Annotated in this window: 58 protein-coding genes (2 of these 58 cut by a window edge); 29 read left to right on the top strand and 29 right to left on the bottom strand. The window is 69.0% G+C overall.

The genetic code is table 11. The features are described from left to right. A protein-coding gene (locus ASD77_RS08530; RefSeq protein WP_055939948.1) for an oxidoreductase crosses the window boundary here: on the top strand, positions 1–803 show its 3' portion. It extends 238 nt beyond the left edge of the window; the window shows 803 of its 1041 coding nt (coding positions 239–1041); its start codon lies off the left edge, out of view; its stop codon occupies positions 801–803. Positions 804–963: 160 nt separating this feature from the next. Here ASD77_RS08530 and ASD77_RS08525 read toward each other — a convergent pair whose 3' ends face one another. From ASD77_RS08525 to soxR, 4 genes are all read right to left on the bottom strand, one after another. Beyond that, positions 964–1557: an HAD-IB family hydrolase gene (locus tag ASD77_RS08525; protein WP_055939945.1), complete on the bottom strand. Its 594-nt coding sequence runs from the start codon at positions 1555–1557 to the stop codon at positions 964–966. Between the two features lie 10 nt (positions 1558–1567). After that, entirely contained in the window at positions 1568–2071 is a 504-nt protein-coding gene (locus ASD77_RS08520) for a DUF2059 domain-containing protein (protein WP_055939942.1), read from the bottom strand. 43 nt (positions 2072–2114) lie between these two features. Beyond that, positions 2115–2345: an SHOCT domain-containing protein gene (locus tag ASD77_RS08515; RefSeq protein WP_055939940.1), complete on the bottom strand. Its 231-nt coding sequence runs from the start codon at positions 2343–2345 to the stop codon at positions 2115–2117. A gap of 75 nt (positions 2346–2420) precedes the next feature. Beyond that, a complete protein-coding gene (soxR, locus tag ASD77_RS08510; protein ID WP_327194190.1) occupies positions 2421–2861 on the bottom strand; it encodes a redox-sensitive transcriptional activator SoxR in 441 nt (146 codons plus the stop codon). Between the two features lie 90 nt (positions 2862–2951). On the opposite strand from soxR, the gene ASD77_RS08505 reads away from it, so the two are divergent. Further along, positions 2952–3524 (top strand): NAD(P)H-dependent oxidoreductase, encoded by a 573-nt coding sequence (locus ASD77_RS08505; RefSeq protein ID WP_055939936.1) that lies wholly within the window; start codon positions 2952–2954, stop codon positions 3522–3524. Positions 3525–3577: 53 nt separating this feature from the next. After that, on the top strand, positions 3578–5425 hold the full coding sequence (locus ASD77_RS08500) for an ABC transporter ATP-binding protein (RefSeq protein WP_055939934.1): 1848 nt from the start codon (positions 3578–3580) through the stop codon (positions 5423–5425). 126 nt (positions 5426–5551) lie between these two features. Here ASD77_RS08500 and ASD77_RS08495 read toward each other — a convergent pair whose 3' ends face one another. The 6 genes from ASD77_RS08495 to ASD77_RS08470 all read right to left on the bottom strand — a co-directional run bounded on the left by ASD77_RS08495 (position 5552) and on the right by ASD77_RS08470 (position 9004). Further along, positions 5552–5992, bottom strand: coding sequence for a hypothetical protein (locus tag ASD77_RS08495; RefSeq protein ID WP_055939932.1), 441 nt, complete (start codon positions 5990–5992; stop codon positions 5552–5554). A gap of 87 nt (positions 5993–6079) precedes the next feature. Next, positions 6080–6274 (bottom strand): CPXCG motif-containing cysteine-rich protein, encoded by a 195-nt coding sequence (locus ASD77_RS08490; RefSeq protein WP_055939930.1) that lies wholly within the window; start codon positions 6272–6274, stop codon positions 6080–6082. Continuing rightward, on the bottom strand, positions 6274–6561 hold the full coding sequence (locus ASD77_RS08485) for a DUF3247 family protein (RefSeq protein ID WP_055939928.1): 288 nt from the start codon (positions 6559–6561) through the stop codon (positions 6274–6276). The genes ASD77_RS08490 and ASD77_RS08485 overlap by 1 nt, the downstream gene beginning before the upstream one ends. A gap of 62 nt (positions 6562–6623) precedes the next feature. Next, on the bottom strand, positions 6624–7301 hold the full coding sequence (locus ASD77_RS08480) for a type 1 glutamine amidotransferase domain-containing protein (protein WP_055939926.1): 678 nt from the start codon (positions 7299–7301) through the stop codon (positions 6624–6626). A 58-nt stretch (positions 7302–7359) separates the two neighbouring features. After that, complete coding sequence (gene gnd / locus ASD77_RS08475) at positions 7360–8268, bottom strand: phosphogluconate dehydrogenase (NAD(+)-dependent, decarboxylating) (protein WP_055939924.1); 909 nt, start codon at positions 8266–8268, stop codon at positions 7360–7362. A gap of 37 nt (positions 8269–8305) precedes the next feature. Next, positions 8306–9004 (bottom strand): alpha/beta hydrolase, encoded by a 699-nt coding sequence (locus ASD77_RS08470; RefSeq protein ID WP_055939922.1) that lies wholly within the window; start codon positions 9002–9004, stop codon positions 8306–8308. A 119-nt stretch (positions 9005–9123) separates the two neighbouring features. On the opposite strand from ASD77_RS08470, the gene ASD77_RS08465 reads away from it, so the two are divergent. From ASD77_RS08465 to ASD77_RS08450, 4 genes are all read left to right on the top strand, one after another. Further along, on the top strand, positions 9124–10014 hold the full coding sequence (locus ASD77_RS08465) for a TIGR01777 family oxidoreductase (RefSeq protein ID WP_055939920.1): 891 nt from the start codon (positions 9124–9126) through the stop codon (positions 10012–10014). A 292-nt stretch (positions 10015–10306) separates the two neighbouring features. Next, the gene (locus tag ASD77_RS08460) at positions 10307–10693 is read left to right on the top strand and encodes an MmcQ/YjbR family DNA-binding protein (RefSeq protein WP_055939918.1); all 387 of its coding nucleotides are present in this window, start codon (positions 10307–10309) and stop codon (positions 10691–10693) included. Positions 10694–10824: 131 nt separating this feature from the next. Then, positions 10825–11238 carry a VOC family protein gene (locus tag ASD77_RS08455; protein ID WP_055939916.1) on the top strand — a complete coding sequence of 138 codons (414 nt, stop codon included), beginning with the start codon at positions 10825–10827 and terminating at the stop codon, positions 11236–11238. Positions 11239–11329: 91 nt separating this feature from the next. Then, a complete protein-coding gene (locus tag ASD77_RS08450; RefSeq protein WP_055941196.1) occupies positions 11330–12595 on the top strand; it encodes an RNA polymerase sigma factor in 1266 nt (421 codons plus the stop codon). A 34-nt stretch (positions 12596–12629) separates the two neighbouring features. Here the strand turns inward: ASD77_RS08450 and ASD77_RS08445 are convergent, their stop codons facing one another. Continuing rightward, positions 12630–13148, bottom strand: a complete 519-nt coding sequence (locus ASD77_RS08445) for a DUF1993 domain-containing protein (protein WP_055939914.1) — start codon at positions 13146–13148, stop codon at positions 12630–12632. Positions 13149–13306: 158 nt separating this feature from the next. Between ASD77_RS08445 and ASD77_RS08440 the strand changes: the two genes are divergently transcribed. Beyond that, positions 13307–13825, top strand: a complete 519-nt coding sequence (locus ASD77_RS08440) for an adenine phosphoribosyltransferase (protein WP_055939912.1) — start codon at positions 13307–13309, stop codon at positions 13823–13825. Between the two features lie 28 nt (positions 13826–13853). Here ASD77_RS08440 and ASD77_RS08435 read toward each other — a convergent pair whose 3' ends face one another. Then, positions 13854–14063, bottom strand: coding sequence for a hypothetical protein (locus ASD77_RS08435; protein ID WP_055939910.1), 210 nt, complete (start codon positions 14061–14063; stop codon positions 13854–13856). Positions 14064–14419: 356 nt separating this feature from the next. Continuing rightward, positions 14420–14899: a transposase gene (locus ASD77_RS08430; RefSeq protein ID WP_055939908.1), complete on the bottom strand. Its 480-nt coding sequence runs from the start codon at positions 14897–14899 to the stop codon at positions 14420–14422. Positions 14900–15165: 266 nt separating this feature from the next. Here ASD77_RS08430 and ASD77_RS08425 point away from each other — a divergent pair, with 266 nt between their 5' ends. The 3 genes from ASD77_RS08425 (at position 15166) to ASD77_RS08415 (ending at position 16968) form a co-directional block, all read left to right on the top strand. Beyond that, positions 15166–15828 (top strand): ECF-type sigma factor, encoded by a 663-nt coding sequence (locus tag ASD77_RS08425; RefSeq protein ID WP_082563185.1) that lies wholly within the window; start codon positions 15166–15168, stop codon positions 15826–15828. Positions 15829–15994: 166 nt separating this feature from the next. Beyond that, positions 15995–16252, top strand: a complete 258-nt coding sequence (locus ASD77_RS08420) for a hypothetical protein (RefSeq protein ID WP_055939903.1) — start codon at positions 15995–15997, stop codon at positions 16250–16252. A 293-nt stretch (positions 16253–16545) separates the two neighbouring features. After that, entirely contained in the window at positions 16546–16968 is a 423-nt protein-coding gene (locus ASD77_RS08415) for a hypothetical protein (protein WP_055939898.1), read from the top strand. Positions 16969–17056: 88 nt separating this feature from the next. Here ASD77_RS08415 and ASD77_RS08410 read toward each other — a convergent pair whose 3' ends face one another. Continuing rightward, complete coding sequence (locus tag ASD77_RS08410) at positions 17057–17893, bottom strand: hypothetical protein (RefSeq protein ID WP_055939896.1); 837 nt, start codon at positions 17891–17893, stop codon at positions 17057–17059. Between the two features lie 316 nt (positions 17894–18209). Here ASD77_RS08410 and ASD77_RS08405 point away from each other — a divergent pair, with 316 nt between their 5' ends. Further along, positions 18210–18788 carry a mechanosensitive ion channel family protein gene (locus ASD77_RS08405; protein WP_055939894.1) on the top strand — a complete coding sequence of 193 codons (579 nt, stop codon included), beginning with the start codon at positions 18210–18212 and terminating at the stop codon, positions 18786–18788. A 15-nt stretch (positions 18789–18803) separates the two neighbouring features. Here ASD77_RS08405 and ASD77_RS08400 read toward each other — a convergent pair whose 3' ends face one another. The 3 genes from ASD77_RS08400 to ASD77_RS08390 all read right to left on the bottom strand — a co-directional run bounded on the left by ASD77_RS08400 (position 18804) and on the right by ASD77_RS08390 (position 23673). Further along, on the bottom strand, positions 18804–20930 hold the full coding sequence (locus tag ASD77_RS08400; protein ID WP_055939892.1) for a methyl-accepting chemotaxis protein: 2127 nt from the start codon (positions 20928–20930) through the stop codon (positions 18804–18806). A gap of 150 nt (positions 20931–21080) precedes the next feature. Then, positions 21081–22322, bottom strand: a complete 1242-nt coding sequence (locus ASD77_RS08395; RefSeq protein WP_055939889.1) for an MFS transporter — start codon at positions 22320–22322, stop codon at positions 21081–21083. Positions 22323–22383: 61 nt separating this feature from the next. Then, positions 22384–23673, bottom strand: coding sequence for a glycoside hydrolase family 2 TIM barrel-domain containing protein (locus ASD77_RS08390; protein ID WP_055939887.1), 1290 nt, complete (start codon positions 23671–23673; stop codon positions 22384–22386). Positions 23674–23755: 82 nt separating this feature from the next. Between ASD77_RS08390 and ASD77_RS08385 the strand changes: the two genes are divergently transcribed. Then, positions 23756–24142 carry a DUF6165 family protein gene (locus ASD77_RS08385; RefSeq protein ID WP_055939885.1) on the top strand — a complete coding sequence of 129 codons (387 nt, stop codon included), beginning with the start codon at positions 23756–23758 and terminating at the stop codon, positions 24140–24142. 89 nt (positions 24143–24231) lie between these two features. Here the strand turns inward: ASD77_RS08385 and ASD77_RS08380 are convergent, their stop codons facing one another. Both ASD77_RS08380 and ASD77_RS08375 read right to left on the bottom strand, forming a co-directional pair. After that, positions 24232–24549, bottom strand: a complete 318-nt coding sequence (locus tag ASD77_RS08380; protein ID WP_162247617.1) for a hypothetical protein — start codon at positions 24547–24549, stop codon at positions 24232–24234. Between the two features lie 673 nt (positions 24550–25222). Beyond that, on the bottom strand, positions 25223–26593 hold the full coding sequence (locus tag ASD77_RS08375; protein WP_055939882.1) for a DUF11 domain-containing protein: 1371 nt from the start codon (positions 26591–26593) through the stop codon (positions 25223–25225). Positions 26594–26947: 354 nt separating this feature from the next. On the opposite strand from ASD77_RS08375, the gene ASD77_RS08370 reads away from it, so the two are divergent. Together ASD77_RS08370 and ASD77_RS08365 are read left to right on the top strand one after the other, a co-directional pair. Continuing rightward, positions 26948–29830 (top strand): serine/threonine-protein kinase, encoded by a 2883-nt coding sequence (locus ASD77_RS08370; protein WP_162247616.1) that lies wholly within the window; start codon positions 26948–26950, stop codon positions 29828–29830. A 30-nt stretch (positions 29831–29860) separates the two neighbouring features. Further along, a complete protein-coding gene (locus ASD77_RS08365) occupies positions 29861–30685 on the top strand; it encodes a hypothetical protein (RefSeq protein ID WP_055939877.1) in 825 nt (274 codons plus the stop codon). Positions 30686–30753: 68 nt separating this feature from the next. Here the strand turns inward: ASD77_RS08365 and ASD77_RS08360 are convergent, their stop codons facing one another. Further along, on the bottom strand, positions 30754–32163 hold the full coding sequence (locus ASD77_RS08360; RefSeq protein ID WP_082563184.1) for a nucleotide sugar dehydrogenase: 1410 nt from the start codon (positions 32161–32163) through the stop codon (positions 30754–30756). Between the two features lie 401 nt (positions 32164–32564). Between ASD77_RS08360 and ASD77_RS18310 the strand changes: the two genes are divergently transcribed. Further along, the gene (locus ASD77_RS18310; RefSeq protein ID WP_055939875.1) at positions 32565–35297 is read left to right on the top strand and encodes a LuxR C-terminal-related transcriptional regulator; all 2733 of its coding nucleotides are present in this window, start codon (positions 32565–32567) and stop codon (positions 35295–35297) included. A 10-nt stretch (positions 35298–35307) separates the two neighbouring features. Here the strand turns inward: ASD77_RS18310 and ASD77_RS08350 are convergent, their stop codons facing one another. The 4 genes from ASD77_RS08350 to ASD77_RS08335 all read right to left on the bottom strand — a co-directional run bounded on the left by ASD77_RS08350 (position 35308) and on the right by ASD77_RS08335 (position 39189). Continuing rightward, positions 35308–36378, bottom strand: a complete 1071-nt coding sequence (locus tag ASD77_RS08350) for a DNA/RNA non-specific endonuclease (protein ID WP_162247614.1) — start codon at positions 36376–36378, stop codon at positions 35308–35310. A 474-nt stretch (positions 36379–36852) separates the two neighbouring features. After that, a complete protein-coding gene (locus tag ASD77_RS08345) occupies positions 36853–37053 on the bottom strand; it encodes a hypothetical protein (RefSeq protein WP_055939871.1) in 201 nt (66 codons plus the stop codon). Positions 37054–37108: 55 nt separating this feature from the next. Continuing rightward, positions 37109–38389, bottom strand: coding sequence for a glutamate carboxypeptidase (locus tag ASD77_RS08340; RefSeq protein ID WP_082563182.1), 1281 nt, complete (start codon positions 38387–38389; stop codon positions 37109–37111). A gap of 26 nt (positions 38390–38415) precedes the next feature. Then, positions 38416–39189: a hypothetical protein gene (locus ASD77_RS08335; RefSeq protein WP_156383528.1), complete on the bottom strand. Its 774-nt coding sequence runs from the start codon at positions 39187–39189 to the stop codon at positions 38416–38418. Between the two features lie 273 nt (positions 39190–39462). Here ASD77_RS08335 and ASD77_RS08330 point away from each other — a divergent pair, with 273 nt between their 5' ends. The 7 genes from ASD77_RS08330 (at position 39463) to ASD77_RS08300 (ending at position 46338) form a co-directional block, all read left to right on the top strand. Beyond that, positions 39463–42321, top strand: a complete 2859-nt coding sequence (locus ASD77_RS08330; protein ID WP_055939867.1) for a serine/threonine-protein kinase — start codon at positions 39463–39465, stop codon at positions 42319–42321. 117 nt (positions 42322–42438) lie between these two features. Further along, on the top strand, positions 42439–42759 hold the full coding sequence (locus ASD77_RS08325; RefSeq protein WP_055939865.1) for a DUF2282 domain-containing protein: 321 nt from the start codon (positions 42439–42441) through the stop codon (positions 42757–42759). Positions 42760–42781: 22 nt separating this feature from the next. Beyond that, the gene (locus tag ASD77_RS08320; RefSeq protein ID WP_055939862.1) at positions 42782–43678 is read left to right on the top strand and encodes a DUF692 domain-containing protein; all 897 of its coding nucleotides are present in this window, start codon (positions 42782–42784) and stop codon (positions 43676–43678) included. Continuing rightward, positions 43675–44463 carry a DNA-binding domain-containing protein gene (locus ASD77_RS08315; protein ID WP_162247613.1) on the top strand — a complete coding sequence of 263 codons (789 nt, stop codon included), beginning with the start codon at positions 43675–43677 and terminating at the stop codon, positions 44461–44463. The genes ASD77_RS08320 and ASD77_RS08315 overlap by 4 nt, the downstream gene beginning before the upstream one ends. Positions 44464–44488: 25 nt before the next feature. Further along, complete coding sequence (locus ASD77_RS08310) at positions 44489–44998, top strand: DoxX family protein (protein WP_055941191.1); 510 nt, start codon at positions 44489–44491, stop codon at positions 44996–44998. 28 nt (positions 44999–45026) lie between these two features. Next, a complete protein-coding gene (locus ASD77_RS08305; RefSeq protein ID WP_235578498.1) occupies positions 45027–45683 on the top strand; it encodes a sigma-70 family RNA polymerase sigma factor in 657 nt (218 codons plus the stop codon). Beyond that, complete coding sequence (locus ASD77_RS08300; protein ID WP_055939856.1) at positions 45676–46338, top strand: DUF1109 domain-containing protein; 663 nt, start codon at positions 45676–45678, stop codon at positions 46336–46338. Before ASD77_RS08305 ends, ASD77_RS08300 begins: the two co-directional genes overlap by 8 nt. Positions 46339–46386: 48 nt before the next feature. On the opposite strand, the gene ASD77_RS08295 is transcribed toward ASD77_RS08300, so the two are convergent. Then, on the bottom strand, positions 46387–46776 hold the full coding sequence (locus tag ASD77_RS08295) for a hypothetical protein (protein ID WP_055939854.1): 390 nt from the start codon (positions 46774–46776) through the stop codon (positions 46387–46389). 181 nt (positions 46777–46957) lie between these two features. On the opposite strand from ASD77_RS08295, the gene ASD77_RS08290 reads away from it, so the two are divergent. Beyond that, positions 46958–47194 (top strand): hypothetical protein, encoded by a 237-nt coding sequence (locus tag ASD77_RS08290; protein ID WP_055939852.1) that lies wholly within the window; start codon positions 46958–46960, stop codon positions 47192–47194. 279 nt (positions 47195–47473) lie between these two features. Here ASD77_RS08290 and ASD77_RS08285 read toward each other — a convergent pair whose 3' ends face one another. The 3 genes from ASD77_RS08285 to ASD77_RS08275 all read right to left on the bottom strand — a co-directional run bounded on the left by ASD77_RS08285 (position 47474) and on the right by ASD77_RS08275 (position 48810). Further along, positions 47474–47962: a hypothetical protein gene (locus tag ASD77_RS08285; protein ID WP_235578497.1), complete on the bottom strand. Its 489-nt coding sequence runs from the start codon at positions 47960–47962 to the stop codon at positions 47474–47476. 94 nt (positions 47963–48056) lie between these two features. After that, positions 48057–48302 carry a DUF2789 domain-containing protein gene (locus ASD77_RS08280; protein ID WP_055939847.1) on the bottom strand — a complete coding sequence of 82 codons (246 nt, stop codon included), beginning with the start codon at positions 48300–48302 and terminating at the stop codon, positions 48057–48059. A 190-nt stretch (positions 48303–48492) separates the two neighbouring features. Further along, positions 48493–48810: a hypothetical protein gene (locus ASD77_RS08275; protein ID WP_055939845.1), complete on the bottom strand. Its 318-nt coding sequence runs from the start codon at positions 48808–48810 to the stop codon at positions 48493–48495. A gap of 228 nt (positions 48811–49038) precedes the next feature. Between ASD77_RS08275 and ASD77_RS08270 the strand changes: the two genes are divergently transcribed. From ASD77_RS08270 to ASD77_RS18305, 4 genes are all read left to right on the top strand, one after another. Continuing rightward, entirely contained in the window at positions 49039–50463 is a 1425-nt protein-coding gene (locus ASD77_RS08270; protein ID WP_055939843.1) for a M20/M25/M40 family metallo-hydrolase, read from the top strand. Between the two features lie 191 nt (positions 50464–50654). Next, a complete protein-coding gene (locus ASD77_RS08265) occupies positions 50655–50945 on the top strand; it encodes a hypothetical protein (protein WP_055941189.1) in 291 nt (96 codons plus the stop codon). A gap of 109 nt (positions 50946–51054) precedes the next feature. Then, positions 51055–52209, top strand: coding sequence for a histidine kinase (locus tag ASD77_RS08260; protein ID WP_156383525.1), 1155 nt, complete (start codon positions 51055–51057; stop codon positions 52207–52209). After that, the gene (locus tag ASD77_RS18305; protein WP_055939839.1) at positions 52203–52943 is read left to right on the top strand and encodes a LytTR family DNA-binding domain-containing protein; all 741 of its coding nucleotides are present in this window, start codon (positions 52203–52205) and stop codon (positions 52941–52943) included. Before ASD77_RS08260 ends, ASD77_RS18305 begins: the two co-directional genes overlap by 7 nt. An 18-nt stretch (positions 52944–52961) precedes the next feature. Here the strand turns inward: ASD77_RS18305 and ASD77_RS08250 are convergent, their stop codons facing one another. Continuing rightward, positions 52962–54113 carry a hypothetical protein gene (locus tag ASD77_RS08250; protein ID WP_055939837.1) on the bottom strand — a complete coding sequence of 384 codons (1152 nt, stop codon included), beginning with the start codon at positions 54111–54113 and terminating at the stop codon, positions 52962–52964. A gap of 453 nt (positions 54114–54566) precedes the next feature. Here ASD77_RS08250 and ASD77_RS08245 point away from each other — a divergent pair, with 453 nt between their 5' ends. Continuing rightward, on the top strand, positions 54567–54654 hold the 5' portion of the coding sequence (locus ASD77_RS08245) for a pyridoxamine 5'-phosphate oxidase family protein (RefSeq protein WP_055941187.1). The gene runs 494 nt beyond the window's last position; only the first 88 of its 582 coding nucleotides appear in the window; its start codon is at positions 54567–54569; its stop codon lies beyond the right edge, outside the window.

Below are 54654 nucleotides of genomic sequence, written 5' to 3'. Positions count from 1 at the left end.
TGGCGATCGCCGCGCTGGGCCAGGGCAAGCATGTGGTGGTGGACAAGCCATTCACGCTGACACTGAGCGAATCGCGCGAGGTGGTGGCCACCGCGTCACGGGCCGGACGCGTGGTCAGCGTGTTCCAGAACCGGCGCTGGGATGCGGACTTCCTCACCGTCCGCCGGTTGATAGAAGAAGGCGCGCTGGGCCGCGTCGCGGAATTCCATTCGCACTTCGATCGATTCCGTCCGATCGTGCAGGACCGCTGGCGCGAGCGCGACGAGCCCGGTGGCGGACTGTGGTACGACCTCGGCCCGCACCTGCTGGACCAGGCGCTGCAGCTTTTCGGCGCTCCCCTGGCAATCAACGCCGACATCGCGCGAATGCGCGACAGTGCGCGGGCGGCGGACTACGTCGACGTGACCCTGCGCTACCCGCACCACCGCGCCGTCCTGCATGCGTCCACGCTGGTCGCGGGCAACGGCCTGCGCTTCGCCGTGCATGGCACCCGGGGCAGTTACCTCAAGCACGGACTGGATGCGCAGGAAGACCAGCTGCGTGCCGGCGTCGTACCGGGCGCGCCCGGCTGGGGCGTCGATCCGCGCGCGGGCGAAATGGTGCTGGACCGCGATGGCCGCCTCGTCACCAAGATCGCCAGCGCCGAAGCCGGCGACTACCGCCGCTACTACGCCGGCCTCCGCGACGCGATCCTGCACGGCACCGCGCCGCCCGTCACGCCGCAGCAGGCGCTCGACGTGATGCAGCTGATCGAGCTCGGTCTGCAGAGCAGCGCGGAGCGTCGGGAGATTGCGCTGGAGTGAAACACCACGGTAGAGACCGGCGTGGGAGCGACGTAAGTCGCGAAGCCTTTTCTCCACGCACCGTCCATGCCTGCAACGTCGTGTTCCGGCGTGCCCGCACGTTGACGCTGCAGCGGTGGTTCATCGCGACTTACGTCGCTCCCACAGTGATCCTGCCGCCTCAGGCCATGGCTCGCCCGCGATACGTCCGGTACTGCGCCATCGCCAGCATGGCCATGTCTTCGTGGGTGTCGCCGTAGGCATGGATGGCGACATAGGCCTGCGGATCGCACAACGCGCGGATGCGGCGCACCTTCTCCTCGCCCACGCATTGCGCACCGGCATAGCCGGTAATGCGTCCGCCGCGCTCGGCCAGTACCGAACACGCGAGTTCCAGGCCCTGCGCGGCGCACCACGGCGCCAGGTAGACATCCAGCCCGCCGGACACCACGACGATGCGGTCGCCGCGTTCGCGATGCCATGCCAGCTTCTCCATCGCCTCGGGCCGCAGCAGGCCCGGCAGCACCTCGCGCGCGAAGGCGTCGCCCTGCGCCCGCAGACGCGTGGCCTGCACGCCGCGCAATCCCACCTGCACGATGCTGGCCCGTGTCGGATTGCCCGCCACCCAGCCGCGCCGGTAGCCGAACACCACCGGCGCCAGCAACGCACCGCCCACCAGCAGGCGCCAGCGCGGCACCGCGTAGCGCATGAAGTCCGGGAAGGTCTCGTGCGTAGTCAGCGTGCCGTCGAAGTCGAACAGCGCGAGGTCGGGCACGTGCGCGCGCTCACTCGGCCGCAGCCGGTGCCTGCTCCATTTCCTCGGCGATCATCTTCTGCATGGCGGGCATCATCGCGCCCATCCGCGCCTGCACCGCCTGCATGGTGTTCTGCATCACCAGCGGCATCTTGTCGACGACGGCCTGGCCGGCCGGCGTGCGGTAGAAGGCGAGCATGCCCTGGATCTCGTCCTCGCTGAACGACTTGCCGTAGATGTCGACATACATCGGCGCCATCACGTCCCAGCCCATCTCCTGCTTCATCAGGGCGGTCATGCGGGTGCTGAAGCGCTGCATGCGGGCTTCCTGCCCCGGCGTCATCTCATCACCGAAGGCCTGCCGCATCGAACCGGCATACATCGATTCCATCTGCCCGTAGACCTGCTCGAGCATGGCGCGCGCGCGGGTCACCTCCAGCAGTTCGCGGATCGAAGCTTCGCTGGCAGGTGCGGCGGCCGCATGGAAGACCGGCGACGCGAGGACGAGCAGCAGGCACACCATCCACTTCTTCATGTGATGCTCCTTGAGGGCGAACGGAAATGAGGGAACACGGGGATCAGAGGCTGCGCAGGATCTCGGCGCGCTGGCGCGCATGCTCGGCGGTGGTGATGCTGCCCTGGGCCAGCAGCGTGTCCAGGCGCTGCAGGCGGGCTTCCACGGTGGGCGCCGGTGTCGCGGCTGCGCGCGAACGGCGAATCAGGAACCACGCCAGCCCGCCGATGGCGAGGACCGGCAGGACGAAGAACAGGAACAGGATGATCCAGTGCCAGAGGCTGATGCCGCCCATGCGTGTGCTTCCCTGCAAGCGCCATCGGGCGCGATGACCCGATTCTAGCCTTGCCGCCCGATGGCGGCGACCGCCTCAGCGCTCCCCATCGAGCAGGCGCGCGCCCGGCCCCTCCTCGCCCAGTGCGTCCCAGGGATTGCGCAGCGGGCAGGCTTTCAATGACAGGCAACCGCAGCCGATGCAGCCGTCGAGCTGGTCGCGCAGGCGGATAAGGCTGGCGATGCGCGCATCGAGCGCGGCGTGCCAGCGCGCCGAGAGCTTCTTCCAGTCGGCGGCAGTGGGCGTGCGGTTCTCCGGCAGCGACGACAGCGCGGACTGGATTTCCGCCAGCGGAATGCCGGTGCGCTGCGCCACCTTGATGACGGCGACACGGCGCAGCACGTCGCGCGCATAGCGGCGCTGGTTGCCGGCGTTGCGCCAACTGTGGATCAGCCCCCTGGCCTCGTAGAAGTGCAGCGTGGAGATGGCGACGCCCGCGCGTGCGGCCACCTGGCCGACGGTGAGCTCTGTTTCGATGGGAGGATGCTGTTTTCCTGGCATGGCGGGTTGACCTCAAGAATGCTTGAGGTTCTACCCTGCCCTCCCGTTTCCCCGCAAGACCGGCCCATGCCCGCTCCCCTGCACCTGGCGCTGCTGTACGGCAGCACCCGCGAAGGCCGCTTCTGCGACACCGTCGCCGATTGGCTGCGCACGCAGCTCGAGCTGCGCCGCGACTTCGTCGTCGATGCGGTCGATCCCGCCCTGCTCGACCTGCCGTCCCGCCATGGCGGCGCACCGAGCGCTGACCTGGTGAATCTGCAACAACGCGTCTGGCGCGCCGACGCCTTCGTGGTGGTGGTGCCGGAGTACAATCACGGCTATCCGGCGGCGCTCAAATTCGTGATCGATTCGGTCCAGGCCCACTGGCAGGCCAAACCGGTCGCGTTCGTCGCCTATGGGGGCCACAGCGGCGGCGTTCGCGCGGCGGAACAGTTGCGGCAGGTGTTCTCCGGGCTGCATGCGGTACCTGTACGCGATGGCGTGTACTTCACGCAGGCATGGGACCGGTTCGACGTCGCCGGCAGGCCGCGTGAAGGCGATGCCAGCGCACGCGCCGCGCACCGCATGCTGGACCAGCTCGCCTGGTACGGCCACGCGCTCCGCCAGGCGCGCGCGGCCTGGCCCTATCCCGCCGGCTGAGCCGGTACGTTTTCCCCCGGCGCGCCGATGCGCGCCCACGATGGACCGACCCGATGTTCCGATTCTTCGAAACCCGCATCAATCCGTACCCGAAAGGCGAGCCCAGCACGCCGCCCCGCAAGCTGCTGCCGTTCCTGCTGCACTATTCGCGGCCGCTGCTGCCGTGGCTGATCGCCATGTCGGTGCTGACCGGCGTGATCTCCGCGCTGGAGATCACCTTCTTCGACTACATGGGCCAGCTGGTCGACTGGATGGGCAGCACCGGGCGCGAGAGCTTCCTGCAGGTGCACGGGGAGAAGCTGCTGTGGATGGGTGTGCTGGTGCTGGTGGCCTACCCGCTGCTGGTGCTGGTGCAGTCGCTGGTCATCCACCAGACCATCTTCGGCAACTACCCGATGATCGCCCGCTGGCTGTCGCACCGTTACCTGCTGCGGCAGAGCGTGGGCTTCTTCCAGGACGAGTTCGCCGGCCGCATCTCGCAGAAGGTCATGCAGACCGCGTTGTCGATCCGCGAGACGGTGATGAAGCTGATGGACGTGTTCGTCTACGTCGTCGTCTACTTCGTCGGCACCGTGGTGCTGGTGGCGCAGGCCGACGTGTGGCTGGTGCTGCCGCTGGTCGTCTGGCTGGTCAGCTACCTGCTGCTGGTGTTCCACTTCGTGCCGCGCCTGCAGAAGGTCTCGATGGCGCAGTCGGATGCGCGTGCGCAGATGACCGGGCGCATCGTCGACAGCTACACCAACATCCAGACCATCAAGCTGTTCGCCCATACCATGCGCGAGCAGGACTATGCGCGTGGCGCCATGGACGAATTCATGGTCACCGTGCACGCGCAGATGCGGCTGGTCACCCAGCTGACCGTCAGCCTGCACACCCTAAACGCGTTCCTGCTGGCCAGCGTGGCCGGCGTGGCGATCTGGGCATGGCTGCAGTCGTCGATCTCGATGGGCGCGATCGCCGTCGCCATCGCGCTGGTGATGCGCATCCGCTCGATGTCGGACTGGATCCTGTGGGAAGTGGCGGGCCTGTTCGAGAACATCGGCACGGTCGAGGACGGCATGGGCACGCTGGCCCAGCCGCTGGCGATCGCCGATGCGAAGGGGGCTAAGGACCTGGAGGTCGCCCAAGGCGAGATCCGCTTCGACCACGTGAAGTTCCACTATGGCCGCGAGGCCAAGGTGATCGACGACCTGTCGCTGGTCATCAAGCCGGGCGAGAAGCTCGGCATCGTCGGCCGCTCCGGCGCCGGCAAGTCCACGCTGGTGAACCTGCTGCTGCGCTTCTACGACGTGGAAGGCGGGCGCATCCTGATCGACGGCCAGGACGTGGCGCACGTCACCCAGGAATCGCTGCGCCGGAACATCGGCATGGTCACCCAGGACACCTCGCTGCTGCACCGTTCGATCCGCGACAACATCCGCTACGGCCGTCCGGACGCCACCGAGGAAGAGCTGCTGCAGGCATCCGAGCGCGCGCATGCGGACGAGTTCATCCGCGGGCTGACCGATGCCAAGGGCCGCAGCGGCTACGACACCCAGGTGGGCGAGCGCGGCGTGAAGCTGTCCGGCGGGCAGCGCCAACGCGTGGCGATCGCCCGCGTGCTGTTGAAGGATGCGCCGATCCTGGTACTGGACGAGGCGACCTCGGCGCTGGATTCGGAAGTCGAAGCCGCCATCCAGGAGCAGTTGTATGCGCTGATGGAAGGCAAGACCGTCATCGCCATCGCCCACCGCCTGTCCACCATCGCCGTGCTCGACCGGTTGATCGTGATGGATGGCGGCCGCGTGATCGAAAGCGGCAGTCACGAGCAGCTGCTGCAGCAGGACGGCCTGTACGCCGCCCTATGGCGCCGGCAGTCGGGGGGGTTCATCGGGGTGGATGTGGAGGACGTCGAGGCGTGAATCGAACCGGTGAGGTAGGGTGGGCCTTGGCCCACCGTCGCCATGCCGGAACTTCACCGGACAACCTGCGTCACGATGAGGGTGGGCCGAGGCCCACCCTACGAGTTTCCTTCGCTCAAGCGAATCTCACGCCAACCAGCCGCGCGCCTTCGCCTTGCTCGCGTACTGCCACAGGAACAGTGCGATCAGCACCAGTACGGCCGGCATCACCAGGCCGGCCGGACCGTAGGCGGTCCAGGCGGGCGTGAGCGCGAAGGCGCCGATGATCTGCACCAGCAGCGCCAGCAGCGACACCAGCAACAGCGGGGTTGCCCAGCGCTTTTTCGCCAGCAGTCCCACGCTGCCCAGCACGCCGGCGAACACCGCGACCGCGAACACGATGTTGATCCAGCCCGGCGTGCCTTCGTAGACCGCGCGTTGCGCCTCGGGCAGCGAGGCCAGCCGTTCGGCGGACATGCTGACCTGCAGGTACCAGAACGCCACGCCGATCAGGTTCCAGACCAGCGCGAACACCGCGATGATCCAGTAGGCCAGCGAGCCTTTGGCCGTCGTTGTCGTTGTCGTCATCTTCTTCCCTCCCCAGGGCCGGTTGGTGGACCGGGGGCAGCATAGCGGCGCCGGCCGCGATACGGCCGTTACAGTCGATGCCGCAGCTCAGGCGTCGTCCTGGCCCCACGCCGCCACGTCCACCGTGCCGTCGTCGTCCACGCTCACCCGCACTTCGATCGGCCGGCAGCAGACATGGCAGTCCTCGATGTACTGCTGGTCGCCCGCCGAATCGTCCACCACCAGCGTGATGGTTTCGCCGCAGTACGGGCAGGCGATGTCGGCGGAGGGAAGATGCGGCATCAGGACGAGCCCAGCACGGTGACCGTGGCGATGCGGTCCAGCCACAGGTAATGCACGACGTTGGGCCGCTTGCTGTCGTCGATGCGCACGACGGCATTGAAGCCTTCGTGGCCGTCGGCATCCCGGAACACCTGCACGGTCGGGCGCGCAGGCACGGTGCCCGTGATCGAACCACCGTCGGCCAGCTGGATCTCCACGCTCACCTCGTCGGGCAGCTGCTGTATCAAGGCCTCCATGCGGGCGATGTCGGCCTGCCGCGTGTAAAGGTGCTGGGGTGCTTCCGTCATGGTCCACTCCCACGCGATAGGTGGCGCACCGTAGCGCCTTCGCAGTAAACGGCCGTGAACATTCAGCGCAACAGCCGCAGCACGTCCTCGGCCGCCGCCTCGGACGAGGCCGGATTCTGCCCGGTCACCAGCGTCCCATCGACCACCACATGCGACTGCCACAGCGCGCCACGCTCGTAATGGGCGCCGTTCTTCTTCAGCGCGTCTTCCAGCGAGAACGGCACCACATCGGTCAGGCCGACCGCCGCCTCCTCTTCATTGGAAAAGCCGGTCACGCGCTTGTCCTTCACCAATGGCTCGCCGAGCGAACTGCGGGTGTGACGGAACACCGCCGGCCCGTGGCAGACCGCCGCCACCGGCTTGCCGGCGGAGAAGGTCTGTTCGATCAGCCGGATGGAATCGGCATCCTCGGCCAGATCCCACATCGGGCCGTGTCCGCCGGGATAGAAGACCGCATCGAACTCGTCGTCCACCACGTCCTTCAGCCGCTGCGTCGCCGCCAGGGCGGCCAGCGCGTCGGCATCCGCGTTGAAGCGCACCGTGGCGGCGGTCTGCGCATCGGGCGCGTCGCTCTTCGGGTCCAGCGGGGGCTGCCCGCCCTTCGGCGAGGCCAGCACCAGCTCCGCGCCCGCGTCCCTGAACACGTAGTACGGCGCGGCGAATTCCTCCAGCCAGAAGCCGGTCTTGTGCCCGGTGTCGCCCAGGCGGTCATGCGACGTCAGCACCATCAGGATCTTCATGGGGGTTTCCTCTCGTGGAAGCCGCCACCCTAGCGACGACGGCGATAAGACCGGGTGATCAGTCCGCTTTCTTCACCGCATGGCCGCCGAACTCGTTGCGCATCGCCGACAGCAGCTTGTCGGTGTAGGCATCGTGTTCGCGCGAGCGCAGGCGTTCGAGCAGGGACAGCGTGATGACCGGCGCGGACACGTCCAGGTCGATCGCCTCGGCCACGGTCCAGCGACCTTCGCCCGAATCGGACACGTACGGCGCAATGCCGGCCATCGTCGGATTCTTCTTCAGCGCATCCGCGGTGAGGTCCAGCAGCCACGAGCGCACCACGCTGCCGTGCCGCCAGATCTCCGCCAGCGCGCCCAGGTCGAAGTCCATCGCCGTCTTCTTCTGCAGGATCGCGAAGCCCTCGGCATAGGCCTGCATCATTCCGTACTCGATGCCGTTGTGGATCATCTTGGCGAAGTGGCCCGCGCCGCTCGGTCCCACGCGTCCCCAGCCGGTGTCCGGCGTGGGCGCGAGCGTGGCGAACACGGGCCGCAGCAGGTCCACCGCCGCCGCATCGCCGCCGATCATCAGGCTGTAGCCCTCGGCCAGTCCCCACACGCCGCCGCTGGTGCCGCAGTCGAGGTAATGGATACCGGCGTCGCCGAGCGCGGTGGCGCGCCGCTGGCTGTCCTTGTAGTTGGAATTGCCGCCGTCGATGACGATGTCGCCGGCGGTGAGCAGCGGACGCAGCTGCGCCAGCGTGTCGTCGACGATCTGCCCGGCCGGCACCATCAGCCACACCACACGCGGTGTCGGCAAGGCGGACACGGCGTTCTGCAGGCTCGCGTGTGGCACGATGCCGCGCGCTTCGGCCTGCTGGCGGGCGGGCTCACCCGGATCGTAACCGCGCACGGCATGGCCGCCGCGTACCAACCGCTCGGCCATGTTGGCGCCCATGCGCCCGAGTCCGATCATCGCTAGTTCCATGTGTACTCCGTGGGTTGAACAGAAAGAAAAGGATGCGTCATGCCGCCGTCAGCCACGCGCGCAACACGGCGGCGGTTTCCTGCGGCACTTCCATCGGCGGCAGGTGGCCGCAGCGCGCGAACACGTGCAGCCGTGCGCCCGGGATGCGTTCGTGCATCAGATGGGTCTCCTCGGGCAGCGTCATGCGGTCGTCCTCGCCCACCCCCAGCAGCGTGGGGACGGCGATGGTGGGCAGCAGCGGCTCCGAATCCGGGCGATCGATGATGGCGCGTTGCTGGCGCACGAAAGCCGGCAGGCCCACCCGCTGCGCCATGGCCATCACGTCCTCGCCGACCACGTCGTCCACGCGGCTCTCGTGTACCAGTTGCGGCAGCAGCTTGCGGGTGACGCCCACGAAGCGGCCGGCTTCGGCCAGCATCAGGCCCGCCTGCCGCACCAGCTGGCGCTTGGGGGGATCGCGTCGCGCACTGGTGTCCAGCAACGCCAGCCGCGCCACCCGCTGCGGGGCCTGGCGCAGGATCTCGAACGCCACGTAGCCGCCCATCGACAGCGCCGCCAGCGCGAACACCGGCGGCGCCGACGCCAGCACGCGCGCGGCCATGCCGGCGACGCTGTCGTCGCGGGTCAGGTCGGCATGGTGAATGGGCGCCAGGTCGGCCAGCGCGTGGGCGGGCTCGCGCCAGAGGCGCTCGTCGCACAGCAGGCCGGGCAGCAGGAGCAGGGGGAGCGATGCCATGGCGCTTAGTGTAGTGGCCGCGCCCCGGACTGACCGCCGATCGCCACCCACGGTCCGTTCCACATCCGCAACACACCTCGCTGCGTATGCTGCGCATCCCCCTTCCACACACCGCACCCATGCACGTCCTGCTCACCGGTGGCACCGGCTTCATCGGCCACGCCCTCTGCGACCACCTGTTGCAGGGCGGCCACACGCTGACGGTGCTGACCCGTGATCCCGCCCAGGCCCGCGCGCGCCTGCCGTCCTCCGTGCGCCCGCTCGCCACACTCGACGAAGCACGCGATGTGGAAGCCGTGGTGAACCTGGCCGGCGAACCCCTGATGGCGGGCCGATGGAATGCAACGCGCAAGGCGGCCTTCCGCAGCTCCCGGTTGGCCACCACGCAGGCGCTGATCGCCTGGATGGCCCGGCAGTCGGTGCGCCCGCGCGTGCTGGTGTCCGGCTCGGCCATCGGCTACTACGGGCCGCGCGACGACGAGGCGCTGGACGAATCCGCGGCCCCCGGCGACGACTTCGCCGCCCAGCTGTGCCGCGACTGGGAAACCGAGGCGATGCGGGCCGAAGCCCTGGACGTGCGCACCTGCCGCGTGCGCATCGGCATCGTGCTGCACCCCGACGGCGGCGCGCTGGCGAAGATGCTGCCGCCGTTCCGGCTGGGCGCCGGCGGGCCGATGGGCGACGGCCACCAGTGGATGAGCTGGATCCACCGCCACGACCTGGTACGGATGATCGCCTGGCTGCTGGAAAGCGACCGTACCGGCGGCGCCTACAACGGCACCGCGCCCGACCCCGTCACCAACCGCGACTTCGCCCGCACGCTGGGCAAGGCCCTCCATCGCCCCGCCGTGCTGCCGACGCCCGCGTTCGCGCTGAAGGCCGGCTTCGGCGAAATGGCGCAGCTGCTGCTCACTGGCCAGCGCGTGCTGCCGGCGCATGCGCTGGCGGAGGGGTTCGCGTTCCGTTTCCCGACGCTGGAAAGCGCGCTGGCGGATCTGTTGCACGGCTGACGGGGTTGCCTGCGCGCCCTCCGGCGGAACGACAAGGGACCTTTTTCGGCCTCGCGACACCCGCAGTGTGGGAAGAACGGACCTTTTCCGGTCTCGCGAGACCGTTAGTGTCAGAAGAGCGGCTGGTTTTCGCCAAGGCGGGCATTCCCGCTCCGCGATGCCGGGATTCTGCGGTGCTCCATCCCGGCCTACGCTCCGTGGCACCTTCGGCGTCTGCGCCTGCGGACAGCCCGTGCCCTCGGCATCGCCTGCGGGTACGCCGTTGGCGCCGTGGCGGCGCTAGCATCGGTGCATGGATGTCGCCGCGCTCAAACGCCATTGCCGTTCCCTGCCGGGCAGCGCTGAAACGCTGCATGGCGCGCCCGCCAACATCCTGGTGTACGACGTGGGCGGCAAGCGCTTCGCCTATTTCAAGACCAGCGAGCCGGAGCGCTGGCGTTTCAGCGTCAAGGTCGCGCCGGAACGTTTCCTGGAGCTGACCGACCAGCCCGGCATCAAGCCGGCGCGCTGGCTGGGGCACCACCGCTGGGTCACGGTGGTGGACGTGTCGGCGATGCCGGCCGTCGAGCTGAAGCCCTTGGTCGCCTGGTCCTACGACTACGCCTGGAACCGGTTGACCGGGCGCCAGCGCGCAGCGATCCGGGACGAGGCATCGGGCGCAGGCGTTCCCGTCCGCTGAGCCGCCCCGCTGCCGAATGAAACCCCGTCGCACGCCGTGTCGATTCCGCCCCTGCCGGCTCGTCGCCTGCAGCAAGAGCACCCGCACGCCGCTTCGCGGCATTCCACCATCACCCACTCAAGGAGCACGACATGAATGTCAATCCCTACCTGATCCTCAACGGCGACTGCGAAGCCGCCTTCACCTTCTATGCCAAGGCCACCGGCGGCGAGCTGGGGCCGCTGATGCGCTTCGAGGGCACCGAAGGCTGCGAGGACATGCCGGCCGAGTACAAGCAGAAGATCATGCATACGCACGTGATATTCGGGCAGACGGTGCTGATGGGCTCGGACAACCATCCGGCGCATCCCTACGACGGCGTGAAGGGATGCTCGGTGTCGCTGTCGGTGGACAGCATCGCCGACGCGGAACGGATCTTCACCGCGCTGTCCGAGGGCGGCCAGGTGACCATGCCGCTGACGCAGACGTTCTGGGCCGTGCGCTTCGGCATGCTGGTCGACACGTTCGGCGTGCCGTGGATGATCAACTGCGAGAAGGATGCGTGATGCCCGGGCGGAGACATCGTGCACGCGAGGGCTCCCCTGTTCGCTGCGCTGCGACTTTCACCGGTCGCAGCGCCATGGTGTGATGCGCGGCATGTCGACGTCCCCCACCCATCGCGCGATCGATGCCGTCTGGCGCATCGAATCGGCGCGCGTTATCGCCGGCCTGGCACGCATGCTGCGCGACCTGGACCTGGCCGAGGAACTGGCGCAGGACGCGCTGGTCGCTGCCTTGGAGACCTGGCCCCGTGACGGCGTGCCGGACAATCCGGGGGCCTGGCTGATGACCACCGCCAAGCGCCGCGCGATCGACCGTCTGCGCCGGCTGCAGTTGCTCGACCGCAAGCACGAGGAACTGGCACGGGAACTGGAGGACGTGCAGGAAGACCGCCGCGCGCGCGACGAGGACGCGCTGGACCACGACATCGACGACGACCTGCTGCGGCTGGTGTTCGTGTCGTGCCATCCGGTGCTGTCGATGGACGCACGCGTCGCGTTGACGCTGCGCCTGCTGTGCGGCCTAGCGACGGACGAGATCGCGCGCGCGTTCCTGACCTCCGAGCCCACCGTCGCGCAACGCATCGTGCGCGCCAAGCGCACCCTGGCAGAGGCCGACGTGGCCTTCGAGGTCCCGCGCGGCGACGAACTGCAGGAGCGCCTGGCGTCGGTGCTGGGCGTGGTCTACCTGGTGTTCAACGAAGGCTATTCGGCCACCAGTGGCGATGACTGGACACGTCCGGCGCTGTGCGAGGAGGCGCTCCGCCTGGGACGCGTGCTGGCCGCGCTGGCCCCGCGCGAACCGGAAGTGCACGGCCTGATCGCGCTGATGGAAATCCAGGCCTCGCGCCTGCATGCCCGTCTGGGCAAGGACGGTGCGCCGGTGCTGTTGCTGGAGCAGGATCGCAGCCGCTGGGATCGCCTGCTGATCCAGCGCGGACTGGAGGCGCTGTCGCGCGCCGAACGGCTGGGCGGCGCGTTCGGCCCCTATGCCCTGCAGGCCGCCATCGCCGCCTGCCATGCCCGCGCCACTACCGCCGAAGCGACGGACTGGACCCGCATCGCGACGCTGTACGCCGCGCTGGCACAGATCGCGCCATCGCCGGTGGTGGAGCTCAACCGCGCGGTCGCGGTGTCGATGGCCACCGGCCCGGCCAGTGCTCTGCCGCTGGTCGATCGCCTGCTCGACGAGCCGGCGATGAAGCAGTACCACCTGCTGCCCAGCGTGCGCGGCGACCTGCTGTTCAAGCTGGAGCGTCGCGAGGAAGCGCGTGCCGAGTTCGAGCGCGCGGCAGCGCTGACCCGCAACGCACGCGAACAGGCGCTGCTGCTGGCGCGTGCGCGCGACTGCGTTACCGACTGATCCGGCACGCGCCCGCGGCGCGCACGCCGCCCGCTCAGTCGGCCGGGCCCAGATAGTCCAGCTTGCCCAGAGGCACGCCGTTGTGGCGCAGGATCGCGTGCGCCGTGGCGGCGTGGAAGAACAGGTTGGGCAACACGAAACCGAGCAGGTAGCCGCGGCCGTCGAAGTTCAGGTCGCCGCGCGCGCGCGCGGAGAGGGTGACGGCGCGCGTCTCGCTGCCGGCGAGCGCCGCGTCGTCGAACGTGCCAAGGTAGGCGGCCACCGCCTCCAGGCGCGCGTACAACTCGTCGAAGGTGGTTTCGACATCCTCGAAACGGGGGGATTCCACGCCGGCCAGTCGCGCGGCACCGAACTTGGCGGTGTCGGTCGCAATCTGCACCTGCCGCACCAGCGGCAGCATGTCCGGATACAGGCGCGACTGCAGCAGCACGGTGGACTCGTAGCCTTGCGCACGCGCATGCGCTTCTCCCTTCTCGAGCGCATGGCGCAGGTTCCGCAACGCACGGAGGAAGACGGGGACGGAGATTTCGTACATCGATAGAACAGCGCTCATGGGCAGGATCACCGGACTCGGGGACGAGGAGCATAGTCCGGCCCCGGCACGCTGATTAGCCGTCCGCGACGGGAGAGTGCATCCCGCCGCAGGCCGTGATGGTCCGCGCCCGCTTCGCGCGCCTGCGCTAGCATCGTCGCCTCGCCCTGGAGCCCGCCATGCCCGACTGGACCGATTTCCTCCGTGATGTGCCCGACTTCCCCAGGCCCGGCATCGTGTTCAAGGACATCACGCCGGTGCTGGCGGACGCCTCCGCCTTCGCCGGGGCGATCACGGCGATGGCGCAACCCTGGCGACACACGTCCATCGACGCGGTGGTGGGCGTGGAGGCGCGCGGATTCATCCTGGGTGCCGCGCTGGCACGTGAGCTCGGCGTGGGTTTCGTGCCGGTGCGCAAACCCGGCAAGCTGCCTGGTGCCACGCTGTCGCTGGACTACGGACTGGAATACGGCCGCGACCGGCTGGAAATCCACGTCGATGCGATGCGCGCCGGCGCGCGCGTCATCGTGGTGGACGATGTGCTGGCGACCGGCGGCACGCTGAAGGCGGCCGTGCAGCTGGTCGAGCAGCAGGGCGCGGTGGTCGTCGGTACGGGCGTGCTGGTGGAACTCGGCTTCCTGGGCGCGCGCGCCGCCTGGGACCACGGCGCACCGTTGCACGCCACAGTGGTCTACTGACGCTTCCTAGCAGCGCCAGTGGGCCGGATCACTCGGCGACGCGGGTGACGTAGGCGCCGGTGGCGATGATCTGGAAGGTGTCGTTGTCGATGCGGCGCACGTGGCTGCCGTCTTCCAGCACGTAAGCGGGCGCCCGTCGGGTGTCGTGAGGGGAAGCAGCGGCGTCATCGCCGCGATGGAGCTGGATGCGGCAGCGACGGCCGGAGGCGTCCTGCGCCATGAAGACATGGGTCGTCATGAGTAGTTCCTCGTATGAAGAGAGGACGCACGAGGATAGGCCTCCGCGTGTTAAGCGTGTGCAAGCCGCGCGCCTGTGATTGCTGGGGCGGTATGCACAAAAACGAGGGGGAGGCATTGCACCTCCCCCTCTGGCGCCATAGCGCGAAGCCGGCCATGTGTCGGGCATGGACGGCCATGGGTGCGCTCCAATGGGGTTGGAGCGGCCCACCTAGCCGCCGACGGGGGAACGCCGACGGATAGACAGATGCGGGGAATGTGCGGCGGCCAGCGTGGTCCGCCGCCGATCATCCCCGCGTGTTCAACGAAAATCTTCCTATCCCTATTCGCATCGCGATACGGGATACAGGACATCATTCAGGAGGCGCGCATCGCCCGGCTGAGATGCTTGGTGTTGTTGCGGTGCAGGTAGCGCTGGATCAACGCATGCAGGTCGAGGGCGCGCTGGTCCTGCTTGTCGAAATGCGCCAGCACCTGGTTCCAGTTGCCATCCTGTGCCCAGCGGATGAAACGCACGTAGATGCCATGCCAGGAACCGAAATCGCGCGGCAGGTCCGACCAGTAGGCGCCGGTCTGTGCGACCCACAGCACGGCCTCGATGAAGCGGCGCGCGTTGCCGCCATGGCGGGCGCGGGCGCCCACGCGGCCGGGCAGCGCATGCATCAGCTGCTTCCATTCCTCGGCGGTGAGCCGCTGCATGATCGGCCACTGGCTGATGGCACGTGGCCCGATCCCCTGCGGCAGGTTCCACTGGGCCGGCAAGCCCTCCATGCCCGGGATTTCAGGGGACGCAGGGTCCTTGTCGCGTACGGGATCGGCCGCGCCTTCATGCTCCATGTGCCGACCTCCGCTGGACCGCCGTGATGTTTCCGCTTCTCACCGGCCTCCGCGCCGGAGCCACCGCACAACCGACCTTCTTCAAACTCCGCATGACATCCTCTTGTGGATCCTGCTCTTCGATACACTGCCGTCCGTTCACCTCGCCCGTGCGCCTCCTGCGTTCCCGCGACGGCGCCGTGAAGCCGCTATTACGGCTTGCATGACGGTCGCGGACGGGTCGAATATGTAAGGAACGAGATCGTGACAGTGGGCACATTCCGGACATGAGGGACCAGCGAGACAGCGGCGAAGCACAGCCCGGCGCAACGCCCATGCCCGGAGCGCTGGATGTCGCCGCGATCCCGCCGCCGGATCCGGACTCCGTCACCCAGTTGCTCGGCGAGGTCGAGAAGGGGCAGCCCGGCGCCTGGAACCGCATTTACGCGCTGCTGTACCGGGACCTCCACCAGATCGCCCGCTCGCAGATCCGCCAGCAGCGGCGCGGCCATGTGCGTTCGCCCACGTCGTTGATCAGCGAAACCTGGCTCAAGCTGGCGAGCGCCGACTTCAGTGTGGAAAACCGCGCGCATCTGGTGGCGCTGGTCGCGCGCGCCATGCGCTTCGTGTTGCTGGACGAGGTACGGCGCGCGCTCGCCGAGAAACGTGGCGAGGGCATGGACCTGCTGCCGCTGGATGAAACCACCGAACCGGGCCAGAGCCCGCGGCTGGAACAGCTGCTGATCCTGGACCAGGCCCTGAACGATCTGGCCAACCTGGATGCCCGCCTGGCGCAGGTGGTGGAGATGCGCTACTTCGGCGGCCTGAGCGAACTCGAGATCGCCGGCGTGCTCAAGGTGACCGAACGCACCGTGCGCCGCGACTGGCGAAAGGCCCGCGCGTTCCTGTTCAGCCACCTCGGTGACGGCGAGTTGCCCGACCCGCTCTGAGTCGCGCCGCCATTTCCGGGCGATGACGCGTCCGGAAATGCCATCGGGAACCGAAAGCTCCTGATGTGCGCGAACACTACGCCCGCCTCCCATGCCCCCGGCCCGCCTTCGGCGACTTGCCGCGACGGGCGTGGGGAAGGCGCCGGACGATGGCCACGGGGCGCGAATGAAGCAGGCCCGGGCCCTGGCGATGTTCCTGTTCGACACCTACTCCGAGATGGTGGACGAGGATCAGGCCTCGGCCCTGGCGACCCTGCAGACGGTCGATCCGACCGTCCATGACGCCCTGGTCCAGTTGCTGGTCGCCGACGCGCTGGCACATGACCTCGACGTACCGCCCTGGCTCGGTGTGGCAACCCCTGCCCTGGCCGGTGAAGACACGGCGCAGGACACCCCGGCCCCGCCGGACGACGGCTGCCGCTGACCCGGCGTCAGGGACCCTCCGAACAACGCGGCTGTTGTTCGTCATTCAGACCTTCCTTGCAGCGGCGCCCCTGCTGGCGCCACCGGATGCGCAGGCCCGGCATCCGAGCCTGCCCGCACCTACCGCACTGTGCCGGCCATCGCATTCCGTATCACATTCAGGAAGGCACTCGATCACTGTCCCGTGCTGAATGTGACGCCGGCGCACGGAACTGCGACGGCGTTAGCAGCCGCCGCCCCCGGCGGTCTCGCTAGCATGGTGGCCCGCCCCCACCGTCCGTCCATGGAGTGCAGATGACGACCCACGCCGCCGCCGCTTTCGCCGGCCTCTGGCAGCTGTTGCCCGAGCAGTGCGACTACCAGCTCGGGCACGCGCCCCGGCGTGGGCATTACCGGCTCGCCTGCGCCGACGATGGCGCGCTGTCGATCGCGTCCGAATGGTTCGGCAGGAACGGCAAGCGCCACCAGGCGGCGTTCGATGGCCGCGCCGACGGCGTGCCGTACCCGTACCACGACACGCCGCACGCCGACGCCCTGAGCTTCGAGTCGGTGTCACCCACGCAGCTGCACTCCACCACCTGGCATGACGGCCAGGAAGTGCAATGGTCCGAACGCGAACTGATCGACGCGGACACGCTGGTCATCCGCATGCGTGGCCACCTCAGCGATGGCCGCAGCTACACCAACGTCGGCGTGTTCCGCCGGCAGGACAGCTGACCCACGCGCTTGGGCGCGAAAAAAAGGGCGCCCCGGGGCGCCCTTTTCGTTTCGCTGCCGGGCCGGTGTCACCCGGCACCACCGCGACTCAACGCGTCTGCACGCAGTTCTGCAGCCACAGGACGCGCTTGGCGTCGTCGTAGCGCAGGAACTGGCCCTTGAACGTCACCTTGTCGCCCTTGCGGAAGGTCAGCACGTTGGCCAGCTGGTTGGGCCTGAACAGGCACGCCACGCCCACGCGCGGCTCGTTGTCGCCGGGAACCTGCAGAAGACCGGCACCCTGCTGCGGGATCTCGAACGAGACGTTGTAGTCCTCACCGTCCTCCTGGATGTAGTCCACGCGCCCGCGCAGCGCATAGTGGCGTCCCTTGTGGCGCGCCGTCACCGCCAGCGCGTTGCCCTTGGCCTCGCGGGCGATCTCGCGCGAGAACACGTAGACGTCCTTCACCGTCACGTCGGCATTGTTCTGCGTCTTCGCGCCCTGTGCCGCGGCCGCGCGACCCTCCTTGCCGCCCTTGATCCTGACGAGGATCTGGCACATGTACGGACGCATCGCGTCCGCCTTGGCGATCTGGCCCTTCTCGGTCTTCACCGTCATCTGTACGACGGCGGCGCCGCCTTCTTCGCTGACGTTGATCAGGGTGGGAATCGCGCGCGTTGCGCCGGTGGAGCGCTGCTCGACCAGCATCGTGCCGGTGTCGGCGTCCTCGGTGATCACGTCCATCTTCTCGCTGATCATCACGCCGCGCAGCTGCCCCATCGCGTCCTTGACCGACAGGTCCTGCACCGTGATGCGGCTGGAGAAGTCGGTGCCGGAGAAGATGCTGCCGGACTTGCTGAAATTGTCCTCGCATTCACCCGCGATGGCGGCGGGCGCCATGCTCGACAGGGCGAGCGCGATGGCGGCAAGTAGCTTGTAGGTCATGTGGTCCTCACAGAGTGGAAATAGCGGGCATCCCGGATTACTCGCGTGGCGCTTCCCGCCTGGCAGCGTCCGTGCCCGCGCCATTCTGGCAAGCAGGAACGCCCTCTCACAAGCGCCGTCTCGTTTCGCCAGACACGGAGCAGACGGGTTTCCAGGGGGCGACGCGTGCCCCAGCATTCCGCATGTCCGTGAAACAACCATCAAATGGAGGGCAGCGAAGCGCATTCCCGGTTGACCCTGCGGGCGCGCCGGGCGACCCTTTCCGCATGACACACCCGCCCCGCGCGGCAACGCCCCTGCCTCCGCCCTTCGACCGATGAGCCGCCATCCCTTGCCCGCCTGGCTGCAGGAATGGGCCGTCATGGCCGTCCCGGTGGCGCAGGCGCTCGCCATCCTGGTCGCCGCCTGGCTGCTGCTGCGGCTGCTGCGCATCGTGGTGCGGCGCATCTGCGACCATTACAAGCTTCCGGCGCAAGTGGCGGTCAGCGCGCGACGGCTGCTGGGCGTGCTGGTCTACGTGTCGGCATTCATGGCGGCGCTGGGCCAACTGGGGGTGTCCGGCAGCGTGCTGTGGACCGCGCTCACCGGCTTTACCGCCGTGGCCGCCGTCGCGTTCTTCGCGGCGTGGAGCGTGCTGTCCAACATCTTCTGCAGCGTGCTGATCCTGACCACGCGGCCGTTCCGCGTGCACGACCACATCGAAGTGCTGGAGAACGGCGACAAACCGGGGCTGCGCGGTCGCGTGATCGACATCAACCTGCTCTACACCACGCTGCTGGAAGAAGATGCCCTGCGCGGCGACACCGTGCTGCAGATTCCCAACAGCCAGTTCTTCCAGCGCACCACGCGGCGCTGGCGCTCGGGCGCGCCGCCGACGGCGTCCTCGCCCGAGTAACGCGCGCTGCCGCGCTCAGGCAGCGGCGGCCAGCGGGCGGGACGGTGTCCGCAGCTCCGTCCTGAACACCGCAACGGACGCCGACAACGCCTGCGCCTGTTCTTCCATCGAACGTGCGGCGGCGGAGGCCTCTTCCACCAGCGCGGCATTTTGCTGGGTGGTCTCGTCCATCTGCACGATGGTCTTGTTGACCTGTTCGATGCCGGCACTCTGTTCCTGCGAGGCCGCCGAAATCTCGGCCATGATGTCGGTCACGCGCTGCACGCTGGCCACGATCTCGGCCATGGTCGCGCCGGCCTGGTTCACCAGCACCGAACCATCGGACACCTTCTCCACCGAGTTCTCGATCAGGCCCTTGATCTCCTTGGCGGCATTCGCACTGCGCTGCGCCAGCGTGCGGACTTCCGAGGCGACCACGGCAAAGCCACGGCCCTGTTCGCCGGCCCGCGCCGCCTCCACCGCCGCGTTCAACGCCAAAATGTTGGTCTGGAAGGCGATGCCGTCGATCACCGAGATGATCTCGGCGATCTTCCGCGACGACTGCTCGATCTGCGCCATCGTCTCCACCACGCGCTCCACGGTGCTGCCCCCGTCGGACGCCACGGCGGCCGCGCTCACGGCCAGTTGATTGGCCTGGCGTGCCGCGTCGGCGTTGTGGCGCACGGTGGAGGTCAGTTCTTCCATCGAGGCGGCGGTTTCCTCCAGGTTGGCCGCCTGCTGTTCGGTGCGGCGTGCCAGGTCGCTGTTGCCGGCGGCGATCTCGCTGGCGGCGGTGTTGATGGTGCCGGAGGCCTGCTGGATCCGGCCCACGATCCCGGTCAGCTGCTGCACGGTGGCGTTGGCATCATCGCGCATGCGGGCGAACACGCCGTGGAAGTCGCCTTCCATGCGCGCGGTCAGGTCGCCGCGGGCGACGGCCTTGAGCAGTTCCGAGACTTCGGCCAGGTTGCCGTCGGTGGTTTCCATCAGGCGGTTGAGGCCTTCCACCATGGCGCGGAAGTCGAACTGGTAACGCTCCGCATGGCCGCGCTGGCCGAACTCGCCGGCCGCGGCCGCGCGCGCGAGGCCGGTGATCTCGTCGTTGATCGCCGACAGGTTCTGCTTGGTGGTGCGCATGGCGTCGGTCAGCGCGGCCTTCTCGCCCGGCAATGCCGCCATGTCCGTCGACAGGTCGCCCACCGCGTAGCGCTGCATCAGGTCCACCAGCTGCTGCATCACCGCCAGGTGCGAGGCCACCAGCGCATTGGTGTCGCGCACCATGCGGCCGTACTCGCCGGGAAAGCGCGCATCGTCCATGCGGTAGCTGATCCTGCCTTCGTCGTGCTGCCTCGCCATCTCGCCCTGTTCGGCGATGACGTCGCGCAAGGTGGTCGTCATGACCTGCATGGCTGTGCCGAGCTGGCCGATCTCGTCGCCACTGCGCAATGCCACTTTCAGGTCCAGGCAACCCGCCGCCACCGCGCGCGCAGACGCGGCGGCGTCGATCACCGGGCGGATGACCGAGCGACGGATCCACCATGCCAGCAGCAGCACCAGCACGACGGCCGCCGCCACCGACAGCACGGCGCAGGTCACCAGCGTGCGGCGTGCTTCCTGCGAGCGCGCGACCACAGCTGCCTCGGCGATCGTCTTGGTCCGCGCCACCAGCGCTTCCAGCGTCTTTCCCAGTTGCCGGTCCATGCCCTTGACCAGATTGTCGCCGGTCTGCGTGTCGTAACCGGCGGCGGCGAACTGCGCCAGCGCCGCGCGGTAGTTGCCTTCCAGTTCGCGGTGCTGCGCGGCGAAATCCGCCGCCAGACGGCGCGCCTGCGGATCGGCGATCCCGCTCGACAGATCCTGCGCCAGCGCGGCGACCTCGCGGCCCTTGGCATCGAAGGCGGCCACGTACTTGGTCCGCTGTTGGTCGTCGTGGCCGCGGATCAGGATGTTCTTCCACTCCTGCACCTGCACGCGGAAATCGCGGCTCAGGCGCTCGCCGTCGGCGGCCTGCGCCACCTGCACCTGCACGTCGGTGGACAGGCTGAGCCAGGCCGAGCCCAGTCCCGCCAGCGCGCACAGCAGGATGACGGTCAGTCCCAGGGTCAGGGCACCCAGCAACTTGGTCTGCAGGCTGAGGGAACGGGAGGCAGATGACGAAGACATGGCGATGGCACAGCGATGAGGAGAAGGCATCGTCATAACGGCGCGCCACGCCGGAAATTGACGGAGCGCGGCCGCGGCTCTTCGTTTCGGGAACGGCTGCCTCTTTATTTCATTTTGATGACAGTGCCGCAGCTGCGGCGCGGCACGCTGTCAGCGCTGTGGTTCGCAGACGATGTCGGCAACGCTGGTGTGCGCACGCAAGGTCTGCCGCGCCCACGCATAGAGCAGCAGGCCAGCCACGGCCATGGCGGCGCCGACGTAACCGGTCGACGTCCAGCCGTAGCCGGCGGTGATCGCCATGCCGCCCAGCCACGGGCCGAGCGCGTTGGCAGTGTTGAACGCGGCATGGTGCGAAGCGGCGGCGAGCGTCTGCGCATCGCCGGCCACGTCCATCAGGTGCGATTGCAGGATGGGCCCCAGTGCGCCCATCAGGCCGATCATCACCGTGGCCAGCAGGATCGTCGGCAAGCTGTTCGCCAGCAACGGGAACAGCAGCAGCGCCGCCATCGCCCAGGCCAGCACCATCCACGCGCCGCGCAGCTGGAAGCGGTCCGACAGCCAGCCGCCGACGAAGTTGCCGATCACCCCGCCCACGCCAAAGCCCGCCAAACCCAGCGGGATCCACGCCGGCGACACGCGCGTCACCTCCAGCATCGTCGGCGCGAGGTAACTGAAGACCGAGAACATGCCGGCAAAGCCGATCGCGCCGATCGCCAGTGCCTGCCATACCGGCACACGGTTGAAGGCGCGTAGTTCGTCCAGCGGCTTCGGTTTGAGGCCATCGATGCCCGCCGGCAGCCAGATCGCCAGGAGCAGCGCTGTGCCCATTGCGACGAGAGCGACCGCTGCGAACACCCAGCGCCAGTCGATCAGCTGGCCCAGCCAGGTCGCCAGCGGGTTGCCGATCAGGATGGCCAGCGTCAGGCCCAGCATCACCAGGCTGATCGCGCGGCCGCGCCTGTTCGGGGGACTGATCGCCACCGCGGTCAGCGCGGCGACACCGAAGTACGCGCCGTGCGGCAGGCCGGCGATGAAGCGGAACACCAGCAGGCTTTCGTAGGTAGGCCCGAGCGCACTGGCCAGGTTGCCGACGGCATAGAAGCCCATCAGCGCGAGCAGCAGGGTCTTGCGCTTCCAGCCCGCACCGAGGATGGCCAGCAGCGGCGCGCCGACCACCACGCCTAGTGCATAGGCGCTGATCAGGTGCCCGACCTGCGGCTCGGTCACGCCCAGCGACGCCACCATGTTGGGCATCAGCCCCATGCTGGCGAACTCGCTGGTGCCGATGGCGAAGCCGCCCAGCGTCAGCGCGAACAGGATCAGGCCGACCTGGCGCGGGGTCAGCGTCTCGGTGACGGAAGGGAGGGAAACAGGGGGCGGGGCGACATCCATGCGCCATTATGCTGCACCGCAACAGCAGCGTCGACGCCGCGGGTGGAACGCAGCGGCCGGGTCAACGTGGCGCCACCCGGAACGGCAGATTGGCGTACGCCGCGTGACCGTGGCCGTCATGGACTTCGACGAACAGCCGGTAGTCGCCCGGCGCCGCCGGCGCGGTGAAGGTCATGCCGCCGTGGCCGTCTTCCTGCATGGACAGCGCCACCTGCGGCGGCACGTCCTCGCGGTCGCCGCCGATGCTGGTCGCCGTGCTCTCGTGCAGCACGGTCCAGCGATAGCGCAGCGGATCGCCCTCGGGATCGCTCGCTTCGACCTGTGCCGCATACGACGCGCCGGGCGCCAGCACGATGCTGTCTATCGCCACGCGACGGTCCAGCCGCAGCGGCCGGATCGACGGCGCGCGATTGTCGGGCCAGGCACCGGTCCACACGTACTGCATGGCATCCACCGCCGGCGTGCTCTCGCCGCTGGGCAGAAACAGGCCGTACCACGTGGGCGTGCGCTCCTGCTTGTTGCCCCACAGGAACACGTACGAACCGAGCCCCTGTTTGGTGTCGGCGGCGATCACCTGTTCGTAGCGTTGCTGCAACAGCAGCGCCTTGCGCGACGCGTCATCCTCGATCGGCGCCTTCCACGTGGTCAACGGGCTCTCCCAGTGCCCGGTCGGGCCCCATTCGGTGACTACGTACGCGCCCGTCCAGCCACTGCTCGCCAGCTTCTCCGGCAGCGCACCGATGTCGCCGTACAGCTGGATGCCGATGAGATCGAGCGATGGCGCGCGCGTCTTCAGCAGATCAATGAGCTTCTTGTCGAAGCCCGCGAGCGTGGTCATCACCGGATGGTGGGGATCTTCACGGTGGATCATGTCGGCGATGCCGTCGACGGCATTCCATACCTTGGGGTTGCTGTAGTGCAGGTTGAGCTCGTTGCCGACCACCCACATCAGCACGGCGGGATGGTCCTTGTAGAGGTTCACCTCGGCGCGGATGCGGGCGAGTTGCGCCTTTACCGCCGCCGCGTCGTCGTAGTCGAAGCCGTGGCGCTCGTTGCCCACCTCGATGCCCATCGCCACCTTCAGTCCGTTGCGCTGCGCGCGGTCGAGCATCGCGCGTACCTTGGCCTCGTCCATGCCGGTGCGCCACGTGCGGAACGAATTGCCTCCGCGGGCGGCCAGCGCTTCCTGCCCGTCGCCGCTCATGCCGGCCCCTTTCACCCGGAACGGCTCGCCATCCACGCGCATCACGTACGCACCCGCTTCCTGCACGATGCGGACCTGGGACGGCGCCGCGAGGGCCCAGGCGGGCGCGGCCAGGGCGAGGATGGACACGAACAGGCGCTGCAGCATGCGGGCGTTTTCCGGTCATCGAGGACGGGGGGCATGATGCCACGCACCGCGTCGCCGACTGCGGCAGCGCTAGAATGCCGGCATGAACACCATCCTGATCCCCGTTTCCATCGGCGAACTGGCCGACAAGCTGACCATCCTCGAGATCAAGGCCGAGCGCATCGACGATGCCGGCAAGCGCGCGCACGTGCAGGTCGAACTGGAGGGCCTGCGCACGCTGTGGGAACCGCTGGTGCTCGCGCAGGCGGAACTGTCGGCGATGAAACAGGACCTGCGCGCGATCAACGAGCGCATGTGGGACGTGCAGGATGCATTGCGTGCGAAGGAAGCCGCGCAGACCTTCGACGACGAGTTCGTCACCCTCGCCCGCGCCGTCGCCCAGCGCAACGGTGAGCGCATCACGGTGAAGAACGCCATCAACCGCCTGGCCGGCTCGCGCTTCATCGAAGAGAAGCAGTACCAGGCCTGAGCACCGCCCGCCCAGGCGGGACGACAGTTCGCGGATGGTCGGGCCAACGTCGCATGCCGGTCGTCGGCGATACACGAAAAAGAAGGCCCCTACGTGCGGGACCTCCAGCGTCTCATTGCGGGTGGTCGCCGATCACCCGGCCTGAGCGTCTGCCGGCGAAGGTTCGCCGCTGAGCGCGCGCGGAGGCGGCTGCCCACGTTGCGGCGAGCGTCGTCCGGGCTCTTGCCCTTGCCGGACATCTTCACGTCGTACACCCCCAGCGACGATGACATCAAGTCGCCAACGAGCGCAATCTCGGTGACGGAGGCACGCTGGTTGAGATGCGCGATGCGAAGGACGCGAGGCCGCAGCAGATCCAGCGCCTGCATGTCCCGCTGGAATGCCTCCATCCCGAGGTCGCGCGCCATCAGGCCACGGTGCTGCATCCCTACGTTGGTCGCGGTGCGACAGAACGCCTCGGATCTCTCACCTCTCTTGGGCAGGCTGCGCCGGTGCTCCGGCGTCATCGAGACCAGAGCCTCCAGTGCCGCTTACAGCTCGGTGATGACGCTGTCCATACGCGCCAGGCTGTCGGTGCCGACCATCATATCCACCAGGGTCTGCGTCATTGCGTGTCCTCTTCCATGTGCAGGGAAAGTCGCCGTATCCGATGGCGACCTCAGGCAGGCTAGCGCGCCACCCGCGAATATCCAAAGCGATGGCACGGGAAAATGGCTCACAGTTTCAGACATCTAACGTTCGCTGCCTTGAGACACACGCGCATCGTAGTTCCACGCGAACTCACCGGAGCACCTCTCTGCGTGCGCGTAGCATTAACGTGGGACGACGGGGCAAGGCGGTCCGCTCGCGCGGCGTGGAGGGGCGAGGACGCAGTTTTTTGCTCGGCCGACGATGTGTTTTCGTGATACATCGCACCAAGAAGGCGTACGTGCGGGGCGCTAACGTGAGATGACGAAGCGTTCTGCTCCGCTGCCCCAGCTCATGGGTGGGATGACGGGGCTTCTTGCACCGTCATCGAAGAAAACTTCCACGTTGAGCCTTGGGCACCAGGTTGCCCTAAGGCAACGGGCTGCACGAGCTTCAGAACCCCGTCGCCGTCACCGTGCATTGGAGCGTCACTATGACCTGACCGTTGAGCGGCAGGCTGGGTATGGTGACGCCGCCGGCCAGCAGCGTAGCCACGGGCAGCGAGGCGGGGCACGTTGCGCCACCCGCGGCGACACAGGTCGCGGTGGTGCTGGGCACGCTGCAGTTCTGTCCGGCGCCGGCCACGTCGGCCAGCACGGCATTGGAGACCGCCTGCGGACCGTTGTTGCGCACGACGATGGTGTAAGTCGCCACCTGCCCAGTGACCACCGGACTCGGCGCGACGGTCTTGGTGACCTGCACTTCCGAGCGCGGCGCGATGTTGGTGTACGTGCAGGTGATCGCGGCACCGGGGAAGGTGTGACCGGTCGCGCCACCCGGGATGGTGTAGGTGGTGCCGGACAGAGTACCGATCGTCGCGCCGCCTGCGTTGGTGCAGGTCGTTGCCGCCGGGACTAGCATCCAGCCGGTGGGCAGGCCGGTCTCGTTGATGGTCACCGCGGTGTTGGGGGCGGTGATGCCGAAGACCTGTACGCCTGTCGTGCCGGCATTGCCATCCACCTGCTCCGGCGCATTTGCAGCACTTGTGGTGACCGTTGCACCGGTATTGCGCGAGGTGTTGGTCAGCGTGAAGCCGAACGGTCCGCCCGCAAGCAATTGCGTGGTCTTGCGCAGTGTCAGCGTGGGATTGCAGGCCTTCAGGTCAGCGACCGTGTAAGTACCGGTGGCGTTGACGTCGTAATAGACCAGCTCGACCCGGGAGATCTGCAATCCCGAGAAATCGAGATAGACCGTACCCCGAAGATCATCAACGTTGGTGTTCGGCGAGCTGAAACGATTGGTGCCCGAGACCCGGGTGATGATGGTCCCGCCGGGATTGAAGCTGTACATGCTGGTGGTGATTGCAATGAGACCTCCGCTCTGGTCGTAAGCGTTGACCGTCACATTGTCGCCCGCATCGAGATCGTGGATCCGGAATGTCAAGTTGCTAACCGGTAATGCTTGAGCGAGGTCTGGACTGCGGAACGAATAGGTCGACAGGATGTAGCGCGTGGCCGAGTCCGCGTTGCCGTTGTGGCCAATCCGCACGCCCACGTCCGCGTCGATGTGGTCGTTGTCAATGATGTTGGTATTGAGGATGCCCGCCGCCCCTCCGACTACGGCGTGCGTGACTTGCAGTCGCGAATTGCCGACGTAAACGTTGTTGGCATTGATGATGGTCTGGCTAGGCCCCTGGTTGTCGTAGGGGGCCAGCGGATTGGTGCTACCCGTCGGACAGGTCTGCGCCCGCGCCGTTGCCCCGACCAGCAACAAGACCCCCATGACAGCCGCTGCCATGCCCTGGCGCACCGTACACGTCTTCATTAGCTTCCCCACGTCCTGACTCGAATGATGGCTGCGGCAAGAACGACCGACAGGGAGGCTTCAACTATGACCCTGTGCCGCAGGCATGTGACCTTGCTGCCGACTTAATCGGGTTCCGGGAAGGAATCAGGACACGGCACCCTATCGTCGTCAACAGAGTGCTTTCGGCGAATACGATTGCCCCCCTCCGGCGAACACCAGGCATCCCCGCCCGGTGGCGAGACCGAGCGTCCTGTCCGTGATGACGCTCGCGATATAGCCAGTTCACCCTCAGCGTACCCGGGCGCCGGTTCCAGGCCAAGGCGTCTCCCTGTCTGCAGCCCCGCCGTTCAACGACCCCCCATGAATTCCGCCATGCTTCGCGCGCTGGACCTGTTCGACCGCTTCGTCTCGCTGTCCGGCGCTGCCCGCAAGCAAGCCCTCGACCAGCTCGCCGCCACGGAACCTGAGGTTCACCAGGCGCTTCGGCGGCTGCTCGCATCCGACGTCACGCCGCCCCACGGCAGCAAACTGCGCAACGCCTTCCTCGACCTCCCCGACGGACTGCTGTTCCACGAGCCCGACGAGCCGGATACCCGGCTGGGTCAGCGCATGGGCCCATGGCGCATTACCGGCCTGCTCGGCACCGGCGGCATGGGCGCCGTCTACGAGGCCGAGCGCGCCGACGGGCAGTACCAGCAGAGGGTCGCCCTGAAGTGCATCCGCCAGGACCGGACCAGCGAGCGGCTGATCGATGGCTTTCGCAGCGAGCGCGAGATCCTGGCCAGCCTGGACCACCCCGGCGTCGTGCCGCTGCTCGACGGCGGCATCGACGCCGACGGGCATCCCTGGTTCGCGATGCGCTACGTGGCGGGCACGCCCATCGACGCCTGGTGCGACAGCCGACGTGCAAGCGTGCGCGAGCGTGTGGGCCTGCTGTTGCAGGCCTGCGAGGCACTTGAATATGCCCATGCGCAAGGTGTGGTGCACCAGGACATCAAGCCCTCGAACCTGCTGGTGACCGATGCCGGGCAGGTGCAGTTGGTGGATTTCGGTCTGGGCGTCTATCTGAACGGCTCGAACCGCACGCAGCGCCTGGCCGTGTCGCATGCCTATGCCGCACCCGAAGCGACGACCAGCGCCACGCCCGCGGCCGCTGCCGACATCTGGTCGCTCGGCATGGTCATGTACCGTCTGCTAGCCGGCGCCTTGCCGCGCACACGGTCGCACCTGATGAATGTGGCCGGCGCCAGTGTGGACGAGGTCGCCACCGCTGCCCTGTCGCAGCTGGCGGCTGGCGCTTCCGCCGAAGCCGCCCGTCGTCGCGGTTGCCGCACTTCCACGATGCTCGCGCAGCGTCTGGCCGGCGATCTCGACGCGATCGCGCTGCGCTGCCTCGCCCACAAGCCCGCCGATCGCTTCGACAGCGTCCAGCGGTTGGGCGCGGATCTGCGCGCATGGCTGGATGCACGCCCGGTCGCGGCGCGCTCGGGCGGCTGGGGTTACCGCGCGGGACGGTTCCTGGTGCGCCACCGGCTGGCCGCCGGACTCGCGTGCGTGCTGGTCGCCACCATCGCCGGCAGCCTGTCTACCCTGGCCTGGAAGCAACGCCGTGCAGATGAAGCCGCGGAAGCGGCACGAATGATGGGCGAGGTGTTTGAAAAAACGTTGGGCACCGCCACGCTGTCCGGACTCGGCGAGACGCCGATGTCCTCGCGCGGGCTGCTCCAGGAGACCGAAGAACGCATGCGTCGCCTGCCAATGGGCCGGCATCCGCAGGTGCTTGCGCAGGGTCTGGGTATTCTGGCGCGCAACCACGCGGTGCTGGGCGACTACCGGGGCGCCGCCGCACTCGCGCACGAAGCCGCTTCGCTGGATGAAGACGACGAAACCGGCAGCCGAACCCGGGCGACGCTGGCGGCCTTGCTCAACCTGCAGGGCCAGCCCCGCGACGCCGCTCGCTTGGCCGAAGGCACATTGCGGTCGCTGCCGAAGGACGCTGATCCGCGGGTTCGCCAGCAAGTGCTGGCCGAGCTGGCGCGTGCGCACTGGCACCTGGCCAACCACGCACAAGCTCGCAGCATGCTGAACGCCGCCATCGGGGTCGCGCGCCAGGCCGACGATGCGCCAGCGCAAGCGGAACTGCTGACGCAGCGTGCACAGTGGGCCATCCGACTGCAGCGCTTCGCCGACGCCGCCCGCGATACGCAGCATGCCGTGGCGCTCGCAGGCAGGTCGCACCCGCTTCTGGCCAGTGATGCGCGCAGGGTGGGGGCCCAGAACCTGATCATGCAGGAGCGATACCGCGAGGGACACGCGTTGATTGAGCGCGCGCTGACCGACTACCGCGCCCTGCTGGGCGAAGAACATCCGCTGGTCGGACGCACCCTGCGCATCGTCGCCGCGCTCAAGTGCAGTAGCGGCGAGCTGGACGCCTGCGGGTACGCGCTGGATCGAGCGGAACAGATCATCACGCGGCACTACGGCCCGCAACACCCGGAGTATGCCGAACTGCTCCAGGTGCGCGCGCTGCAGTACGCCTTGGGGCAGGGCCGCAAGGCGGCAAGCATCACGCTACTTCGCCAGGCCGAAGCGCTGTTGCGCGCCGCATACCCCGAGGATCACAACGCGGTGCAGCACGTGCGGTTCATGATCGCGCGGCGCCTGCTGTACTGGCCGGAGGCATCGCCGCAGTCCCGAATGGAGCAACTGGCCGAGGCCATCCACCGGTTCGAGTCGGTCCAGGCCAGCTTCGGCCGCAGCGGGCTGCCAGTGCGCCCGCTGGACCGACTCTCACTGGCCGAAGCGCTGGAGGCGCGTGGCGCCCCCGACGACCTGCAGCGGGCGCGCATGCTGCTGGAGGCGAACGTGGCCACACTGAAGGCCTTCCCTCCCACCTACAGCGTTTACTTCCGCAACGACTTCGAGCGTGCACGACTGGCGTACCAGGCCGACGATGACGCGGCGGCGGAACGGATCCTCGACGCACTCATTCCTGCGCTGGAGGACTACCTCGCCGACCCGGCGCTGGCCGGCACGCACAGCGGGCTGTCCACCGACAACAACCGTCGCTCGCTTTCGCTGGCCTGCGCGCTGCGCGGTGCATTGCTTGCCCGGGCCGGTAAGACCGTCGATGCGCGCCACTGGTTGGTGCGCTCCGCTGACGCGCTGGTGGCGATCCGACCAGAGGATTCGATGGCGCAGGAAGCGGCGATGCGTCTGACGATGTTCGATCGAACCGGCAAGGTGTCGCTGTGATGATTCTCCTCGTGGGACGGGACTGAATACATGTGCGGCCACTGCACCGAGCGCGCCGCGCTCGCCGAGCGTGTCCGGGCTTTGGCCCGCGGCGAGCAGCCTGCGACCGATCCGCTGCTTCTTCCTGTCCACCTGCAGGAAGCGGATAACTGGCGCCAGCTCGTGGGAGCGCTATCGGTAGGCAAGGACACTCTCGTGGCCATCGTGGCGATGTGCCGTGCCTGGACAGATGTCATCAACGGCGTCGAACCGCCTGCGTCAATCGAACAACGGGTGACGCCATCGGTGCACGCCCGCCTGGCGGAGTGGCGTGCCGTGCTCGTCCTGCCCCATGCCTGGCCGGGTCTGCATGCGGACCGGCTGGCACCGGACGTCCTGCCACCGCTGGAAGTGGCGCGCGTCGAACTGGACGCCTACCTCGCCGGCTGGCTGGGCCTTCGCGACCGGCCGGGTCCACCTTGGAACGACGCGATGCTGCACGAACGGTTACCCCGCGTATCGGTCGCGCTGGATATCGTGGCGCGCGACGCGCCGGACGATGCCCGCCTCACTGCGCTTGCCCTCTCCTCACCCGGCGCCACCTCGCCCTTCAGCGCGATCGACCTGTGGCTACAAAGGCGCGCGCTGCAGGCGCTCGCCGCCCGCCACGGCATCGCCTTCGTGACCGGCCTGCTGCCGCACCTGCGCACCGGCGCCGTGCTGGCGCTGGTGCTGCGTGGCGACCTGGACGAAGCCGCACTGCTCACGTTGCACGCCGCCCTGCGCGACCGGCCGGACGACGGCAACGAGGGCGCCAGCGACCTGCGGACCGCGCTGGCGCTGCTGCTCGACGCCGCGCCGGCCGCGACCGCCTGATACCCGCCCTCGTACGTTGGCGACGCGCGCCGGCGGACGCATTCCGCGCCGGCCCGCGTACGTCTCCCCTAAAGCGCCATGTAGAAAACATCCTCCGGCAGCAACGCCGGATCCAGCGCCGCCTTCAGGTCCACGAACAGGCCCTGCGGACGCAGCGACTGCTCAGCCTGGTCGTAGATGCGGGCCATGAATTCCGCGTGCGGTACTGCCAGCACCAGCACGTCCAGATCGCCCCAGTCGGTCTCGTCCTCCAGCTCGATGCCGAACGCGGCACGGCTTTCGTAAACATCGGCGCGCGGATCGGCGATGTGCGCCTGGATACCGTAGAGCGCCAGCGCCTGCGCCAGTTCGACCGTCTTCGAATTGCGGATGTCCGGCACGCCTTCCTTGAAGGTGATGCCGAGCAGGCCGACCCGTGCCCCGCGGACGCGCGTCTCCTGCGCGGCCATCGCCAGCACGATCCGGCTGGCGACGTACGCGGGCATGCCCTCGTTGACCTGGCGGGCCGCCAGGATCACCCGCGGGTGGTAGCCCGAGCGCTGCGCCGCGTCGGCCAGGTAGTAAGGATCGATGCCGACGCAATGTCCACCGACCAGGCCCGGCGTGAACGGCAGGAAGTTCCACTTGCTCCCCGCCGCGCGCAGCACGTCGGCGGCGCGGATGCCGAGCAGGCCGCAGATCTGCGCCATCTCGTTGATCAGCGCGATGTTGACGTCGCGCTGCGTGTTCTCCAGCAGCTTGGCCGCTTCGGCCACCTTGATGGAGTCGACGCGATGTACGCCCGCGCCGACCACCGAGCCGTAGACCGCAGCCACCAGGTCGAGCGTGCGGCGGTCCTGCGCCGCGACCAGTTTGACGATCGAGGCGAAGTCGCGCCGGGTATCGCCCGGATTGAGCCGCTCGGGGCTGTAGGCGATCTGGAAGTCCACGCCACAGCGCAGTCCGCTGGCGCGCTCCAGCGCCGGACCGCAGACCTCTTCCGTCGTGCCGGGGTACACCGTCGACTCGATCACCACCGTCGCCCCCGGCGCCATGACCTTGCCGATCATCGTGCACGCATCCTCCAGCATGCCCAGGTCGGGCTTGCCGCCCGGCGTCAGCGGCGTGGGGACCGCCACGATGAAGACATTGCTGTCGGCCAGCGCCGCCGGGTCGGAGTGCAGCTTCAGCCGGCTGTGCACCAGGATGTCCTGCGCGACTTCACCGCTGCAGTCGATGCCGTTGCGCAGCGTCGACAGGCGGGTCTCGTCCACGTCGAAGCCGACCGTCGGGAACGTGCCGGCCATCGCCGTGGCCACGCGCAGGCCCACGTAACCGAGCCCCACCACGGCGACGGCCACATGGCCGAGCAGGCTGGCGTCGCCGGCCGGCGGCGGATCGTCGTAGTGTTCGATGCACGCCGCCGTGCAGGCATGCGCTGCGGGAGTCTCGTCCAGCAGCGACAGATCGCCAGCCGACGCCTCGTCGTACCCGGCCATGGCGGGACGATCGGACTTCGAACGGGAGTGCGGAAGCTCACGACGCTCCATGGTGTCGCTCCAGCCATCGGCCTGCGGATTTCGCTGGATGCCAAGATGCGACGCGGTTGGCGGAAGGTCACCCTCCAAAAGGACGGCACATTCGTGCGCCGTGTCCCCGTCCTGTCACTTCTGAAAAGTGAACTCACACCAGACAGGCGGCATGAGGATCGGGCGTACAGTGGCCTCATCGCCGACGCCGATCCGCCGAGGCCGCTTGCACCGCCCCACTGCCGTTGCGCACGCAACCACACGGCGGCGCGGAAACGGAACGTACCCGCCGGGTACGTCGTGGCCCCAGGACGACGCCACCGCCACGGGTGCCGGGTCGGCACCAGCTGCACGTTGCGATCAGAGACACCATGTCGTCCGCGGCTCCGCACATCCTGTCCACCAAGCTCCGCCCGCCGAGCCGGCCCGCGGATGCCATCGAGCGCCCGCGGCTGGCGATGCCGCAGGTCGACACGCTGCCCAAGGTCGTGCTGGTCGTCGCCGCGGCCGGCTTCGGCAAGACCACGCTCATCACGCAATGGCACCAGCATCTGGGCGTCCGTGCCGTCTGGCTGTCGCTGGACCGCAACGACCAGGACCCCTTCATCTTCGTGCGCCACCTGATCGCCGGCTTCAACCGCACGCAGGCGGTGATCTCGGCGGCGACGACGAGCTTCGTGGAAGGCCGCGTGTCCGCGCTCGACAGCGACGAAACGACCATCAGGATCGTCAACGACCTCGATGGCCTGGACGAGGATCGCGTGCTTTTCCTGGACGACTACCATGTTGCGGAAAATCCCGCCCTCAACGATCTGGTCCACCAGCTCATAGAACGCTCGTCCCCGCGCCTGCACGTGGTGATCGCCAGCCGGGTGGCACCGGCGCTGCCAGTCGCCCGCTACCGCGGCCGCAATGCGCTGCGCGAACTCGGCGTGCGCGACCTGACCTTCAACCGCAGCGAGGCGGACGCCTTCCTCGCGCAGGCCCGCGGCCTGCAACTGGCGCCACGCGAACTGGACCTGCTGCTGCGGCATACCGAAGGCTGGGGCGTGGGCCTGCACCTGACCCGCCTGTTCCTGCAGCACAGCCACGATGCACGCAGCGCGATCCATGGCCTGTCCGGCGATACCCGCGACATCGCCGACTACCTGACCACCGAGGTGGTGCGCCGCCAGTCGCCGGAGATCCAGCAGTTCCTGCTGTATTCCTCGATCCTCGACCGCCTGAACGCCGAAGTCTGCAACGCGCTGCTCGGCTTCGACGATGCGCAGGCGATGATCGAACAGGTCGAGACGCTGGGGTTGTTCCTGTTTCCGCTGGATGCCCGGCGGCGCTGGTATCGCTATCACCACCTGTTCCGCGACTTCCTTCGCGCGCAGCTCAGGCGCCGGCACCCGGAGTCGCTGGCCACGCTCTACCGCAACGCCAGCATCTGGTTCGCCGACGCCGGGCTGCACGAGGAAGCCGTCAACATGGCGCTGGACGCGGACGACTTCGACCACGCCGCGATGCTGGTGGAGCGCTTCGCCGTGGATATGATCAAGCAGGGGCACATCCCGCAGGTCGCGCGCTGGATACAGCGCTTCCCGCCGCAGGTGCTCGAGCAGAATCCGCGGCTGCCGCTGTACCAGTGCTGGGCGGTGGCGCACATGGCCCAGGTCCACCTGGCCGAAGCGCTGCTGCAACGGGTGGAAGCGGCCATCGACACGCTGTGCCATGGCGTCGACGAGGCACGCCGCGTGCTGGAGGGGGAGATCCACACCCTGCGCACCATCGTGGCGCTGATGACCGACGACATCGACCGCACCCGCGCACTGTCGGCGGTGCGCTTTCCGGATGCCCCCGACTACCACTTCCTGTCCGGATGTCTGAACAACGTGGCCGGCCTGGTCGCGCTGGCCCGCGGCGAGTACGCGCACGCGCTGGAATCCACCGCACGCTCCGCCCGCTTCCACGCCGATTCCGGCTGTTCCTACGGCATCTGCTACAGCCATTGCATCACCGGACTGACCTACCAGGCCCAGGGCCGGTTGTCCGATGCGCGCGTGCAGTTTCTGCGCGCGCTCGATGTCGCCGTCCGCGCCAGCGGCGAGCACTCCTTCAACGCCGCGATGCCGCGCGTACTGCTGGCCGCGCTGCACTACGAAGCCAACGAGCTGGACGACGCCTACGCCATCCTCGAGAACGACCTGCCGCTGGTCGACGAATGCGCCTACGTCGACATCCGCACCGGCGGCTTCGTGGCGATGGCCGGCCTGTTGGGCGCACGCGGCCAGATCCATGCCGCCCTCGCCCACCTGGACCAGGCCGTCACGATCAACGTCGAAGCGGCCTTCGAGCGCACCTGCGCGCTGGCCAACAGCGAAAGCATCCGCCTGCGCCTGCTGGCCGGGGACGTCGCCGGCGCGCGGCGTTTCGCGCGCCACAGCGGCATCGCCGACGGCATCGCCCTGCCGACGGTGTGGTCGCGACCGGCGGGCCTGCAGGCGATCAGCCAGTGCCGGCTGCTGATCGCCGAAGGCCATGCGGAGGCGACGATCGCCCCGCTGCAATCGCTGGCCTTGCTGGCCAAGGCGGCAGAACGCCGCGCCCGCAAGATCCAGATCCTGTCGCTGCTGATCGTCGCGCTGGTGCAGACGCACCGGCACGACGCCGCCTTCACCGTCGCCCGCCGGATCCTGGCGCTGGGCGCCGAGGAAGGTTTCCTGCGCAGCATCCTCGACCAGGGCCAGGCGGCCGGCGACACCTTCGTGGCCTTCGCCCGCGACCGCGCGGGCAGCTCGGTGCTGTCGCCGATCGAAGCGGACTACCTGGCACGCATCTGCGCCGCCGTCGGCCGGCATCCGACCGATGCCACCACACCGTTCTCGGCCAGCGTCCGCGTACCCGTCCTGGTCAATGGCGTGGCCGAAACGCTGACCGGGCGCGAGCTCAGGGTGTTGCGCCTGCTCGCGGACGGCGCCACCAACACCCACATTGGCACGACGCTGTTCATCTCGGTCAACACCGTGCGCTGGCACGTGGCCAACATCCTCAGCAAGCTGCAGGTGGAGAACCGTACGCAGGCCGCAGCCGCCGCGCGAGAACTTGGACTGACGACGTAGGACGTTGTCGTCACTGGCACTGGATCGGGTGTGTCGCGCGCTCCAGCGCTGACTGCTCGCGGGTCTCGAGGTCCGGCAGGAAATCGAACCCGGTCGCGTCCTCGATCGCGTCGATGCTGGCCACGAAATCGTCGAGCTGGGAGTTCTCCGGCAACCCCTGGTTGGGCATCACCGCGGCCCAGGCACGCAGCACGCCGGCCGGCGTGCGGTAGACCAGGATCTTCCAGGTGTGGGTGGGAATGACCACGCCGTCGCCGAGGGTATCGACGGTGATGAACTGCACATCGCGCTCGGTGTAGATCATCGGCCCACTGATCACCCACTTGGCCCCGCGCACCGGGCCGGTGGTGCGCGCGCAGGCTTCCAGTCGCGCCCACTGGCCGCGGTTCATCGCGCGATGCTGCGGCACCGCATTGGAGAGATAGAACGTGTCGCTGATGCGCGGCTCGCTGCTGGAATGCGCCTCCGCCGGTGCCATGTGGCCGATGTCGATGGGGAACAGGCCGGCGCGCGTGCGGTGCTGCGAGGAGCCGGCGTAATCGGCCGGCACCGCTCGCGCCTGCTGCAGTGACGGATCGGCCTTGAACGACAGCCCGGCACGCTCGACGTTCTTCTGCAGCGAGCGCGTGGTGTAGGTCTCGCACACCCAGTACGGCGTCTTCAGGTCGGCGCTGTGCAGCAGCGCGTACCCGGCACGCACGACGCGTTCGGTCGCACCAAAATCCAGTCCGCGACGCGGCACCGGTTCGCCGAAGGGACAGTGCGAAGCAGCTGACGTCGACGCCCGCGCGGTCGTCGCGGTCGTGACCGCGTCTTCGGTCGCCGGCGGTGGGAGCGCGGCATCGCCGGCGAGCGCGGATGGGTCAAAGGCATCCTCCGCCATCGCGACGGACGTGCCCTCGTCATGGAAGTACGGACGGCTGACCGCATCGGAGGGAATGCGGCTCGGCACCTGCTTCACCGCGACCTCGCCCGGCACGGCACGCGTCGGTCCCCGCGTCGTGCAGCCGGCGGCCGCCACGCCGAGGAATAGCAGCAAGGCCAAGCGCGGCCACGGACGAAGGTGCGGTGGAAGGCGCATCGTGGGCCTCCGGTTGTCGGGCAGGCGGACGGGTTCCGCGCAACGACCGGCCTGGCCGGTCGCACGGATCGCAGGGATCTCTCCTGCTGACACGCAGGTGCCTGCGCGGGTCGGCCATCGTTGGATCAGACGACCCCGCCGGGTCAAGGCCGAGCGCAGCGCGGTGCCCCGCATGGTGTCGCTCGGCTCGGAACGAGCCTGCTCATCACGACATCGGGACCCACGCCGGCGAAACCCCGTTTCGTGAGCACCGTTCGTGGTGAGCCTGTCGAACCACGCTCTTCGCGATGGATCGACAAGTCATGACGCTGCTGCATGACGGTGAAAAGCGTGGCTCGACAGGCTCACCACGAACGGGGATCGAGGGACGGGATCAGGCAAGCGGACTTGTCGCACTTTTCCGATGCTCTGCACCGGCGCAGGCGCCATGATCCAGCCATTGCTTGGACACGGCGCCAACCCGCAATACCGACATCACCTCGCACCATGCCGCTCGCGGATCACCTGCAGGCGTTCGCGGTAGTACAGGGAGTCGGCGGCCTTCTCCGGCGGGTGGTCGGCCAGCCAGTCCAGTGCCTGCTGCAGGATCGCGGGCTTGTCGGCCTCGGGGGCTTCCATCGCGGTGTCCACGCGGTCGAGTTGCAGGATGACGTCTTCACGGGTCGAGGCGGTCATGGGGGCACTCCATCAGGAAAGGCCCCAGCCTAGTTCGCGCCATGTATGCGTCGCGTCATGGCGATGCGGTATGCGCGCGCCTGCCCAGTTCGATCAGCATCCGCGCGGCCAGGTACAGGCGCGGCGGAATGGAATCGATCTCGATGTATTCGTTGCGCGCGTGGTAGCCCCAGCCCGCCAGTCCCAGCCCTTCCAGCACCGCGGCCTTGCCGGACCGTCCGGCGAAACCGGCATCGGTGCCGCCGTTGGTGGTCGGGTGCATCAGCAACGTGCGGCCATCGAGCTCGGCGTAGATGTCGCGCGCCAGATCGGCCAGCGCGCGGCCGCGGTCGCCGGCCACGTAGATCGGGCGCAGCGGTTCCAGCGTCACCGTCGTGGTGGTGTCGGGAATCAGCGGACGTTCCTTCACCTTCGCCTGCAGCGCCGCGAGCAGCTTCTCGTTGCTGTCGGCCTGCATCACCCGCACGTCGCCCCCGGCTTCGGCACGCTCGGGGATCTGGTTGCGCGCGTTGCCGGCATTGGCCGTGGTCCAGTTGAGTTGCGCGCCAGGGACGGTGGCGGCCACGTCCTTCGTCTGCACCAGCTGGTGCGCCAGTTCGAGTAGCGCGTTGCGGCCCTGCTCCGGCGCGGCGCCGGCGTGCGCGGACAGGCCCTGCACGCTCATGCGCACCTGCGAGGTGCCGGCCGCGCTCAGCAGCACGCCTTCGTGTTCGATCACCGCCTTGGCCGGCGAGGGCTCGAACGACAGCACCACGTCGTGCGCGGCGGCGAGCGTGGCGATGGTCTCGCCGGAACCGGGCGAGCCGATTTCCTCGTCCGGATTGAACAGCACCGTGACCGTGGCGTAATCGTTCCAGGCGCGCGCCTTCAACAACGCCATGGCATGCAGGATCACCGCAATGCCGCCCTTGTCGTCGGCGATGCCGGGGCCGTACAGCAGGCTGCCTTTTTGCTGGTACGGCTCGCGCGCCAGGATGCCGCGGTCGTACACGGTGTCGGCGTGGGCGATCAGCATCACCTTCAGCGCGCCGTTGCCACTGAACACGCCGCGCACCAGGTCCGGGCCGCCGGTCGCAGAGGGCATGCGGTCGACCTTCGCATCCAGCGCGCGCAGCCGCGTACCGAGGTACGTCATCAGCGTGGCGACGCCTTCGTGGTCGGTGGAACCGGATTCGGTCGTCACCAGTTCGCGCAGCGTTTCGATCACCGCCGGCTGCGCCTGCGTGGCGGCGTCACGCAGCGCCGTGTCGGCCTGCGCGGCCCAAGCCTGCGCGCCGACACTGGCGGTGGCCAGCAGCAACACGGCGGTGTGCAACGCGGTACGTGCGATCTCCATGGCGTCACTCCTGTGCGTGGGGGCGATCAGAACCGGTATTCCAGCCCCAGGCCGGGGCCCTGCATCGTGGTGTCGAAGCGGAAGCCGCCGCCGGTCTCGAAGTCGGTCGACAACCGCCGGTAGCCGGCGATCACCGCGAAGCGTTCGTTGATGTCATAGCCGGCCAGCAGCATCAGGTCGGTGGAGAGGTCGGATTCGCCGGTGCCGGCCAGCACCCAGCCGCCGACGAACACGCCGTTGCCGAAGCCGTGCCGTCCCTTCACGCCGACCTGCGCATCGACCCAGCGGTGCGACTGCTCGCCCGAATACTGCTGTGGCACCGGCGGCGGTGTCGGCACGGGCACGGCGTACGCCAGGCGCACGCGCGCCGACCACACGCGCACGCCGGCTATCAGGTCCAGGTGGGTGGCGTCGCGTTCGACCAGGCCGTAGCGCCAGGCGAGCAGACCGCTGGTGGTGCGCGTCTTCAACCGCACCGGCAACGCGGCGCCGGCGACCGGCACCTGCACGGTGGTGGAGAGCTTGGCGAACTGGCCGTCCAGCAGCAGGCCGTGGCGGCCCCTGCGCGCCTCGAACGCGCCCATCGCGCCGGCGTCCAGTTCCTCCAGCGAGTCGCGGAAGCTCTTGGAGGTATATACCGTCACCGGCAGCCGCGCGTGGGCGAACGAGCCCTCGGTCGACGAGCCCCAGACATACGGCGTCAGCCGGAACGTCCACGCATCCGCGGCCTGTGCCTGCGCCAGCATCGGTGCGCTGCACACCAGCCCCGCCAACACCCTGACACGCCATGTGATCGCCATGCCGTTCCCTCGTGGTGGCCGTCGCCCCTGCCCCGCGACGGGCGGCGGAACCGCTGCCTTGCCGCGCTCCCCGCGGCCGCCTGTGTAGCACCAATGTGAGTCGACTGCCATCGGTCCCGCGTCCTCTCCGGCCGCGACGGCCCGATCACCTCACATGACACCGCCCGCACTCCCCGGGCCCAGGGCACTCGCGATGCAGGTCTCCCCTTCCCGTCCGCCGCTGCGGCGCACGCCAGGTTCCCGACGCCGTCCGCGCGCGACGCAGGCGCGGACATGAGTGCCTCCGCCGCGCGCGCACTGGCGCTGTTCGACGACTACATCACGCTCACGCCGGCGCGGCGTGCCGCCGCGCTGGCGACGCTGGCGCAGGACGACCCGGCCGCGCACCAGCTGCTGGCCCGGCTGCTGGCCTCCGACCAGGCGCTGGATGCGGGCCACCAGTCCGACCTGCTGGACGAATTGCCCGGCACCCTGTCGGACCTGCAGACCGCATCCGAACCCGGCGAGGACGCGCGCCTGCAGCAGCGGCTGGGAGCGTGGCGGATCGAGCGCCTGATCAGCGAAGGCGGCATGGGCAGCGTCTACGAGGCGCAACGCGCCGACGGCCAGTACCAGCAACGGGTGGCGCTGAAGTGCATCCGTCGCGAGCTCTCCTCGCCCGCACTGATCGACGGCTTCCTGCGCGAGCGCGAGGCGCTGGCCGCGCTGGACCATCCCGGCATCGCCACCCTGATCGATGGCGGCGTGGATGGCGACGGCCATCCCTGGTTCGCGATGCGTTACGTGCAGGGCGACCACATCGAGGACTGGTGCGACGCGCGCGGCGCCGACCTGCGCCGGCGCGTGGCGCTGCTGGTGCAGGCCTGCGACGCGCTGGCGTACGCGCACGACCACGGCGTGCTGCACCAGGACATCAAGCCGTCCAACCTGATGGTCAGCGACGACGGCCAGGTGCAGCTGCTCGACTTCGGCCTGACCGCCTCGCTCGCCGCGCCGGGCAGCCTGCCGCGGCTTGCCGCGTCGTTCGGCTATACCGCGCCGGAGGCGATGGCCGGCGCGCCGCCGCGGGTGACCGGCGATGTCTGGTCGATGGGCCGGCTGATGCATGTGCTGCTGGCCGGTGTGCTGCCGCGCAGCCCGTCCGTGCTGGCCTCCGTCGGCGGCCAGGACGCCGCTGCCGAGCCGATGTCCGCGCTGGCCGCGCTGCAACCCGTGGGCACCGCCACGGCGCGCGCCTGTCGCACGCCGGCGGTACTGGCGCGGCAGTTGTCCGGCGACCTGGACGCCATCGTGCAACGCGCCACGGCACCCTCGCCCGCCGCGCGCTACGCCTCCATCACGGCGCTGCGCGCCGACCTGCAGGCCTGGCTGGAGCTGCGCCCCGTGCAAGCCCGCGACGGCGGCATGGCCTATCGCCTGGGCCGCGCGATCGCCCGCCATCGCACGGTGGCCGCGGTGTCGGCCGGCTGCGCGCTGCTGCTGGTCGCCGGCGCCGGCGTGGCGGTCTGGCACAGCCTGCGGCTGGCGCACGAGGCGGCCGAATCGCAGGCGCTGTCGCAGGTGTTCGAGCAGACCGTCGGCACCGCTACGCTGTCGGGGCTGGGCGCCACGCCGATGTCCTCGCAGCAGCTGCTCGCCGACGCCGAACGGCGCATGCGCGCGCTCGACCTGCAGGACCATCCCAACGTGCAGGCCCGCGGGCTGGCGATGCTGGCGCGCAACTACATGGCCATCGGCGACTACGGCCGCGCCACCGCCCTGGCCCGCGAGGCCGGCACCCTGCAGCGCGACGATCCCACCCGCAACGCCGCCACGCTGGCCGCCCTGCTCAACCTGCAGGGCAAGCCAGCCGAGGCCGGCCGCGTGGCGCAGCAGGCGCTGGCCGTCGCGGACAAGGACACCGCCGTCGCCGTGACGCTGCAGCTGCTGACCGAACAGGCACGCAGCCAGTGGCACCGCGTGCAGCACGCCGACGCCTACCGCACGCTGCGGCAGGCGCTGGCGCTGGCCGAGCGCACCGGCGACACCACCGCGCAGGCCGAACTGCGCACGCTACGCGGCGAGTGGGCGCTGCGGCAGGTGCGCTTCGCCGATGCCGACGCCGACCTGCACGCCGCCATCCGCCTGTCCGGCGATGGCGCGCCGCTGGTGGCGCAGGCGGCCCGCCTGCTGTCCGCCCACACGCTGATGGCGCAGGGCCGGATGGAGGAAGGCCAGGCCGCCACCCGCCAGGTGCTGGCCGAGTACCGTCGCCTGCTGGGCGATCAGCATCCGCTGGTGGGCCGCAGCTGGCGCCTGCTGGCGCACGGCGACTGCGTGCTGGGCCGCTTCGCTCCCTGCCTCGCCGCCGTGGAGCGCGCCGAGGCCATCGTCCGCCGCGACTTCGGCGAGCAGCATCCGGAATACGCCGACGTGCTGCGCGTGCGCGCGCTGGCGTCGATGTTCGACCCGGCCAGCACGGTCGACGGCACCGCCCTGCTGCGCCGCGCCGATGCCATTCTGCGCACGGCCTATCCACCGGACCACACCGACGTGCTGCGGGTGGAATCGATGCTGGCGCGGCGCCTGCTGACCCTCCCGGCGCCGACCCCCGCGGCCCGCAGGCAGCAACTGGAAGACGTCATCGGCCGGCTCGACGCGACCCTGGCGCAGAGCCGGCGTAGTGGGCTGCCGGTGCCGGCCTCGCACCGCATCACCCTGGTCGAGGCCCTGAGGGAGCGCGACCGTCCCGGCGACCTCGCCCAGGCGCGACGCCTGCTGGAGGAAAACCGGATACTGCTGCGCGCCTACACGCCCGACTTCGGCTGGCGCCTGCTCAACGAGCAACTGGACGCCTCGCTGGCGCTGCGCGACGGCGACCTGGACCACGCCGACGCCCGCCTGTCCGACCTGCTCGCCACGCTGCCGACGCCACCGGCTACGGCGGCGCAACACAGGATGCGCGGACAGGCGCTGGTGATGCGCGCCCACCTGGCCCTGCGCCGCGGCGACCGCGTAAAGGCACGCGCCTGGCTGGACCAGGCGCTGGCGCACACGCAGGCCACCGCCGGCGCGGCGCATGCCGACACCGCCGCGATGCGCGCCACGCTGGCCACCTTCGAGCGCAGCGGCCGCATCGCCCTGCCCGAGTGAGCGCGTGTCCGCGCAACGGCGGACGTAACCTTTTCCGCTCCCGGTACGAAGTCTTCCTGCGAGAGGGACATCCGGCACGGTGCCGGCCCCTCCGGTCCACCTACAGGAGACTTCCCGATGTCCAGCCCCTTCACCACCGCCGTCCCCGCCTTCGCCCTCGCCGCCGCCCTCGGTTCGGCCCTGGCCATGGGCGCCACGCCCGCCTCCGCCGCCGACAAGGCCGCCAAGGAACGCTGCTACGGCGTGGCCATGGCCGGCAAGAACGACTGCGCCGCCGGTCCGGGCACCACCTGCGCCGGTACCTCGAAGACCGATTACCAGGCCAACGCGTGGAAGTACGTGCCGGCCGGCACCTGCACCAAGATGGCGTCGAAGACCTCGCCGACCGGCTTCGGCCAGCTAGCGGCGTTCACGCCCAAGCCTGCCAAGGCCGGTTGATCGCAACGCTGGAGATGCGACGGTGACCCGTGCGACCCTTCCCCGTGGCACCGACTGTCTCCCGGTCGATGCCGGCCTGCCCGCGCAGGCCGGCATCGGTTTCAAGCCCGCGCACTTCGATGGGCTGATCGCCGACCCGCAGCCGCCCGGCTTCATCGAAGTGCATGCGGAAAACTATCTCGGTGCGGGTGGCCCTCCGCATGCGCAGCTGTCCGCGCTGTGCGAACGGCTGCCGCTCTCCGTGCATGGCGTCGGCCTGTCCCTGGGCGGCGAAGCGCCACTCGACACCGTCCATCTTGCCCGCGTGCAGGCATTGCTCGCGCGCTACCGGCCGGCCGTGTTCTCCGAACACCTGGCGTGGTCCACGCACGACGGCCGCTTCTTCAACGACCTTCTGCCGCTGCGCTATGACGCCGCCTGCCTGGCCCGCGTCTGCCGGCATATCGAACAGGTGCAGGAACAGCTGGGCCTGCAACTGCTGCTGGAAAATCCCAGCACCTATTTCCCCATCGCCGGCAGCACCTACAGCGAGCCCGAGCTGCTGGCGGCCATCGTGCAGCGCACCGGCTGCGCACTGCTGCTGGACGTCAACAACGTGCACGTGTCCTGCCACAACCAGGGCCACGATCCGCTCGCGTATCTCGCCGCACTGCCGCTGCACGCAGTGTGCGAGATCCACCTGGCCGGCCATGCGCGCGATGTCGATGCCGCCGGCGAGACGGTGCTGATCGACGACCACGGCGCGCCGGTCGATGACACGGTCTGGGCGCTGTACCGGCACGTCCTGGACCGCACCGGGCCGCTGCCCACACTGATCGAATGGGACACGCACGTGCCCGACTACGCCACCCTGCGCGCGCAGGCGCGGCAGGCGCAGGCGTGGCTGGACGACGCGGCCACCCGGCGCGCCGCGGCATGAGCGCCGCAGCCACCCTGCACGGCGCCTTCGCGACCGCGCTGCGGCATGCGGAGACCGCCTTGCCTGCCAGCGTCGCCGGCGAGCGCGCCGCACGCCGCCTGGCGATCCATCGCAACACCTTCGTCGTCAGCCTGGTCGATGCGCTGGCTGCCTCGTTTCCGGTGACGCAGGCGCTGGTGGGCGAGACGTTCTTCCGCGCGATGGCGTGCGAGCGTGTGCTGGCGGATCCGCCGCGATCACCGGTGCTGACCGACTATGCGTCGGACTTCCCCGATTTCATCGCCGGCTTCGCGCCGGCCGCCGCGGTCGCCGGCCTGGCCGACGTGGCGCGCATCGAAGCGCTGCGCATCCGCGCCTACCACGCCGCCGATGCCGTGCCGCTGCCCGACGCCGCCTACCACGCCCTGCTGCAGGCACCGACGCGCCTGCCCGGCACGCGCGTCGTGCTGCATCCGGCTTGCGCGTGGTTCCGCGCGTCACATGCCGCGCTGACCGTATGGCAGGCGCACCAGGGACTGTCCGATCCGGCCGACGCGCGACTGGATGGCATCGACACCACCGTGCCCGACGACGTCCTGGTCGCACGCCCGCGCTTGGACGTCCGCGTGACCGCACTGCCCATCGGCGCCCTCGCCTGGCTCGAGGCACTCGCTGCCGGCCGCACGCTCGGCGACGCCTTCGCCCTGGCGCATGCGTCCTCGCCGCACACCGATGACGGCGCGCTGTTCGCCCTGCTGCTGGCGCATGGCCTGGCCATTGCCTTCGACCTTCCACCGGAGTCCTGATGTGAGCACCCTCGATACCTCTCCCATGACCGCACAACCGCGTCGCGGCGCCGGGCAGCGCCTGGCCGACGCGCTGGCGCACGTCGCGCGCATCCCGCACAGCCTGATCGCATTGCTGGCGCGCGTGTCGGTGGCGGTGACGTTCTGGCTGTCGGGGCAGACCAAGATCGAAGGGCTGGTGCTGGACCCGCTCGGTGGCACGGTGCAGCTGGGATGGCCGCGCCTATCGGAGAACGCGATCGAACTGTTCCGCAGCGAGTACGCGCTGCCGCTGCTGCCGCCCGAGCTGGCCACGTATCTCGCGGCCGTCGCCGAGCATGTGTTCCCGCTGCTGCTGGTGATCGGCCTGGCCAGCCGGCTGTCGGCGCTGGCGCTGCTGGCGATGACGCTGGTGATCCAGGTCTTCGTATATCCGGCCGCGTTCGCGACGCACGGCCTGTGGGCGGTGTCGCTGCTGTACGTCATGGCGCGCGGACCGGGCGTGCTGTCGCTGGACGCCCTGATCGCACGCCGCTACGGCGTGTCCGCGCGTTGACTTGGCAGCCACCGACGCGAGCCGCATGATGGCCACCCTCCTCGCTTTCCCGTCACCCGTCGTGGTCGAGCCGCAGCGCACCGATGCGATGCCTGCCGACGCCCTGCAGACGCCTGCGGGCGACGACGACGCGTGGAGCGCGTGGATGGGGCGCGCGCAGGGCGGCGACAACGCGGCGTACCACGCCCTGCTCAACGCCATCGCGCCGTACCTGCGCGCCATCGCGCGCCGCTACCTGGGCAACCGCGAGGACGCCGAAGACGCCGTGCAGGACATCCTCATCATCGTGCACGGCGTGCGCCACACCTACGAACCCGGACGCCCGTTCAAGCCCTGGCTGGCCACCATCGCCACGCGCCGCTGCATCGACGTGCTGCGCCGGCGCGCGCGGCGCGTGGAGCACGAAGTGCTGGCCGAGGAACCGTTCGACCGCATCGACGAGGACAGCCCCGGGCCCGAGGACGCCCTCGCCCGCGGCCAGGCCGCGCAGCACGTGCGCCGCGCAGTGGCGGACCTGACGCCGCGCCAGCAGCAGGCCATCGAACTGGTGCACCTGAAAGACCTGTCGTTGAATGAAGCCTCGTCGGAAAGCCGACAGAGCGTCAGCGCGCTGAAGGTGGCCTGCCACCGCGCGCTGAAATCGCTCCGGCACGCCCTGGGCAAAGAGGACGTCCCCCATGACTGATACCCGCCGCCTGATCGACCAGTTGGCCGCGCGTGCCGAACCGGTGCGCCCGCTGTCCTCGCCGCTGCGCCGCACCGCGGTGTGGGTGGCGCTGGCCACGCTACTGATCGCGATGATCGCCTCGGTCTACGGCCTGCGCACCGGCCTGAGGGCGGACCTGGCGCAGGCGCCGCTGATGCTGGAATGGATCGCCAGTGTGCTGACCGGGCTGCTGGCGGCGTACGCGGTGTTCCAGATCAGCGTACCGGGGCGCTCACCGCACTGGATGTGGCTGCCGCTGCCGGCGCTGCTGCTGTGGCTGGCCGGGCTGGGCTGGGGCTGCCTGCGCGACTACGTGCGCATGGGCGCGGATGCCTTCCTGATGGAAGCGGTCAGTTCGGAATGCGCCGTGGCCATCACCATGACCAGCGTGCCGCTGGGCCTGCTGATGCTGGTGATGGTGCGCCACGCCGGCGTGGTGCGGCCCGCGCCGACGGCGATGCTGGTGGCGCTGAGCGCGGCCGCGCTGTCCGCCGCCGGCGTCAGCCTGTACCACGGCGGCGAGACCGCGCTGATGGTGCTGCTGTGGCACCTGGGCGCGGTGGTCGTGCTGTCGCTGCTGTGCCTGCTGTTCGGCCGCCCGCTGTTCGCGTGGATCGGCTACGCCAAGCGCTGATACGTCACGCACGGACGATGCGCCGCCTGTCGACAACGTGCGGCGCGGTCAACGCCCGGGCGTGGATCCAGGCTCGCTGGCGACCGGCGCACGCGTGGCGTTCCAGTTGAACAGGAAGTCGCGGTGCTCGGCCCAGGTCTGTCCACTGGCGGTGTCGCCGGTCAGGCAGACCGCGGTGTGGTACGGCCCCACGCCATCGGTAGTGCGGAAACTGGCGCACAGGCGGCCGCGGCTTTCCTTCCACCGGCCGGCCTCGATGACGCTGTTGTAGAAGCTGCCCGTCACCGTGCCGTCGGCGTTGAGCGTGAGTCGCATGGGCTGCGTATAGGGCGTGTCCGGCTGGGTGGACAGGTCCACCACCCAGGCCCCGTCCAGCGACGTGGCCTGCAGGGGCATGGACAAGGACAGCGCGGCGGCGGCGATCAGAAACAGGCGCATCGGGATTCCGTTTTTCGGCGGGAGGCTCCAGCGCTACGCGTCACGCAGGTAGAACGGATGCGCGACCACGACGACGGTGTGCCTGCGGGGGCATGTGCCTTCCCTCCCCCGATGCGGCCGCCGTCGCGCGCCTCCCGCGGCCGTGGCGACAACTGCCCGCGTTTGGAGGTAAGGTCGTGGCATGAGCGTCAAGACGATCACCGAAGACGGCCGCCAGCTGACCGTGCAGACGCTGCAGAAAGTCGATCCGCTCGGCGTCACCTACTGGCAGGGCCGCGCCATGTTCCGCATCGCCGATGGCCGCGCCCGCGCCGACGTGGTCACGCGCACGCGCTACGCCACGCGCGAATCCGCCGAGAACGCCGCCATCGCCCTGGCCCGCGCGAACGGCTGGGTGGACGACGCCACCTCCACGTAGGGTGGGCCTTGGCCCACCGCGCGTGATCGCATCGGAATGAAGATGGCGGTCTGCGTCTGGCCGCCGATGCCGGCGCGCGGCGAGAGGTGTCGGGAGTGGATCACCGGAGTCAAGGACGGTCGTGTGTATTTCCCGTGGAGGGTGTTGTATTCCACACGCTCCCGACGCGGGCAGTCTGCGTCGGTGCGGAGGTCCGCGTCCATTTACATTTGCGGCAGCAGGCTCACGCGGACGCTAGCAGGGCGCGCGCAATGACGGGCTTGAGCTCGCCCTACGGACTCAGGCGCCGCGAGGTACGAACCATCGGCGCACTGACGGCAGGAACAACAGGAAGGCTACGGTGATGCGCAGGAGACACGCGATCACCACAACGCGGTTGTTGTCTGCGATGCCGCGCGTGACCATGAACATCAACAAGAGCAGAGTCAGCAGCGTGGTGAGCACGACCCACCATCGCACCCAGTTCACGCCCCGCCACAGGCAGATTGCGATGCCAAGCGAATAGAAGGCACTCCCCACCACGCCGGTGAGGTCGTCGTCCCGCGGCAGGACCGCCAGCCACGAGACTGCTTCAAGCAGGTTGTAGATTACGTAGCACGCGAGCACCACCCACAGGGAATACGGCCGGCGACCAACGGGCTGTGCGGGACGCGGGGACCCAGCTTCGATCACCGCAGAAGGCGGCTGGTACGGATTCTCGGGCGCTCGCATGGCGAGACGTTGTCCTACGACATCATCGCCACCGCGTTTTTCGGCATGTATTCCCATGCGCCGAACTATGCCACGCGCGACTGAGACGCAAGGTGGGCGCTAGGCCACCGTGTTGCATTTGATCGTCCGCGATGGCGGGCTTGAGCCCGCCCTAGGGGTTCGGGCTGGCGTGCAGCGCCACGTTCAAACGATCCACCACCATCGCCCAGTCGGCATCGTCCAGCCGCTCTTCGCGCAGCAACTGCGCCTGCGCGGGCGACCAGAACGGGGCTTCCTCCAGCCGCATGTCGTTGGGCAGCGGGGAATGGGCGGCGATGAACTGCTGGATGCTGGTGTTGTCGTCGGGCAGGCCGAGCTGGGCGAACAGGTCGGAGAAGGGGTGGACGGTGGATTCCATGGCGGTGCCTCGTGGGAGAGGGTTCCAGCCTATCCGGGTATGCGTGAAGCGAGTGACTGACACGTAGCCCGGGTACGGCCAACGGCCGCACCCGCGGACTCGGACGGCTTCCGTGGCAAGCCATCCCGGGTTCGCTGCGCGGACCGGGCTACGCAGCCGACAGAGCGCGGATCAGCGTGCGGCATGCTGATCAGGCGCGCGCGACAGGCGCGTCGAAATCCACCCCGCAGTGCGCGCAGAAGTTGATGCGCCGGGCAACTGCATTCGGGCGCAGGTTGAGCCAACTGGTATAGCCGCCGACCGCGCTCCGGCAGCGCGGGCAGGCGATGCTGCGCGAGAGGACGATGCAGGCCATGTAGGCCAGCAGCAAAGCGAGTGCCATGTGGCTGTAGATATTCCGATCCGTAATCTCATGGGTGACGATCAGCACGAACGCCGTCACCAGGCACACCACGCCGATCCAGAGGTAGCGCGCTTTTCGCTTGCGCAGGTGGTCACGAATGGTCATGCCGCTTCCCCAGGGCCGATGGGGTTGGACTATGCCATGCATGAGGTATGGCGTCAGGCGGTGGTGAGGGGGGGCGACACAAGAGGATGGCCAACGGTGGGACGCGCATGCCGCACGACGCACGGGTGCGTACGCTCATCCCAGCCCACTGCCGCCTCCCCCATGCCCCCACCACGAAAGTGGTAGCGTGACGGCCATGGCTGCAGGCGTCCTCCGGGGGAGGCGACGATGAAACCGTTCTTGCCGGCGAAGCTGCTGTTTTCCCTGCTGGTCAGCCTGTTGCTGCTGCGCTCGGACGCGCTGCAGGCGGTGCAGGCGTCCGGCACGCGCGCGCAGGCGTCGTCTTTCGCGCTGCGCTGGAACGCGACTGCCGTCGAACGTGTCGCGCCAGCGCCGGCCACGCCCCGCGCCCCGACCGCGCAATCCGCCGCACCCTCACCCACCGACCCCTTCGCCCCGGTCTACATCGTGACCTCACGCGACACCTGGCAGGGTATCCGTGGCCTGGGCCGCGAGGCGGTCACGCAGCACGACAGTACCGGCCAGCCATTGGTGATTGCCGAAACGCGGGCCGATCGCCTGGGGGCGATCAGCGAACACGTGCACGTCAACGAACGCCGCTGCGGCGGTTACTTCGCCTTCCCGACACGCGCGCAGGCCGAGGCCTTCGTGCAGGCGGACCGCGCCAAGCAGGCGATGGCGACGTCGATGCTCGCCGGCTACACGCTCGACAACCGGACCACCGTGAACCGCTGGCTGCCGCAGGTGCAGGAGCAGCGCCTGTACGACACCATCAACCACCTGTCGGGCTACCGCAACCGCTACTTCGCCAGCAGCCACGGCAAGACCTCGGCCGAGTGGATCCGCACGCATTGGCAGTCGCTGGCCGCCGGCCGCAGCGACATCACCACCGAACTGTTCACCGCGTGCAGCAATTGCGGCACGCAGCCGTCGGTCATCCTCACCATCCCCGGCTGGGACCTGCCCAACGAGGTGGTGGTGCTGGGCGCGCACCTGGATTCGATCAACGGCAGCAATCCCTACGACCCCAACCAGCACGCGCCCGGCGCCGACGACGACGCCTCCGGCATCGCCACGCTCACCGAGACGCTGCGCATCGCCCTGGCCGACGGCTGGCAGCCGCGGCGCACGGTGAAGTTCATGGGCTATGCGGCGGAAGAAGTCGGCCTGCGCGGGTCGAACGCCATCGCGCAGTCGTTCCGTGCCAGCGGCGTCAACGTGGTCAGCGTGCTGCAGGTGGACATGACCAACTACAAGGCCGGTGCGGTGACCGACATGAAGCTGATCAGCGACTACTCCAACGCCGAGTTGAAGAGCTTCTTCATCACCCTGTTCGACACCTACCTGGCGCCGATGGGCCTGACCCGCGGCAGCGTGGCGTGCGGGTATGCATGCTCGGACCATGCGTCGTGGACCAACGCCGGCTATCCGGCGGCGATGATGTTCGAGGCCGGCGATCCGAACGGCAGCTTCCGCTACATCCACACGCCGTACGACACTTTGGCGACGATGGGCGAAAGCGCGCAGCACAGCGTCAAGTTCACCCAGTTCGCGCTCGCCTACCTGGGCGAAACCGCGAAGACGCGCGGCAAGGTCACCGGCGGACCGGCGCAGGTGTTGCCCGCGCAGTGAACGTGCGGACGGCGGGATGAAGGCGCGGCCCGTGCCGGCTATCCCGGGCGAAGGTGTCGTTGATCACCGCGCCGGTGCGGCTCGTCCCCGTGCGCTTGAGCCGCTTCGACGCGCGCTCCGATGATGGCCTCGCGCCTTCGGCCGCCTTGCAGGGCGACGCTCCGGCGCCCCGCCTCTTCAAAGGAACCCGGATGAACTCCCGACACCTGCTCATCAGCGCCCTGTTCGTCGCTTCGCTTACCGGCTGCGCGGCCGTGGCCACCAAGACCAACACCCTGTCCGACGAACGCATCCTCTCCGAAACCGGCGGCGTGCTGGGCTTGTCGCCGTCGGAACTCACCCTGGTCGAACGCCGTACCGAAGGCGTCAACACCTACGTGACGCTCAAGACGAGCAGCGGCAAGACCTATGCCTGCACCGTCAATGGCGGCAACCTGTTCTCGTTCGGCATGACCAACCCGCCCGTCTGCAACGCACGCTGAGCCTCCATGCGGAGCGGGTACCGGCGCCGTGGTCGGCACCGGTGCGCGCGTCGATCCCGTCCCGCACAATGCCCGCGGCCTGTCGGAAGGCCGGGGACTGACGCACGCCATGCACGACCACGCTGACACTGTCTCTCCGCGCGCAACCGGGACGCACCGCCGCCCGCGCGTGCGCTTCGCCGTGCTGGTCGCGGCCATCACCGGCTGGTGGACGCTGTACGGGCTGATGCTGGCGCGGCAGCTGGTGGACATGCGGTCCGCCGATGGCGAGGTGTATGGCTGGACCGGTGCCCTGACGTACGCCATCGGCAGCACGTGGGCCTGGGTACCGATGACCGTCGCGGCGTATCTGGTGGTGTCGCGTTTTCCGTTGGGGGGCGGGCGCGTCGGGAAACATCTCGCGATCAATGCCGGTCTGGTGGTGGGTTTCATCGTGGCAAAAGCGGTCTACGCCTGGCTGTCCAATCCGCTGTTCGACTGGTACCCCACGCGGCCACCGCTGCTCGAGGTGCTCGGCACCAGCGTCAGCAACAACCTGATCCTCGGCATCATGGTGGTGGCGATGGTCCACGGCCTGGTCTACTTCGAGCACATGGAAGACCGCGAGCACCGGGTGACGGCGCTGGAGAAAAGCCTGGCGCTGGCGCGACTGGAGGCGGTGCGGGCCCAGCTCAACCCGCACTTCCTGTTCAACGCCCTGAACTCGGTGGCCGAACTGATGCAGACCGACGTGGACCAGGCCGACCGCATGCTGGTGGCCATCTGCGACATGCTGCGCGACGGCCTGCGTGCCGACACCTTGCAGGAACGCCCGCTGCGCGACGAGCTGACGCATGTCCGCAACTATCTGATGATCGAACAGATCCGGCTGGGCCAACGGGTCGACGCCCGCGTCCGCGTGGACGACACCTGCCTGGATATCCCGGTGCCCACGCTGTCCCTGCAGCCGCTGGTGGAGAACGCCATCGTCCATGCGATCGCACGATCGCGCGTGCCGGGCTGGGTGGAGGTCGCGGCCTGGCAGGACGGGCAGACGCTGCACCTGTCGGTACAGAACTCGCGCGCCGTCGAAGGCCCCCGCACGGACGGCAACGGCCTGGGACAACGCGCGGTGGAAGAACGGCTGCGCCTGCTGTACGGCGAGCGTGGCCAGCTGCTCCGGGACGCCCGCGACCCGGCCGTCTACCGCGTCGCGCTGCAGGTGCCGCTGGCCGCTCCGCGTCCACTGCCCGCCGCATCCGCCGCGAGGGACGCCACGTGCTGACCGCCGTCATCGTCGACGACGAACCGCTGGCACGGCAGCGCTTGCGACGGCTGCTGGGCAAGGTCGCCGGGCCGGTCATCCACGTGGTGGCCGAATGCACCGATGTGGATGAGCTGATGCGCCTGGCGCAGCGCACGCAGGTGGACGTGCTGTTCCTCGACATCGAACTGCCCGGTGGCAACGGCTTCACCGCGCTGCGCCGGTGGAACGGCCCCCCGCCCCGGGTGGTGTTCGTCAGCGCCTACGACCAGCACGGCGTGCGCGCGTTCGAGGACCGGGCGGTGGATTACCTGCTCAAGCCGGTCTCGGCCGAGCGCCTGCGCGACACCGTGTCGCGCCTGACGACGCAGTCCGACACGCCGCCGCGGACGACGCCCGCCAGCGGGCGGATGCTGTCGCTGCAGCTGGGCCGCCGCACCCTGCGCGTGGATGAGGCCGACATCCAGGTCGTGCGTGCGCAGGGCAACTACCTGGACATCGAGACGAAACTGGGCACGTTCACCTACCGGCGTCCGCTGGGGGAGTTCATCCAGGCACTCGATGCCCGCGCGTTCCTGCGCGTGCACCGGTCCTCGGTGGTGCGCATCGCCGCGGTCGCGGAAATCCTGACCCTGGGCTCCGGCCGCTACCGCCTGACGCTGGACTGCGGCCGGGTGATCGTGACCGGGCGCGGCTATCGCAGCGATGTCCAGCAGCGGCTGGCGAACACACCCGCCGACGGCGCATCGACGTGACGCCATCAGGTCCGGTCGTCAGTCCGCCGGGGTGTTGAGGAGGGAGCGGCACATGCCGCCCGCCGGGCCTTCGGAGCGGATGCGGATGTCCGCCACGCGCCAGGCGCCGGTGCTGTCGGGCACGGTCACGAAGCTGACGTCGCACGCGGTGTAGGCGCCCGCCTGCGACAGCACGCGACCCGAGGCCGCGCTCACCACCGCCGATCGCGTATCCGCCTGGTCGCTGTGGCTGATGAAGCGCATCCCCGAGGCTTCGGTCACCTGCGGGTTCGCGCCCAGCCGGGCCAGCGCCAGCGCCTCGGGCTTGCCCAGCCACACCATCAGCATCGATCCCTCCAGCTCGGTGACCTTTCGGCCTGCCTGGACCTTCTTCGCGATCGTCAGGAACTCTTGCTCGGCGCGGTCGGCGTCGATGATCGGTTGCGCGAACGCCTGCGCCTGCACATCCAGCGTCTCCATCTTCGCCGCCACCGCCGCCAGCTCGCGCCGGTTGCTGGCGATCTCCGCGTCGGACAGGCGCCGGTCCCGCGCGCCGCCCGGCTTCTGCGCCTTCCAGATATCGCGCCAGACGAAGCTCCCCACGTTGACGATGCTCGTGGTCTGGGCGACCGAGATCACCTCGCCGATCCCGAGCGGCGCCAGGCCGGCATTGAGCCTGGCGGGGTCCATCGCCTGCCATCCTCCTGCGGCCTGCATCGCGGACTGCGTCAGCAGCTCATTGCAGGCGAGCATGCCGGCCTTCCGGTAGGCGGGGTTCGACACGGATTGCCACGGCGTGGGCGGCAGCGGCACGTTGTCGGCGTCGCGGGTGAACTGATAGCTGCGCTCGCCCATGCGCCAGCGCAGCGGCGCCGCGACCGCGGGCCCGGTCGCGCGCCTGGCCTTCGGCGACGACGGGATGGGCTCGACCGGGCACTCGAACTGCAGCTTCAGCACGCTCCAGTCCGGCTTGGCCGCGTTCTCGTACAGACCGAACACCTCGATCTCGCGGATCGACGTGGTCCCCAGCATCGCCTCCATCGGCGTGCGATCGGCCATCATGAGGTTGGTGAAGTAGAGCTCCCGGTCGCCGGGATCGCCCTGCGCATGCAGCATCAGCATGTTGGCCGATGCCATGCCCGGCAAGACGGCGAATGCCATCGCGGCCAGTGCGCGCGTCGTGCGACGCACCCCTGTTCTCATCTCGACTGCGTCCACACCCCTCCTCCGTTCCGTGTCGATCACCCATGCACCCTCGTCCGCCGCGACGCGCGATGGTATCCGCCCCGGTGGGGGATGTCCGTTGAGCGCGTCCCGGGCATGGCAAGCCTTGCATGGCAGGGGACGAAACGCCGGTCATCCGCACCCTCGCGGATGCCGTTGATCCCAGCGTCGTCGGGTGGGCCCTGGCCCACCGTCTGATGCATGCAGCAAGGCCGCGGTCGCCGCCGACGTCGCCCCGGGCAACGCGAACGGCCGCAGCCTGCATCGCAACCTGTCCGCAAAGCGCCGTAGGGCGGGCCTCGGCCCGCCGCTCAAGGAGATCCCATGGCGTGCGATGACGGGCCAAGGCCCGCCCTACGTGCCGGATGATGTGCGAAGGTGGGCCCGGGCCCACCCGGCCCGCCGCGCGAGGAGACCGACATGAGACACGCATTCGCGAACATCGCCTTCACCCCTGCGGTCCGCGAGGTGCAGGCGCGCGACGGCAGCCGCGCGCAGTACGCCCGCG

Origin of the sequence: Pseudoxanthomonas sp. Root65 (assembly GCF_001427635.1) — a bacterium.
Lineage (GTDB): Bacteria > Pseudomonadota > Gammaproteobacteria > Xanthomonadales > Xanthomonadaceae > Pseudoxanthomonas_A.
The sequence above is the reverse complement of the archived record's forward strand: the minus strand, read 5'-3'. Positions and strand labels throughout refer to the sequence as shown.

Coding starts and splice junctions, on each gene's coding strand:
- ASD77_RS08440 (WP_055939912.1), top strand. CDS start 13,307: ATGCCCGACTGGACCGATTTCCTCCGTGATGTGCCCGACTTCCCCAGG.
- ASD77_RS08375 (WP_055939882.1), bottom strand. CDS start 26,593: ATGAAGACGTGTACGGTGCGCCAGGGCATGGCAGCGGCTGTCATGGGG.
- ASD77_RS08450 (WP_055941196.1), top strand. CDS start 11,330: ATGTCGACGTCCCCCACCCATCGCGCGATCGATGCCGTCTGGCGCATC.
- ASD77_RS08310 (WP_055941191.1), top strand. CDS start 44,489: ATGACCGCACAACCGCGTCGCGGCGCCGGGCAGCGCCTGGCCGACGCG.
- ASD77_RS08425 (WP_082563185.1), top strand. CDS start 15,166: ATGAGGGACCAGCGAGACAGCGGCGAAGCACAGCCCGGCGCAACGCCC.
- ASD77_RS08365 (WP_055939877.1), top strand. CDS start 29,861: ATGTGCGGCCACTGCACCGAGCGCGCCGCGCTCGCCGAGCGTGTCCGG.
- ASD77_RS08325 (WP_055939865.1), top strand. CDS start 42,439: ATGTCCAGCCCCTTCACCACCGCCGTCCCCGCCTTCGCCCTCGCCGCC.
- ASD77_RS08515 (WP_055939940.1), bottom strand. CDS start 2,345: ATGGGCGGCATCAGCCTCTGGCACTGGATCATCCTGTTCCTGTTCTTC.
- ASD77_RS08315 (WP_162247613.1), top strand. CDS start 43,675: ATGAGCGCCGCAGCCACCCTGCACGGCGCCTTCGCGACCGCGCTGCGG.
- ASD77_RS08455 (WP_055939916.1), top strand. CDS start 10,825: ATGAATGTCAATCCCTACCTGATCCTCAACGGCGACTGCGAAGCCGCC.
- ASD77_RS08480 (WP_055939926.1), bottom strand. CDS start 7,301: ATGAAGATCCTGATGGTGCTGACGTCGCATGACCGCCTGGGCGACACC.
- ASD77_RS08305 (WP_235578498.1), top strand. CDS start 45,027: ATGGCCACCCTCCTCGCTTTCCCGTCACCCGTCGTGGTCGAGCCGCAG.
- ASD77_RS08300 (WP_055939856.1), top strand. CDS start 45,676: ATGACTGATACCCGCCGCCTGATCGACCAGTTGGCCGCGCGTGCCGAA.
- ASD77_RS08505 (WP_055939936.1), top strand. CDS start 2,952: ATGCCCGCTCCCCTGCACCTGGCGCTGCTGTACGGCAGCACCCGCGAA.
- ASD77_RS08490 (WP_055939930.1), bottom strand. CDS start 6,274: ATGCCGCATCTTCCCTCCGCCGACATCGCCTGCCCGTACTGCGGCGAA.
- ASD77_RS08470 (WP_055939922.1), bottom strand. CDS start 9,004: ATGGCATCGCTCCCCCTGCTCCTGCTGCCCGGCCTGCTGTGCGACGAG.
- ASD77_RS08350 (WP_162247614.1), bottom strand. CDS start 36,378: ATGCGCCTTCCACCGCACCTTCGTCCGTGGCCGCGCTTGGCCTTGCTG.
- ASD77_RS08275 (WP_055939845.1), bottom strand. CDS start 48,810: ATGACCATTCGTGACCACCTGCGCAAGCGAAAAGCGCGCTACCTCTGG.
- ASD77_RS08330 (WP_055939867.1), top strand. CDS start 39,463: ATGAGTGCCTCCGCCGCGCGCGCACTGGCGCTGTTCGACGACTACATC.
- ASD77_RS08400 (WP_055939892.1), bottom strand. CDS start 20,930: ATGTCTTCGTCATCTGCCTCCCGTTCCCTCAGCCTGCAGACCAAGTTG.
- ASD77_RS08265 (WP_055941189.1), top strand. CDS start 50,655: ATGAACTCCCGACACCTGCTCATCAGCGCCCTGTTCGTCGCTTCGCTT.
- ASD77_RS08360 (WP_082563184.1), bottom strand. CDS start 32,163: ATGGCCGGGTACGACGAGGCGTCGGCTGGCGATCTGTCGCTGCTGGAC.
- gnd (WP_055939924.1), bottom strand. CDS start 8,268: ATGGAACTAGCGATGATCGGACTCGGGCGCATGGGCGCCAACATGGCC.
- ASD77_RS08485 (WP_055939928.1), bottom strand. CDS start 6,561: ATGACGGAAGCACCCCAGCACCTTTACACGCGGCAGGCCGACATCGCC.
- ASD77_RS08395 (WP_055939889.1), bottom strand. CDS start 22,322: ATGGATGTCGCCCCGCCCCCTGTTTCCCTCCCTTCCGTCACCGAGACG.
- ASD77_RS08415 (WP_055939898.1), top strand. CDS start 16,546: ATGACGACCCACGCCGCCGCCGCTTTCGCCGGCCTCTGGCAGCTGTTG.
- ASD77_RS08445 (WP_055939914.1), bottom strand. CDS start 13,148: ATGAGCGCTGTTCTATCGATGTACGAAATCTCCGTCCCCGTCTTCCTC.
- ASD77_RS08405 (WP_055939894.1), top strand. CDS start 18,210: ATGAGCCGCCATCCCTTGCCCGCCTGGCTGCAGGAATGGGCCGTCATG.
- ASD77_RS08465 (WP_055939920.1), top strand. CDS start 9,124: ATGCACGTCCTGCTCACCGGTGGCACCGGCTTCATCGGCCACGCCCTC.
- ASD77_RS08520 (WP_055939942.1), bottom strand. CDS start 2,071: ATGAAGAAGTGGATGGTGTGCCTGCTGCTCGTCCTCGCGTCGCCGGTC.
- ASD77_RS08285 (WP_235578497.1), bottom strand. CDS start 47,962: ATGGGAATACATGCCGAAAAACGCGGTGGCGATGATGTCGTAGGACAA.
- ASD77_RS08270 (WP_055939843.1), top strand. CDS start 49,039: ATGAAACCGTTCTTGCCGGCGAAGCTGCTGTTTTCCCTGCTGGTCAGC.
- ASD77_RS08280 (WP_055939847.1), bottom strand. CDS start 48,302: ATGGAATCCACCGTCCACCCCTTCTCCGACCTGTTCGCCCAGCTCGGC.
- ASD77_RS08460 (WP_055939918.1), top strand. CDS start 10,307: ATGGATGTCGCCGCGCTCAAACGCCATTGCCGTTCCCTGCCGGGCAGC.
- ASD77_RS08495 (WP_055939932.1), bottom strand. CDS start 5,992: ATGACGACAACGACAACGACGGCCAAAGGCTCGCTGGCCTACTGGATC.
- ASD77_RS08370 (WP_162247616.1), top strand. CDS start 26,948: ATGCTTCGCGCGCTGGACCTGTTCGACCGCTTCGTCTCGCTGTCCGGC.
- ASD77_RS08295 (WP_055939854.1), bottom strand. CDS start 46,776: ATGCGCCTGTTTCTGATCGCCGCCGCCGCGCTGTCCTTGTCCATGCCC.
- ASD77_RS18310 (WP_055939875.1), top strand. CDS start 32,565: ATGTCGTCCGCGGCTCCGCACATCCTGTCCACCAAGCTCCGCCCGCCG.
- ASD77_RS08290 (WP_055939852.1), top strand. CDS start 46,958: ATGAGCGTCAAGACGATCACCGAAGACGGCCGCCAGCTGACCGTGCAG.
- ASD77_RS08410 (WP_055939896.1), bottom strand. CDS start 17,893: ATGACCTACAAGCTACTTGCCGCCATCGCGCTCGCCCTGTCGAGCATG.
- ASD77_RS08380 (WP_162247617.1), bottom strand. CDS start 24,549: ATGGCGCGCGACCTCGGGATGGAGGCATTCCAGCGGGACATGCAGGCG.
- ASD77_RS08340 (WP_082563182.1), bottom strand. CDS start 38,389: ATGGAGATCGCACGTACCGCGTTGCACACCGCCGTGTTGCTGCTGGCC.
- ASD77_RS08385 (WP_055939885.1), top strand. CDS start 23,756: ATGAACACCATCCTGATCCCCGTTTCCATCGGCGAACTGGCCGACAAG.
- ASD77_RS08430 (WP_055939908.1), bottom strand. CDS start 14,899: ATGGAGCATGAAGGCGCGGCCGATCCCGTACGCGACAAGGACCCTGCG.
- ASD77_RS08435 (WP_055939910.1), bottom strand. CDS start 14,063: ATGACGACCCATGTCTTCATGGCGCAGGACGCCTCCGGCCGTCGCTGC.
- ASD77_RS08390 (WP_055939887.1), bottom strand. CDS start 23,673: ATGCTGCAGCGCCTGTTCGTGTCCATCCTCGCCCTGGCCGCGCCCGCC.
- ASD77_RS08260 (WP_156383525.1), top strand. CDS start 51,055: ATGCACGACCACGCTGACACTGTCTCTCCGCGCGCAACCGGGACGCAC.
- ASD77_RS08500 (WP_055939934.1), top strand. CDS start 3,578: ATGTTCCGATTCTTCGAAACCCGCATCAATCCGTACCCGAAAGGCGAG.
- ASD77_RS08335 (WP_156383528.1), bottom strand. CDS start 39,189: ATGGCGATCACATGGCGTGTCAGGGTGTTGGCGGGGCTGGTGTGCAGC.
- ASD77_RS08345 (WP_055939871.1), bottom strand. CDS start 37,053: ATGACCGCCTCGACCCGTGAAGACGTCATCCTGCAACTCGACCGCGTG.
- ASD77_RS08420 (WP_055939903.1), top strand. CDS start 15,995: ATGAAGCAGGCCCGGGCCCTGGCGATGTTCCTGTTCGACACCTACTCC.